The sequence below is a fragment of the Lentzea sp. NPDC092896 genome (assembly GCF_044754905.1).
In the GTDB taxonomy this organism is placed as follows: Bacteria; Actinomycetota; Actinomycetes; order Mycobacteriales; family Pseudonocardiaceae; genus Lentzea.
Genome location: NZ_JBIVPX010000005.1, coordinates 625257 through 682314, shown reverse-complemented (window position 1 = coordinate 682314; position 57058 = coordinate 625257). Strand labels below are relative to the sequence as shown.

Below are 57058 nucleotides of genomic sequence, written 5' to 3'. Positions count from 1 at the left end.
CACCGAGAGCCGGACGCGCGGGTCGCAGTTCACGACCGGCACGTCGGGCGAGATGCCCATGCCGCGAATGATGGCCTTCACGTCCGACCGAACGGACGCGTGCACGTTGTTCAGCGCGAGCACGTACGGGATGTTGTGGTCCTCGAAGTACCGCATCGCGTCCACGGAGTCCGCGGGGCGCATCACGTCGAAGAGCACGACGGCACCGACGGCGCCGCGCACCACATCTCCCCAGCCCGCGCGCGGGTCCTGCCACTGCGGGGCCACGAAGAGGTGCAGCGCCAGGCCGGGGTCGAGCCACACGCGTCCGAACTGGATGCGCACCAGTTCCGTCACGGCACCCGCGCGTTCCGGCGGCAGTGCGTTCATCGTCAGGAGATCGTTCTCCACGATGGACCTGATGAAAGTGCTCTTGCCCACGCCGAAGCCACCGGCGACGACAATCTTGGCCGAGGTCAGCTCCCGACCGGGCGGCCCTGGGGGCCCGAATTCGGGAAATCTAGAGCCGACGTAGTCCACTCAGCACTCTCTCCATCAACCCGAGGTCCGGCGTGTCACCGCCTGCGGAAGCGGTCTGGTGCACGTCCACCAGACCTCGTTCCGCCATGTCGCCGAGCAACACCTTCACGACTCCCAGTGGGAGACGCATCAGTGCGGCCACTTCCGCGACGGATCGCGGGGAGTGGCACAGCTCGACAACGCGTTGGTGCTCAGCCTGCAAGATACCTGCCGAGTGCCGACTCTGATCATTGGCGGAGACAAGTGTCTCGATCTCGAGGTCGATGTTGGACCGAGTGCGCCCACCCGTCCAGGCATATGCACGAACGATCGACGAGTCCTGAGCCTCCTGAATGGAGGGCTCGAAGTCTTCCTGCGGTACAACGGGAGTCGCTTCCCGCGCGGGCACCGGGTCCGGCGTGCGCGCCCGCTTTCGGCCCGAGTCCAGGGAGAACCCGTTCATCAGGTCGGCGAACGTCTGCTCGGCGGGCGTCTCCCGCCTTCGTCGTCGGTGCGCGTCAGGGGACGAGCTCATGGTTCACCTCACGCTGTGCAGCTGCGCTCGCAGTTCGGGGGTGAGGATCTGGCCCACCTGGTCGACGACCACGGTCATCTCGTAGGCCACTTGACCGACGTCGCTGTCGGGGGCGGCGAGAACCGCCAAACAAGACCCGTCTCGAATGGACATGAGGAGCATGATCCCGTAGTCCATCTCGATCACGGTGCGCAACACTCCGCCACCTTCGAAGCAACGTGAAGCGCTCATCGTCAGTGCTGTGACACCGGAGGAGATCGCGGCGAGCTGCTCGGCGCGGTCCGGTGGCAGACCCGTCGACTTGGTGAGCAGCAGGCCGTCCACCGAGATCACGATCGCGTGGGCGACACCGGCCACTCGATCCGTGAAGTTCGTGATCAACCAGCCGAACTGGTCGACCTGGCGCGACTGAGGCGTGCTCATGCCTTCTCCCCGTTGTACTGGCCGTTCCCCTGGCCGCTTCCGTTCCCGTTGCCGCCGAGCGGCGCCTGACGCAGGCCCGTCTGGTAGCTGGCGAGAAAGCCTCGTGCTCGTTCTGGATCGCGCTTCGGGCCTGTGGCAGGGCGTGTGCCGTTCTCGGGACGTTCCGCCAGGTCGGGGAGCAGGTTCTTACGCGGCGCCCGTTTCGGCAACCCGGCATCGGTCTCGCCGGCGTCCGTGGCGGGGTCTCCCGCCTGCTCCCAGACCGTCCCGCCGGGCTTCTTCCCGAACCACGACGCCACTACCGACGGTGACGATACAGGTGGGGTCGTTGCCGACGAATGATCACCGTTGACCGATTCGCCCGAGACTCCGGTGCCCCTGAACCAGGACGACGTCGTCTCATTTGGTGACGCGGCCGGCACACCGTTGTACTCGGCCGAAGCGGGGCGCGGCGTGCGCTGGGGCAGTGACTCGTCGATCGCGGCGCCGCGGAACGACGACCACTCCGCGGACTCGCGCGGCCGGTCGATGGCCGGGGCGGGCGCGGGCGGCGGCGCCAGGTTCGGCGTCTTCACGACGACGTGGGGCTGCTTGGCCAGAGCCGGCTTCGGCTGCGGCAGCGCGGCGTGGCGCGGCTGCGACGGCGCCGGGGCCTCCTCGTGCGAGCGCACGAGTTCCGCCGGCACGAGCACGAACGCGCGCAGGCCCTCGCGGCCCTCTCCCGCGCCGCGCAGCCGGACGGTGATGCCGTGGCGGCCCGCGAGCCTGCCGACGACGAACAGACCCATCTGGCGGGACACGGGCACGTCGTCCTCGGTGCCGGACGACAGTCGCTCGTTGGCCTCGGTGAGCTCGGCCGGGCCCATGCCGATGCCCTGGTCGGCGACCTCGACGAGCACGGCGCCCTGCTGGTCGATCCGCGAGCCGATCATGACCTGGGTGGCGGGCGCGGAGAACGCGGTGGCGTTGTCCAGCAGCTCCGCGATCAGGCGCACGAGGTCGCTGGCCGCGTAGCCGACGACCTCGACCGACGGCGTCGACTTCACCACGACGCGCTGGTAGTGCTCGATCTCCGACGCGGCGGCGCGCAGCACGTCCGCGAGCGGGACGGGCTGGCTGAACCGGCGGGCCATGTCCGTACCGGACAGCACCATCAGGTTCTCGTTGTTGCGGCGCATGCGCGTCGCGAGGTGGTCGAGCTTGAAGAGGTTGGCGAGCTGCTCGGGGTTCTCCTCGTGCCGCTCCAGCTCCTCCATGAGCTTGAGCTGGCGCTCGACGAGGCCCTGCGAGCGGCGCGACAGGTTCACGAAGATGTTCTTCATGCCCGACCGCAGCGACGACTGCTCGACGGCGGAGCGGATGGCCTGCTCGTGCACGGCGTCGAACGCGCGGGCCAGCTGGCCGAACTCCTCCATGGAGTGCACGGGCACCGGTTCGATCGTGAGGTCCGGCGCGCGGTCGGCGCGGATCGCCGCGACGACCTCGGGGAGGTGGTGGTGCGCCACGTCGAGGGCGGAGCGGCGCAGCTCGGACAGCGAGCGCAGCAGGTAGCGGCCGATGACGAAGCCGAGCGTGCCGGCGATCAGCAGCATCGCGAGCAGGATGACCGCGGCGGCGCCTGCCTTGTTGGACGTGTCGTCCTGCAGCGAGGCGGCGGTGTTCGCGAGCTCGTCCTGCAGTTCGCGGCCGACCTGTTCCATCAGCCGCGCGGTGGTGCTGGACGCCTTGTTCCAGTCGTCGACGGCGATGCCGAACTCCTGCGGCGGCTTGGGCTGGCCGGGACGCGTGGCGGGCGGCGGGGTGCCGTCGGGCTGGGTGAGCGCGCGTTCGACGAGTGCGTTGCGGCTCGCCACCGCGGCACCGGTGACGGTCTGGTCGTAGGCGCGGCGCTGTTCGGTGGTGCCGATGGCCTGGAAGTCGTTCAGGCGGTCCTGCAACCGGATGTCGGACTGCTCCAGCGCGCGGACCTCCGGGCCCAGGAGCTTGCCCCGGCCGATCCCGGCTAAGACGAACGCGTGCTGCAGCGAGACCTGCTCCTGCGCGATGACCATGTTGTGCAGTGCCACCGCGGTGCCCGAGATGGCGTTGTCGTTGAACTGGCCGACGAGCGCCTGTTCGAAGTCCAGCAAGGACTTCACGATCGCGGTGTAGCCGTAGGTGCCGCCGGACGGGTCGCCGCCGTCGCCGCCCTGGGCGACCTTCTCCCGCAGGTTCTTCAACGTCTCCAGCTGGCCGCCGACCTCGGCGAAGCGCTGACGTGCGACGTCGCTGACGCCGTCGGTGCGGTCGATGCGGCGGCGCACGGTCGAGACCGCGTTGTCCGTGGACCTGATCTGGTTCTGATAGGCGCCGACACCGGAGCCGCTGGTCGTGCTCTGCGCGGCGAGCGTGCGTTCCTGCTGGATGCTGGAGATCAGCGGCGCGAGATCGGCCCTGAGCCGGACCAGGCCCTGCATCTGCACGTAGTTGTCGGACCGGTCCACGTAACCGGAGATCTGCAGTGCGCCCGCGCCGACCGCGACGGCCACCGGCACCAGCAGCACGACGCCGAGCTTGACCGGCAGGCGCCAGTTGCGCCAGTCGCTGATCTTTCTCCACTCGACATTCACGAAATGGTCCCCAAGGCGCGCTCGAAGTGCCCCACTATCGGCTACCTCCTGGCCTGGTGAATCCCCGCGAGCTTGAGACCCCGCAGCTAGATATCTCGACCAGCCGTATCGGGTGTTAGCGGATAGTAGGCCAGAGAGCGTGACGCGACAACGACCTGGGGCGTGCACGATCGATCACCCGCTGTGACGACAGACCTTTTGGGGTGGTCATGCACGTTCCAGGGATTGACTCGCCGCCACGCGTGGTTACGCTTGCGCCTCCCACCCCCGGACCGGACGCGCCTTCCGCGCAGAGCCTCGCCGGGCACTCCCCGTAACGAATGCGAGCGGTTGATGACGAAGGCGCTGCCCTCCGTGTCACGCCCGGCCACCCCCGGTTTCGCGACCTTTGAAGAGCCTGCTCACTCATTGCTCATCGATGGTGACGGTGAGCCTGATTTCGGTGCCGTCCAAACGAGCGAGGATTTCCTCGACCTGAAGCGCCGGGTCAAGCGTTTCATTCTCCCGGCGACGCTGCTGTTCCTCGCTTGGTATGTGACGTTCGTATTGCTTTCGGCTTACGCCGCCGACTTCATGAGCACTCCGCTGTTCGGAACGGTGAACGTCGGCTTGACGATGGGATTCCTCCAGTTCGTCACCACCATCATCATCACAATGGCGTACGCGCGTTACTCCAAGCGGAAGCTCGACCCCCAGGTCGACAAGGTGCGCGCTCTCGTCGAATCCGATGAGGAGCTCGCGTGACCGGGGCGAACACCGCGATCAACCTGTCCGTCTTCGGCATCTTCGTGCTGCTGACGCTCTACATCGTTTACCGGGCGTCGACGCGAAACGTCAGCGCGTCGGACTACTACGCGGCGGGCAGCAGTTTCACGGGCACGCAGAACGGCATCGCACTCTCGGGTGACTTCCTGTCCGCGGCGTCGTTCCTGGGCATCTCCGGCGCGATCGCCGTGAACGGTTACGACGGCTTCATGTACTCGATCGGGTGGGTCGTCGCCTGGCTGATCGGCCTGATGCTCATCTCGGAACGGCTGCGCAACACGGGCCGCTTCACCATGGGCGACGTCATGGCGTTCCGCATGCGCCAGCGCCCCGTGCGCGCGGCCGCGGCGAACGCGACCCTGGTGATCTCGATCTTCTACATGATCGCGCAGATGGCGGGCGCCGGCGGCCTGATGGCGCTGCTCCTGGACGTGCACAGCAAAATCGGCCAGGCCATCATCATCGCGGTCGTCGGCATCGTCATGGTGCTGTACGTGCTGGTCGGCGGCATGAAGGGCACCACGTGGGTGCAGATCATCAAGGCCGTGCTGCTGCTTCTGTCCGTGTCGCTGCTGACCATCTTCCTGATCGGCAAGTTCGGCTTCGACTTCTCCTCGATGCTCGACCGCGCGACGCAGCGCTCGCCGCTGGGCGAGGCCGTGCTGGCGCCGGGTGTGAAGTACGGCGCCTCGGACCTGTCGAAGGTCGACTTCATCTCACTGGCCCTGGCACTGGTGCTCGGCACCGCGTCGCTCCCCCACGTGCTGATGCGCTTCTACACGGTGCCGAACGCCCGCGAGGCGCGGAAGTCCGTCGTGTGGGCGACGTGGATGATGGCGATCTTCTACTCGTGCACGCTGGTCATCGGCTTCGGCGCGATGGCCCTCGTCGGCACGGACAAGATCACCGGCGCCCCCGGCGGCGAAAATTCCGCGGCGCCACTGCTGGCGTTCCAGGTCGGCGGCACCGTGCTGCTCGGCATCGTGTGCGCCGTGGCGTTCGCGACGATCCTCGCCGTGGTCGCCGGTCTGACGCTGACGGCGTCGGCCTCGTTCGCGCACGACGTCTACGCCAACGTGATCAAGCACGGCGAGGCCGACCCGCGCGACGAGGTCAAGGTCGCGCGCCTCACCGCGGTCTGCGTCGGTGTGCTCGCGATCGTCGGCGGCATCGCGGCGAACGGCCAGAACGTTGCCTTCCTGGTCGCACTCGCGTTCGCGCTGGCCGCCTCCGCGAACCTGCCGACGCTGCTGTACTCGTTGTTCTGGAAGCGGTTCAACACGCGCGGCACGCTGTGGAGCATCTACGGCGGCCTCACCTCGTGCGTGCTGCTGATCGTGTTCTCCCCCGCCATCTCCGGCTCGAAGTCGTCGGTGTTCCCGGACGCCGACTTCGCGTTCTTCCCGCTGTCGAACCCCGGCATCGTGTCGATCCCGCTGTCGTTCCTGGCCGGGTTCCTGGGCACGATCCTCGGCGGCGAGCCGGCGGACCGCGAGAAGCAGGCGGAGATGGAGGTGCGCGGGCTGACCGGCATCGGGTCAGGTCTGCGCTAGCAGTTCCTCCACCGCCTTGTTGAACACCTCGGGGCGTTCCAGGTTCGGCATGTGCGCGGCGCCGTCGACCACGACCAGCGTCGAGCCTGGAACGCGCTCGCTCATGTACTCGGCGTCGCTGACCGGCGTGTACTCGTCGTCGCTGCCGACGATCACCAGCGTCGGCACGGTGATCGAGGTGAGGGTCTCGGTGTAGTCGGGCCGTTCCGCACGGCCTCGCAACGCCGCGGCGGCGCCCTCGGGCGGTGCGTTGTGCATCAGCCCAGCGACGAACTCGCCGACGGCCGGGTTGTGCGGCGCCACCATCTTCCACTGCACCTCGGTGGCGTAGCCCGACATGCCCTCGCGCAGCAGCCGGTCGGCCATGGCGTTGCGGTTCCGGCGGCCGTCCTCGGTCTCCGCCTGCGCGAACGTGTCGGCGAGGATCAGGCCGCGCAGGCGTTCGGGGAACGTGCGCGCGCACTCCATGACGATCTGCCCGCCCATCGACAGGCCGCCGAGCACGAACCGCTCGACGCCGAGGTGGTCGAGCAGGCCCGCGACGTCGGACGCGAAGACGTCCAGTGGCGTGATGCCGGGGACGACGGTGGTCTCGCCGTAGCCACGCAGGTCGGCGGCGATCACCCGCCAGCCCACGGCGCTGAAGTGCTCTACCTGCGGGCGCCACATCGAGCGGTCGAAGGGATGGCCGTGCACCAGCACCAGCACGTCGTCGCCGGTGCCTTCGTCGTCGTAGCCGATGGTGATGCCGTTGACGTTCGCGGTGGTCATGATCCGACCGTAGCGCGAACTAGGACGCGGCTTCCTGGATCGCCTTGCTGAAGCGGGACGCGGCCTCGGCGGTCGTGAGCTTGAAGCCCAGCGACGGTTCGGTCAGCTCCAGTTCGAGCAGCAGCGGCTCGCCGTCGGGGCCTTCGACGACGTCCACTCGGGCGTAGAGGAAGTCCTTGCGCTGCAACGAGAGCAGCTTCGCGGCCACGTCGAGGACCTGGTTCGCGAGCTCGACCTGACGCGGGGACGGTTCGATGCTGCCCAGCCGCTCCTCGACGTAGAGGCCGGACTCCGCCTCGGCGAGGCCCTGCGCCAGCATCGGTCCTTTGTGGAACGAGTGGGAGTACTCGCCGGCGAAGAACACGAGTGCGGTCTCGCCGTGAGCGTCCACACTGGACTGGTAGGGCTGCACCAGGGCTTTGACGCCGATGGCTTCGAGGTGCGCGCGAGCTGACTCGTGGTCGGTGAACCGGCCCGCGCCGCGCGAACCCGCGCCGACCGCAGGCTTCACCACGAACTCGCCGTCCGGGAACGCCGGGGTCTCCCCCGGTTCCACCACGGCGGTGGGCACGACGGGGACGCCGTGGGCGGCCAGTTCGGCCATGTAGGACTTGTCGATGTTCCAGCGCACGACTGAGAGCGGGTTCGCGAGGGCCGGCACGCCGGCGCACCACGCCAGGAAGGCGTCCAGGTGGTCCGGGTAGTCCCAGGTCGTGCGCAGGACGACGAGGTCGGCCTCGACCGCGCTGCCCCAGGGCTGCCACGACACGTCGACGCCGTCCCGGAGCAGGGCGGTGACGAGTGCTTCCTCGTCGCCGTCGCCCTCGGGCAGGCGGTCGCACGAGGCGAGCACGACCTTCATGACCGCATCTTGGCCATCTTGCGGCGGTGCGCGGAGCCGATCTTGGTGGCCGCGGTGGTCTCGCGGTCCCATTCGGACTGCTCGACGTTGTCGGCGGCCTCGACGGCCTTGGTGGCGGACTCGACGTCCTTGGTCATCACGTCGCCCATGGCGCCGTCCGCGCCCACCAGCACGATTCGCGCGCCGGCCCGGCCGATCGGTTCCACGACGGCCCTGACCGCCGTGCCCGGCTTGCCGTGGGCCTGCACGAACTCGGCGATGCGCTTCTGAGTGGTTTGATCAGACACCCCCACACTGTAAAACCAGCGGGTAGCTTCAGTCGGGTGACCACCGACACGCTCACGTCGTTCCTCACGTGGTACTTCGACCACCACCCCGCGCACGCGGCCCAGGCCGGCTCGCTGGAGCACTACTCCACCTTCGGGGACTTCTCCGCCGCCGCGTTCGAGCAGCGGGCCAGGGAGACCGAGGAGTGGCTGGCGCGGCTGGAGCCGTTGCCGACGTCGGTGGACCGCGATCTGGCGCTGTCGGTGCTGCGCGGAGCGTCGGCGCACGAGACGTGGCCGGGATGGCGGCGTGACCCGCACGAGTACGCCGGTGTGGTGTTCTTCGGGCTGCTGGGGCCGTTCCTGCACGGGCTGCTGCCCGAGGCCGAACTCGTCGCCTCCACGATCGCGAAGCTGCGCGAGGTGCCCGCGGTGCTCGCCGCCGCCGAGGCGAACCTCGACGCCTCCCTGGCGTCGCCGCTGGTCGTGCGACGGGCGTTGGACCAGGTGCGGACCGGCCGGTCGTTCCTGCTGGACTCGCTGCCGCTGGAGGCCGCGCCGGAGTTCCGCGCGGCGATGGCCGAGGCCGCCGGGCCCGCCGCGGACGCGTTCGACCGGCACGCCGCGTTCCTGGAGGACCTGGCCGTGCGGGCGACCGGCGACTGGCGGATGGGCGAGAAGCTCTACTCGGCCTTGTTGCAGGACAAGGAGATGCTCGGCTACGGCGCGCCGGAGCTGCACCAGCGCGGGCAGGACGCCTACGCGGAACTGGAAGCCGAACTGATCGAGCTCGCGGGCTCGCCGGACTGGCGTTCGGTGATGAGCTCGCTGCAGGACGACCACCCGCCGACGCTGGAGGCGTTGCGCGCCGAGTACGAGGCGGAGACGGCACGGGCGCGCGCGGCGCTGGTCGAGCACTCGCTGGTGACGCTGCCCGAGGGCGAGGAGTGCCAGGTGGTGCCAGGGCCGCCGTTCCACCGCGCGGTCATGGCCGTGGCGAGCTACCTCGGCCCGCCCGCGCTGACGTCCAAACGCACGGGCTACTTCTTCGTGCCGTTCACGCCCGACGGTGCCTCCGACGAGCAGGTCACGCACCGACTGCGCACCAACGCGCGGTCGCAGCTGCCGACGATCTCGGTGCACGAGGCCTATCCCGGCCACCACTGGCACCTGACGTGGCTGGCGGCGCAGGGCTCGGCGCACCCGTTGCGCAAGATCTTCCGGACGCCGTACTTCTCCGAGGGCTGGGCGCTGTACGCGGAGAAACTGCTGCGCTCGGTCGGCCACTACAAGACGCAGGGCGCGTTGATGGGGCACGTCGAGGCGCGGCTGTTCCGGGCGGCGCGGATGATCGTCGACACGGCCCTGCACTGCGGCGACATGACCCCCGCCGAAGCCGAGGCGTTCATGGTGGCGCGCACGGCGCTGACGCCCGGCACCGCGGTGGGCGAGGTCAAGCGGTACTGCACGCGGCCGACGCAGGCGCCGTCGTACCTGACCGGGGCGTTGGAGATCGACCTGATCCGCGACGAGTACCTGGCCGCGGGGCTGGGGTCGTTGCGCGACTTCCACGACCGGATCGCCGGTTCCGGCGCGCTGCCGCTGGGGCTCGCGCGCCGGGTCGCCCTGGGCGAGGACTAGTCCGGCCATGACGGTCGTGCTGTCCGTCCCGGACACCGCGCTGACACTGCGGCCGTGGCGGTCCGACGATCTCCCGGCGCTGCTGGCGGCGCATCGCGATCCGTTGTTGCGCCGCTGGCTGGCCACCTCCCTGACCACCGAGGCCGAAGGCCGGCGGTGGCTCGACGCGCAGGACGACGGCTGGGCGGGGGCGACCCGGCTCAGCTTCGCCGTGGTCGCCGACGACCATCCCCCGCTGGGCCACGTGGTGGTGAAGGTGGGACCAGGCGGCACGGCCGAGGTCGGCTACTGGACCGCCGCCCCCGCTCGGGGGCGGGGAATCGCCGCCCGAGCGGTGGAGACGTTGTCGCGGTGGGCACTGTCCGTCCAGGACCTGGTCGCGCTCACCCGGCTGGAACTGCTGCACGCCGCCGGCAACCACCCGTCCTGCCGAGTGGCGGTCAAGTGCGGCTACGCGCTGCACGACCTGCTTCCCGCCCTACCGCCGGAGTTCCCCAACGAGGGACACCGGCACGTGCGCCGCTAGGCGGGCCGGTAGGCCTGGCCCGCCGCGGTCAGGGTCGTGCCGGTGGACAGTCCCGTCGGACTTGTCTTGGTGGACAACGTGAACCACGAGTAACGCTCCACGAAGGACAGTCCGTCGAGCATCCTGGTCGACGCGGTGATGAACGCGGTCTGCTGTTGCTGGCTCGGGTAGACCGCGCGGCCGGAACGCCAGTCGATCAACGCGTACTCGGTGAGCCAGATCGGCTTCTTGTACCGGTTGTAGACGTTGCGCAGGTACGACTCGAGGTGTCCGGTGGCCGCGGAGGAGAAGTCCTGCCCGTACCAGTGCAGCGGGATGAAGTCGACGCGCAGGTTGCGTGCCTTGGCGCCCGCCATGAACCGGTCGAGCCACCCTCCCGCGACGTCACCTCCGAACGCGACGCCGGGCGCGCCGAGCCTCAGTCCGGTGTTCTGCAGGCGTGGCCACAGGTCCAGCGCGCGTTCGACGGTCATGTTCGCCTGGCCCGCCATGTCGGGTTCGTTGAAGCCCAGCAACTGCTTGCCGTTGGCCTTCGCCTGGGCGAGCTCCGCGTCGGTGACGCTCGCGGCGCCCCAGATCATCGGGACGAACTCGGCGTTGCTCTGGATTCCTCGCCGGTCCGAGGCCCAGGTGTAGTACCAGCGGGCGTCCAGGGCGGTCATGGCGGCACCGGCCGGACCGGGGTCGTCGGCCGCGTTCACGCCCTTCTTGGCGGAGGCGGCCTGGGATGGAAGCGCTCCCATGAGGAGCAGACATGCGATCAGCAGCAGGGTTGTTTTTCGCATGGATCGGTCTTACCAGTGTCTCGCTCCTTTTGCTCCCACCAGCTGGGAGGGGGAACATCGGGGCCACGGCCCGGGTTGAGCAGGGTGAGTCGATCAAGGAGGACAGATGCCCAAGGCAGTGGTGGTGCGTTCGGCCGGTGGCCCGGAGGTGCTGGAGTACGCCGACGTGCCGTCGCCCGTGGCCGGTGACGGCGAGCTGCTGGTGAAGGTGGCCGCGGCGGGCGTCAACTACATCGACACGTACCAGCGCAGCGGCCAGTACGCGATCCCGTTGCCCACCGCACTGGGCCTGGAGGGTGCCGGCGAGGTCGTCGTCTCGAACTCCCCCGACTTCGCCGCCGGCGACAAGGTCGCCTGGATGGGCGTGCTGGGCAGCTACGCGGAGGAGGTCGTGGTGCCCGCGGCGTCCGCGGTCCGGGTGCCGGACGGGCTGGACGTCGAACTGGCCGCGGCCTCGCTGCTGCAGGGCATCACCGCGCACTACCTGATCCACTCGACGTACGTCGTGAAGGAAGGCGACCGGGTGCTGGTGCACGCGGCGGCCGGTGGCGTCGGGCTGCTGCTGACGCAGTGGGTGAAGGCGAAGGGCGCCACCGTCGTCGCGACGGTGTCGACCGACGAGAAGGAGGCGCTGTGCCGGGAGGCCGGCGCGGACCAGGTGCTGCGGTACGGCGACTTCGCCTCGCAGATCGAGAAGGTCGACGTCGTGTACGACGGCGTCGGTGCCGACACGTTCGACCAGTCGCTGGCGTCACTGAAGCCGCGCGGGATGCTGGCGCTTTTCGGGGCGTCGTCCGGACCGGTGCCGCCGGTGGACCCGCAGCGGCTCAACGCGGCCGGGTCCGTGTACCTGACGCGGCCGTCGACCGGGTCCTACCTGCTCGACCGCGCGGAGCTCGACTGGCGGGCCGCGGACCTGTTCGAGGCGATCGCGTCCGGCACGCTGAACGTCCGGATCGGCGGCCGGTACAAGCTGGAGGAGGCGGCGCAGGCGCACACCGACCTGCAGTCGCGCAAGACGACCGGCAAGCTGCTGCTCCTGCCGTGAGCCGATGCGAAACGGCCCCTCGGGTGCTCCGAGGGGCCGTTTCGCTTTTCGCGTCAGGCGGCGGGGGTGACCTTCACGCCGTCGATGACGAAGACCAGGGTCTCGTTGGGCTTGATGCCCTGACCGCCCTGGCCGTAGCCCTTGGCGGGCGGCACGATCAGCAGCCGGCGGCCCTTCTCCTTGAGCCCGACGATGCCCTCGTTCCAGCCGTCGATGACCGGCGCCTGGCCGACGTTCTCGACGTCGAACGGCTCGCCGCGCTCGAAGGAGCTGTCGAGGATCTTCTTGTCGGAGAACGTCGTGAGCTGGTAGTTCACCGAGGCTGTCGTGCCCGCCTTCACCTCGGCGCCGGTGCCGGGCACCAGGTCCTTGATGACGAGCTCGTCGGTGGGCTTGCACGCGGGGATCTCGACCTTGGGCGCCGCACCGAAGTCGCCGGTGACCTTGAAGTCGTCGGCCTTGCAGGGGGTCGTGGGCGCGCCGGCCGAGGGCTGGGCCGAGCTGCCGCAGCCGGCGAGGCCGGTGGCCGCCACGAGCGCCAGGGAAGCGATGAGCAGGACGTTACGCATGGTGGGTGAGCGTATTCGGGCGGGTGTGAGCGGCGTGTAGCAGGCCGAGCGACCTCGTCCTGACGGCCGTCCCCTGGCTCGGCCTGCCGGAGGAGCAGCGGCCACGGCCGAGCGGTCTAAAACACTCGCAGTGGGTGCGTTCGGGTAGATGGGTCACCCTCATCCGACACGGGAGGGGCGGGTGGCGACTGGGCGTCACCGAAGTGCACGTATGCGGGTCGACGACTGGGCTCAAGGGCGGTTATTCCGGTCCTGAATGTCGCACGAATAGCAGCTTCCTTATCTTTTGACCGACGCGTACAGTAACTCCTCGCACTTGATCGGACACCGACCGCATTCGTCCGTTCGGGTAGCAGCCAATCTGGTGATCCGGGAGGTGGAGACTCGTGTCCGCGGAGGCCGGAGGCATCCGCAGCAGCCTGATCCAGGAGTTGTTCTGGACTCGGACCGGGTTGCTCCTCCTCATACTCGTCGTGACGTCGGGTGCGTCGCTGGCCATTTCCAGTCAAATGGATTCCGGCACAGCGAGAAACCTGCTGACAGCGCTGGGTACCGGCACTCTCATTTCGGCGGTCGTGAGCTTCACACAGACGTTGATCACGTCGAAAGCGGCGCAGAAGGCGCTTCTCGCTCCGGTGATCGAGGAGAGTCGCAAGGCTCTCCGGGAACTCACCCAGGAGTATCGGGCGCTCGATCGCGAGTTCTTCCCCAGTCACGTGTTCGAGCCGACGGCCAAGCCGGATCCGGTGTTCAACCAGCTGATGATGCAGGACCTGGAGCGGACGCGGCTGTACTGCTTCCGCGGGTTCGCCGGCCGGTACGCGGCGGGCAGGGTGCTGCTCAGCCAGACGGAGTGCGAGCTCAGGGCGGTGCTGGCCGACCCGCGCGACGACAACGCCATCAGCGGGCGGGCGCGGTACCTGTTGCGCAACGAAGGCGCGGACGGGGACTACGACGAGATCCAGAAACGACTCAAGGAGCAGATCGGCATCGGGCTAGTCGGGCTCTACGCGGCGCGCAGCCGGTGTTCCAGGATCGACGTCACCATCGTTTCGGATCCGCCGCTCGATCGGCTCGAGTTGTTCGACGACTCGGCGTGGCTCACGCTCTACAGCAACACCGCGGGAGTGCTCAGGCCGTATCCGCGCACGCTCAGGTTCACCGAAAGTTCGTTCCTTTACGCGATGGAACGCGCGGAGTTCCTGCGCATCAGCAATTCCAAGGCCGGTTACCACTTCGCCATCACGCCAGCGACTTCCAGGAACGACTTCGTGGCGCTGTTCGAGAAGATCACCGGCGAGACGCTCACCATCGACGGTTTCACGGAGCTCGAAGGCAAGTTCCACGCATTCCGTCGCGAATTCTCCGCATCCGCTCAGTTGAGGAGCTGATCGATCTTGCTAGCCGAGTTCACCGGGGTGTCCGCGCTCGAGGAGCTCGCCACTCGGGTGCAGCGCGCCGAATTCCCCGTCGTGGACCACTGGGCCGATGTCGGCACGTGGTTTCGCGAATGGGCGGCCCGTCCCGGGTTGCGCAAAGAGCTTCGCGCGCACATCGACGGCCTCACACCCCAGGAGGCGACCTGGGTGATCGCGCATTCACGCGAGACGACGACGCACTACGCGTGGTGCCTGCGCGACGAAGCGGACGAACCGTTCACGTTCTGGCTGCACGAGTACAAACCGCTGGGCGACTGGCGGGCCGGCTACGCCGACTCGGTGCACAACCACCGCTACCACTTCTGCACCACCATCCTGAGCGGCGCGTACCTGCACGAACGTTTTGACGCCCGGCTCGGCGTCGGCGGCCGCACGGTCGTCGGCACGGAACTCACGAACCGCACCCAGTGCGCCGAGGGCACCACCGGCACGATGCTCGCGCACGAGTTCCATCGCATCCCGCGAGCAGCCGACGGGACCATGACGTTCCTGGTCAAGTCACGTGCCGTGAACCCGTGGAGCCTCAGCTACGACCCGGACACCAGAATCAGCCACCGGCACGTGCCGGTGGAGGACCGACTGGAGGATCTGACGAACCACCTGTGAAGGCCCGCCGAGGCCGCCGCGACACGCTTACCATCAGCCCACCTGTCAGGAGGGCTGATGATGCGTACGCGCACATTGATTCCGAGGTCTGTCATCGCGGACGTGGAGCAGCGCGTGAGGCGGCTGTGCGAGGACCTGGCCGCGAAGTTGCAGTTCCACGGCTGGCACCACGTGAGCTTCGTCCGGGACAAGTCCGTGCACTTCGCCGGGCGCAACGGTGCCGCGGCCGACGTCGTCGAGGTGGCCGCGCTGGTGCACGACCTGAACTACATGGTCCGCCGCAACTCGCTGCCCACGGATGGCGAGGCGTTGCGCCGCAAGGTGCTGTTCGTCGCCGGTGTCTCCCTGGGCGACATCGAGTGGATCGAACGGATCGTCGTCGAGGCGGAGATGCGCACCCGCTCCCGCGACATCTCGCTGGAGGCGCAGGCGCTGTCCGACGCGGACACGCTGTTCAAGGCGCTGCCGGTCACGCCGGTCGTCCTGGCGCACAAGTACCTCCAGGAGAACGGCATCACGTTGCGCGAGCTCGCGCACAAGATCGTGGGCGAGCAGGTGGGCAAAGCCGACGAGGGCTACTACTTTTACGACTCGGAGGCCGCCGCGACCTACACGAAGTGGGCCGAGACGAACCTCCTGTTGTGGAAGTGCATCGTTGAGTCCCTCGACGACCCGTGCGTCGAGGACCTGCTGACCAAGGTGGCGTCCTGAGCACGTTCTTCATCCGAAACGGCGTGGAGTCGGTCGCGGCCGGCGACTACGACCCGCGCGAAGCAGTTGTCGTGTGGCATGAGGTGTTCAACGAGGTGTGGGCGCCTCTGCCCGAAGACAACGTTGTCGCGCTCCCTGATGCCCTCGTGGCGCAGCTCGTCAAAGCCGATCCAGCACGCATGCACGACGTCGCACTGTCGTGGGCACCTCTCGTCGACATGGACTTCCACGCCGCGTTCGCGCACCTCAGTGAGTTGTCACGGCTTGCGCGCACGGCTGTGAGCCGTGCCGAGACCGTCTACCTCCGGGTCAGCGAGCAGGCGTGAGGCCCGCGGTCTGCTGTTGAGGCATCGTGACCCCGATGGCGGTGAACGCGAGTTCACGGGCCGCGCGTCGTGCGGTGAGCACGGCGAGATGAGTGCCCACCGTCGCCGTGCGGAGTAGCTCGGCGTGCGTGGCGGCGGCGACCTCCTCGATCACCTCGTCCGGCACCCGGTCACCGAAGGCCTCGGTCAGTTCCGCGACGGCCTGACGGATCTGGGCCTGCGAGTTCAGCATGCCGAGGTAAACGATCAGCCGGCCCCGTCGGTTCAGCGAAGCCGGAGATCCGCGCTTCCGTGCAACGCGTACGCGAGCCCCATCACGTTGCCACGACTGAGCATCTCCCACCGGATCTGCCGCAACGCGTCACCGGCGCGCAGGCCGGCCGCCAGCCGCGACAGCATCATTCCCGTGACCCAGCCGGCCATGTCCTGCGGCACGGCGACCTCTGGACTGACGACGCCCGACGCGCCGTGCTCGACGAACGAGGGCACCAGGCCGGCCATCGGTGACGTCCCCACGACCAACGGCTTGCGCACGGGCCAGTGCGGACGCGGCCACACACCCTCGCGATCCCACCGTGCGATCTCCTCGGCATCGAGGAACCCCTCGCGGAAATGCAGGTGCACGACGTCCATCGACTCACCGGCCAACACGAGTCCCAGTTCAGCCGGGGTCACGTAGGCCGAGGACACCGCCTCCGGCGAGATCTGCGACATCAGCTCCGTGACGTGCCGCTCGGTGAGGCCGCGATCCATCCCCGCGTCGACCGCCATCGACACCTCGAACGGCCACGGGCGCGGCGATACGCGCGCCACCAGCGGCCCGGCCGGATGCTCCAGCACGCTCGACAGACCCCAGAAACCGAAGGGGCACAACACGTTCCCGCTGTGGTCGGCCACCGGGCAGTGCGCCGGCACCTCTCCCCCGGCACCGAACGGCCCGAACTGCCCGACCGACGCGCACAACCGGTGCGGACCGTCCGCGAACGGCAGGTCGTAGATCATCGGCCACGGCACCGGCCCGGCGTCCGGCGAAGCGATCATCAGCCCGGCCGGACGACCGGTCACCCGCGCCGCCCGCCGGATCGCGTCGGCCGGCCCGAGACCGCCGAACAGCCGTGAGTACACCTCGGCCCCCTGCCGGGCGAGGAACGCGAGATCCGCGCAGTAGGCCGGGAAGTCCTTGCCGTACCAGGGATCCAGCGCGGACAACGCAGGCAGCGGCAGCGCGCAGCCGGCCAGGCTGACCCACGACGGCACCCCGCCCGCCGACACCAGCGCCCGGTCGCCGAGCACGAGAACGGACGCTGCCCGCGACGACGAGGGCGGGAGGTCGGCGAACGTGCGGGAGAGCTTCAGCCGCGGCACCGTCCGGGACTCGCCCGCGCCGACCGGCAGCACGACCTGCTGGACGTGCACCGGCACGACCCCGTGGTAGATGACCAGCTCACCGGTCCACGGCACGGCGGCGTACGGCGTGGTGACCTCGAAGCTCACCCACGAGCTGGGCCCGTCCGCGGGCAGCACGAACGACTCGGCCTGGACCGGCCGCCCCGGCATGCTCAGCACGGCCCGCAGCCCCAGGTCCCCCGGCAGCACGGCGCTGTGCGCCCCGACGCGCGCCCACACCTCGTAGTCGCCGCCGGGCCGCAACGCTCCCGCGATGCCCTGGGTCGCTCCGGGCAGCGCGACCATCACGGTGACCGCGCGGTCCGCGACCACCGGCGGCGCGGGCAGCGAGGTGTAGGTCATCGCGCCCCGCCGCTCCAGCTCCCGGAACTGCCAGAGGACGTCCTCCAGCCGCCCCTCGCCGGAACCGCGCGGCACCGCGAGCACGACGTGCGGCGCGCTCCACCCGACCAGCGCCGAGGAAGCGTCCACACCGGACACCCAGGTGTGCACGGCGGTGAAGAGCACGACCGGCCGGCCCAGGCCGCGCAACGACGCGACCACCGGAGCCGAGTCCCACGAACGCGTGTCGTGCAGCGCCACGACGTCGCCGGGCACGTCCGCGAGCGACGGCAGCGCCGAGGCCGACGAGAAGTGGCGGAGGTCGAGCACCGCGAACCGCAGCACCCGCACCTCGGTCGTGACCACGGCGGACCCGGTCGATCCGACGGCGAGCCCCTGGCTGACCTGCGCCCAGCCGCCCGGATCGGTGATCACGACCAGGGAGGACGCGGGTGTCAGGGCCGCGACGAAGTCCAGTGGTGAACCTTCACCACCGGTGACGGTGAACTCAACGGGCGCCACAGCCGTACGACTGGAAGTGCAGCTAGAACGGCCAGCCAAGCACCGGCAACCCGACAACGGCGTCCACGGCGAGTCCGCAGAACACGAGCATCAGGTAGAGGTTCGACATGTGGAAGAACTTCATGGTGTTCGTGGAACCGCCACGGCGAACAACGTTGTGCAGCTTGTGCGCGAAGACGGCGAACCACACGCCCGACAGCGCCGCGACCGCAACGTAGATCCAGGAGGTGACGGGAGCGAGGGCCAGCGTGCAGACGACGGTGATCCAGCTGTAGATCACGATCTGCCGCGTCACCTGCTGAGCTGTCGCCACCACGGGCAGCATGGGCACGCCTGCTCGGGCGTAGTCCTCCTTGAACTTCATCGCGAGGGCCCAGGTGTGCGGCGGCGTCCAGAAGAAGATGACGCCGAACATGACCAGCGCCGGCCACTCGACGGTGCCCGTCACCGCAGACCAGCCGATGATCACCGGCATGCAGCCCGCCATGCCGCCCCAGATGATGTTCTGGGAGGTGCGGCGCTTGAGCACCAGCGTGTACACGAAGATGTAGAAGAGAATGGTCGCCACCGCGAACGCGGCCGACATCAGGTTGACGAAGATCCAGAGGAACGCGAACGAGACGATTCCGAGCACGATGCCGAAGATCAGGGCGTTGCGCGGCGGAATGGCGTTGTGCGCGAGCGGCCGGGCCGCCGTCCGCTTCATGACCGAGTCGATGTCGGCGTCGACGAAGCAGTTGAGGGCATTTGCCGACCCCGCGGCGAGGGTGCCGCCGGTGAGGGTGCAGGCGATGAGCCACAGGGGCGGCAGGCCGTGCTGGGCCAGCAGCATCGCGGGGATCGTGGTGATCAGCAGGAGCTCGATGACCCGCGGCTTCGTGAGCGCCACGTAAGCGCCAACAACCTGGCGAGGCGACCTGGGGGCCTCGAGGACGGCACTCATCGCGGGAACGCTCCTCGTGTTGAGACAGGTGTGAAATCCAGCGACTGATGGTAACCGCGCAAAGAATTCACAGCCCGTTCGGGTGCTGGTGTGCCCCGGCACACACGTGCCTGGGACCTTTCAGAGCAACATCTGAATCTCTCAGGACTAGGCTGGCCGGAGGACGTGGGAGAGAAGCGGGTCAGGCCGTTCGGGATCGATTCACGGACGGTTCGCGGACCCGCCTTAGCGACAAGTTTGGAGCTGTAAGTCCGTGACCGTCACCGACGACATCACCCGGCTCACCAAGGCCGATCTGCCTGACGACTGGACCGAGCTCGACAAGCGCGCCGTGGACACCGCGCGTGTGCTCGCGGCGGACGCCGTGCAGAACGTCGGCAACGGCCATCCCGGCACCGCGATGAGCCTTGCCCCGCTCGCGTACACGTTGTTCCAGCGCGTGCTGCGGCACGACCCCGCGGACGCGGACTGGATCGGCCGCGACCGGTTCGTGCTCTCCGCCGGGCACTCCAGCCTGACGCTCTACGTGCAGCTGTTCCTGTCGGGGTACGGCCTGGAGGTCGACGACCTCAAGACCCTGCGCAAGTGGGGCTCGAAGACGCCGGGTCACCCCGAGCACGGCCACACCAGGGGTGTCGAGATCACCACCGGCCCGCTGGGCTCCGGTCTCGCCTCCGCCGTCGGCATGGCCATGGCCGCCCGCCGCGAGCGCGGTCTCTTCGACCCGGACGCCGCGCAGGGCACCAGCCCGTTCGACCACCACATCTACGTGATCGCCTCCGACGGTGACATCGAGGAGGGCGTCACCTCCGAGGCCTCGTCGCTCGCGGGCACGCAGCAGCTGGGCAACCTGGTCGTCTTCTACGACGACAACAAGATCTCCATCGAGGACGACACGACGATCGCGCTGTCCGAGGACACCGCGAAGCGCTACGAGGCCTACGGCTGGCACGTCCAGGTCGTGGAGTCCGGCGAGAACGTCAAGGGCATCCTCGAGGCCGTCGAGAAGGCCAAGGCCGTCACCGACAAGCCGTCCTTCATCCTGCTGCGCACGATCATCGGCTACCCGGCGCCGAACAAGCAGAACACCGGTGCCGCGCACGGTGCCGCGCTGGGCGTCGACGAGGTCAAGGCCACCAAGCAGATCCTCGGCTTCGACCCCGAGCAGACCTTCGAGGTCGCCGACGAGGTCCTGGCGCACGCCCGCGAGGTTGTCAAGCGCGGCGAGCACGCCAAGGCCGAGTGGCAGAAGGGCTTCGACGCGTGGGCCGCCGCCAACGCCGAGAACAAGAAGCTGCTGGACCGTCTCGTCGCCCGCGAGCTGCCCGAGGGCTGGGACGCCGACCTGCCGGTCTACCCGGTGGACGCCAAGGGCGTGCCGACCCGCAAGGCCTCCGGTGAGGTCATCAACGCGCTGGCCAAGCACCTGCCCGAGCTGTGGGGCGGTTCGGCCGACCTGGCCGAGTCCAACCTGACGACGATCAAGGGCGCCAAGTCCTTCGGCCCGCCGTCGATCTCCACGGGCATGTGGAACGCCGACCCGTACGGCCGCGTGCTGCACTTCGGTGTCCGCGAGCACGCGATGGGCGCGATCCTCAACGGCATCGCCCTGCACGGCCCGACCCGCCCGTTCGGTGGCACGTTCCTCGTGTTCTCCGACTACATGCGCCCGTCGGTGCGGCTGGCCGCGATCATGCAGGCCGCCGTGACGTACGTGTGGACGCACGACTCCATCGGCCTGGGCGAGGACGGCCCGACGCACCAGCCGATCGAGCACCTCGCCGCCCTGCGCGCGATCCCGGACTTCACCGTGATCCGTCCCGGTGACGCGAACGAGACCGCGTACGCGTGGAAGGCCACCATCGAGCAGCTCGGCCCGGTCGGGTTCGCGCTCAGCCGGCAGAACCTGCCGACGCTTCCGGGCACCTCCGCCGAGGGCGTCAAGCGCGGTGGTTACGTGCTCTTCGGTGACGACAACCCCGAGATCGTGATCATCGGCACAGGCTCTGAGCTGCAGATCGCCGCCGAGGCCGGGAAGGCCCTGCAGGCCGACGGCGTTGCAGTGCGTGTGGTGTCGATGCCGTCGATCGAGTGGTTCGAGAAGCAGGACGCCGAGTACCGCGAGTCGGTCATCCCGTCGTCGGTCAAGGCGCGCGTCGCGGTCGAGGCCGGCATCGCGCAGCCGTGGTACCGCTACGTCGGCGACAACGGCGAGATCGTCTCGATCGAGCACTTCGGTGCCTCGGCCGACTACCAGGTTCTGTTCAAGGAGTTCGGCTTCACGACGGAGAACGTCGTGGCCGCCGCCCGCCGTTCCCTTGACCGAGTGAGGGGTTAATCCAGTGAGCAAGCCCAACCTCGACGCCCTGTCCGGCGCCGGAGTTTCCATCTGGCTCGACGACCTGTCCCGTGAGCGGCTCACCAGCGGCAACCTGGACGAGCTGATCCGCGACTGGAACGTCGTCGGTGTCACGACGAACCCGACGATCTTCGCGGGCGCGCTCTCGAAGGGCGAGTCCTACGACGAGCAGGTGCGTGAGCTCGCGAACCGCGGTGCCGACACCGAGGCGACCATCCGCGAGGTCACCACGACGGACGTCCGCAACGCGTGCGACAAGTTCCGCGACATCTACAACTCGACCAAGGGTGTGGACGGCCGCGTCTCCATCGAGGTCGACCCGCGCCTGGCGTTCGACACGGACAAGACCGTGGCCGAGGCGCAGGACCTGTGGAAGACCGTGGACCGGCCGAACCTGCTGGTGAAGATCCCGGCCACGGAGGCGGGCATCCCCGCGATCACGAAGGTGATCGCGGAGGGCATCTCCGTCAACGTCACCCTGATCTTCTCGGTCGAGCGCTACGAGAAGGTCATGGACGCCTACGTCGCCGGTCTGGAGCAGGCCAAGGCGAACGGCCACGACCTGCGTTCGATCCACTCGGTCGCGTCGTTCTTCGTGTCCCGCGTGGACACCGAGATCGACAAGCGGCTCGGTGCGATCGGCACGGACGAGGCGACCGCGCTCAAGGGCAAGGCCGCTCTCGCCAACGCGTACATCGCCTACGGAGCGTTCGAGAAGACGTTCCAGGGCGAGCGCTGGGAGGCTCTCAAGGCGGACGGCGCGAACGCGCAGCGTCCACTGTGGGCGTCGACCGGTGTGAAGGACCCGAGCTACTCCCCCACCCTGTACGTCGACCAGCTCGTCGTGAACGACGTCGTGAACACGATGCCGGAGAAGACGCTGCAGGCCGTCGCCGACGCGGGCAAGATCACCGGTGACACGGTCACCGGACGCGCCGCGGAAGGCCAGGAGGTGTTCGACCAGCTCGCCGCCGTGGGAATCGATCTCCAGGACGTGTTCGTCACGCTGGAGACCGAGGGTGTCGAGAAGTTCGAGAAGTCCTGGGAAGAGTTGCTCGAGACGGTGACGAACCAACTGGCTCAACTGAAGGGCTGATCACGAAGTGACCTCCGTCGAAATCGTGAGGTCACCGAACGCCGACCAGGTCAGCATCATCGCTGCTGACCTGGTCGCGGATTCGGTGCCGAGCAAGCTGACCGCGCAGGACCCGACCCTGTGGGGGCCGGAAGCCGAGTCCGAGGCGAGCATTCGCCTCTCCTGGACGACGTTGCACGAGACGTCCCGTGCGCTGCTCCCCGATCTCGTGGCGCTGCGCGCCGCACTGCACGCCGAGGGCGTCGACCGCGTCGTCCTCGCCGGCATGGGTGGCTCGTCGCTGGCCCCCGAGGTGATCACGCGCACGGCCGGCGTGCCCCTGGTCGTGCTGGACACCACCGATCCCGCCCAGGTCGCCGACGCCCTCGCCGGTGATCTCGAGCGCACGGTGATCGTGGTGTCGTCCAAGTCCGGAGGGACTGTCGAGACCGACAGCCACCGGCGCATCTTCGAGAAGGCTTTCACGGACGCGGGCATCGACGCCGCGTCCCGCATCGTGGTGGTCACCGACCCCGGCTCGCCCCTGCAGAAGGCGTCCGAGGAAGCGGGCTACCGCAAGGTGTTCCTGGCCGACCCGAACGTCGGTGGCCGGTACTCGGCGCTGACCGCGTTCGGCCTGGTGCCGTCCTACCTGGCCGGTGCGGACGTCGAGACGCTGCTCGACGACGCGGCCGAGGTCGCGAAGGTCGTGTCCCAGGACTCCCCGGAGAACCCGGCGGTCGTGCTGGCCGGTGTCTTCGGCGCCGCGCACGCGCACGGTGCCGAGAAGATCGTCTTCGCGGACACCGGGTCCGGCATCAAGGGCTTCGGCGACTGGGCCGAGCAGCTCATCGCCGAGTCGACGGGCAAGAACGGCACCGGCCTGCTGCCGGTCGTCGTCGAAGGTCCCGGTGCCGAAGGCTTCGTGAACGCACGTTCGGACGCCACCACCGTCGCGATCGGACCGGCCACCGGGTCGGCGAACATCGCGGTCGAGGGTCCGCTGGGCGCGCAGTTCCTGTTGTGGGAGTACGCGACCGCGCTCGTCGGCCGGGTGCTCGGCATCAACCCGTTCGACCAGCCCGACGTCGAGGCCGCGAAGAAGGCCTCCCGCGCGCTGCTCGACGCGCCTGCCGTCGCCGCGACCGTCCCGTCCTTCGTGGACGGACCGGTCGAGGGACACGGCACGGACTGGGCGCCGCGCAAGGTCCACACCGTCGCGGAAGCGCTTGCGGCGATCGTTGAAGTGGCGCCCGACCACGGCTACATCTCGGTTCAGGCGTACTTGGACAGGATCGACGACGCGTCGTTCGAGCTGCTCCGTGCGGAGATCGCGAAGAGGACGCACCTGCAGACCACGTTCGGCTGGGGTCCGCGCTTCCTGCACTCGACCGGCCAGTACCACAAGGGCGGTCACCAGAACGGCGTGTTCATCCAGATCACCGGCGAGTCCGGTGACGACCTGGAGGTGCCCGGCCGTCCCTACACGCTGGCGCAGCTGCAGCTCGCGCAGGCGCTCGGCGACGGTCAGGTCCTGGCCGAACACGGTCGCCCGGTGCTGCGTCTTCACCTCGAGGACCGCATCGCCGGACTGGCCCAGCTCGTCGAGGCAGTCCAGGAGGACGGCTCGTGACCACATCCGCCAAGTGGCACAACCCGCTGCGGGACGCGCGCGACAAGCGCATGCCCCGCATCGCGGGCCCGAGCGCGCTGGTCATCTTCGGTGTCACCGGTGACCTGTCGCGCAAGAAGCTCATGCCCGCGATCTACGACCTCGCGAACCGGGGTCTGCTGCCGCCGGGCTTCGGTCTGGTGGGCTTCGCCCGCCGCGACTGGGCCGACCAGGACTTCATGAAGGTCGTCCACGACGCGGTCAAGGAACACGCGCGCACGCCGTTCAACGAGGCCGTGTGGCAGCAGCTCGCCGAGGGCATCCGGTTCGTGCAGGGCACGTTCGACGACGACCAGTCGTTCGACAACCTGGCCTCGTGCCTGGCCCAGCTCGACGCCGAGCGCGGCACGGGCGGCAACCACGCGTTCTACCTGTCGATCCCGCCGGGCGCGTTCCCGACGGTGGTCAACCAGCTCAAGCGCGCGGGTCTCGCCCAGACGGCACCCGACCAGTGGCGCCGCGTCGTCATCGAGAAGCCGTTCGGTCACGACCTGAAGTCCGCCAAGGAACTGAACCGCACGGTCAACGAGGTCTTCCCCGAGGAGTCGGTGTTCCGCATCGACCACTACCTCGGCAAGGAGACCGTGCAGAACATCCTGGCGCTGCGGTTCGCGAACCAGCTGTACGAACCCATCTGGAACTCGAACTACGTCGACCACGTGCAGATCACCATGGCCGAGGACATCGGTCTCGGTGGCCGCGCCGGGTACTACGACGGCATCGGCGCGACGCGCGACGTCATCCAGAACCACCTGCTGCAGCTGCTCGCGCTGATCGCGATGGAGGAGCCGGTCTCGTTCAAGCCGGCCGACCTCCGCGCGGAGAAGGTGAAGATCCTCTCGGCGACGCGGCCCGCGCAGCCGTTCGAGGAGACCACCTCGCGCGGTCAGTACACCGGTGGCTGGCAGGGCGGCCAGAAGGTCCCCGGTCTGCTCGAGGAGGGCGGTTTCTCGCCCGAGTCGAAGACCGAGACGTTCGGCGCGATCACCTGCGAGGTCAACACCCGTCGCTGGGCCGGGGTGCCGTTCTACCTGCGCACCGGCAAGCGCCTGGGCCGTCGCGTCACCGAGGTGGCCGTCGTGTTCAAGCGGGCGCCGCACCTGCCGTTCGACGACACCGCGACCGAGGAACTCGGTCAGAACGCCCTGGTGGTCCGGGTTCAGCCGGACGAGGGCGTGACGATCCGGTTCGGGTCGAAGGTGCCGGGCAACACCATGGAAGTTCGCGACGTCACGATGGACTTCGGTTACGGCCACTCGTTCACCGAGTCGTCGCCGGAGGCCTACGAGCGGCTGCTGCTCGACGTGCTGCTCGGTGAGCCGTCGCTGTTCCCGAAGAACGACGAGGTCGAGCTGTCCTGGGAGATCCTGGACCCGGTGCTGGAGTTCTGGGCTCGCAAGGACGAACCCGCGCTCGAGAAGTACAAGGCCGGTACGTGGGGGCCGCCGTCGGCGGACGCGATGACGGCTCGCACCGGAAGGCACTGGAGGCGTCCGTGATCATCGACCTGCCCTCGACCACCACCTCCCAGATCAACTCGCGGCTGGTCCGGCTGCGGGACGAAGGCGGTGCGACGACCCTCGGTCGCGTGCTGACCCTCGTGATCGTGACCGAGGACGGCCAGCGCACCGACGCCGCGATCGACGCGGCCAACGACGCTTCGCGCGAGCACCCCTGTCGCGTGATCGTCGTGGCCCGCGGTGCTCGTCAGGCGGCACCTCGCCTGGACGCGCAGATCCGCGTCGGTGGCGACGCCGGAGCCTCGGAAGTCGTCGTCCTGCGCCTGTACGGCGAACTGGCCAAGGAAGGCGCCTCGTGCGTCATGCCGCTGCTGCTGCCGGACACCCCGGTCGTGGCGTGGTGGCCGTTCGACGCGCCGGTGTCGCCGTCGAAGGACCCGATCGGTCAGCTCGCGCAGCGTCGCATCACCGACGCCGCGGCCGAGAAGAACCCGATCAAGGCCCTGGAGTCGCGGCGCGCGCACTACGCGCCGGGCGACACGGACCTGGCGTGGACGCGGCTGACGTTGTGGCGCGCCATGCTCGCCGCGTCGCTGGACCTGCCGCCGTACGAGAAGATCACCGAGGCCGAGGTGACCGGTGAGGCCGACTCGCCGTCCACCGACCTCCTCGCGGCCTGGCTGACCGACAAGCTGAAGGTCTCGGCCAGGCGCTACAAGGCGACCTCGGGCGAAGGCATCGTGCAGGTGAAGCTGGACCGTCCGTCCGGCGCCGTCGACCTGCACCGCCCGGACGGCAAGGTGGGCACGCTGGAGCAGCCCGGCCAGCCGTCGCGTCGCGTGGCGCTGCAGCGTCGTTCGGTCCGCGACTGCCTCGCCGAGGAACTGCGCCGTCTCGACCCCGACGAGGTCTACGCGGCGGCGTTGAAGTCGCTGTCGAAGATCTCCAGGGGCCGTGCGCACTCCGCGGCGAAGCCGGCTGACGAGGCTCCCGCAGCGGAGTCCGCCAACGGTTCCGCCGCACCCAAGAAGTCGAAGGCGAAGGCTGGTTCGTGAGCAATTCGCAAGTGGTGGTCCACCGCGACGGCGACCTTCTGGCCGCCGCCGCGGCGGCCCGCCTGGTGACCCGCATGGTCGACGCCCAGGCCGCGCGCGGCTACGCGTCCGTCGTGCTGACCGGCGGCCGCACCGGCACCGCCGTCCTGGAGCACCTGAACCGGGGCGCCGCGCGCGACGCGGTGGACTGGTCCCGGGTCGACCTGTTCTGGGGCGACGAGCGTTTCCTGCCGTCCGGTCACCCGGACCGCAACGAGACGCAGGCCCGTGCCGCGCTGCTGGACCACGTTCCGCTGGACCCGTCGCGGGTGCACGTGATGGAGCCTTCGGACGGCAAGTTCGGCGACGACCCCGAGGCGGCCGCTGAGGCTTACGCCGCCGTGCTGGCTTCCCTTGCGCGGCCGGAGGACCACGGCGACGTGCCCACGTTCGACGTCTGCCTGCTGGGCGTCGGCGAAGAGGGCCACGTGGCGTCGGTCTTTCCGGATTCTCCTGCGGTGCACGAGAAGGAGCGGACGGTCGTGGCCGTGCGCAACTGCCCGAAGCCGCCGCCGACGCGCGTGTCGCTGACGCTGGCCTCGACGCGGTGCGCGCAGGAGGTCTGGCTGATGACCACCGGCGAGGCCAAGGCCGCCGCCGTGGCCATGGCGCTGGACGGCGCCGGCGAGGTGCAGATCCCCGCCGCCGGTGCCACCGGCCGCCGCAGGACGTTGTGGTTGCTGGACACCGCGGCCGCCTCGGCGGTACCGGCGTTGTTCAAGCCACCGCTGGCGTGACGTTCAGGCCCCTGGGCTCCGGCTCAGGGGCCTTCGCCTTTCTCCGCGCAACTTGCTGATGCGCAGCGCGCACGACGGGTGCGAGGCCAGCATCCGAGCCTTGAACCCGGCGTGGGCCCGTTGCTCGTCGTAGCCTTCCTTCACCCAGCGCTGCAACACTTCCAGCAGCACCAGCCGGTACCCGAGTTCGGCCGCGACCCGGTCCGCGTGCAACTCGGCCCTCCTGCTCGCCAGTGCCAGCAGGGGCGCGATCACCGGCACCAGCAACACCCACGGGCTGATCAGCACAGCGGCGACACCGAGCGCCACGATCAGCACGAAGCTGACGACCCTGGCCCCGGTCGTGCCGATCTTGTCGCCCGCCACGTAGATGCCCGCCCCGGCGACGACGACCAGCCACACCACCGCCCGTGCCGGCAGCTCGAACCACCAGCGCAGCAACGAGATCTTCGTGTGCCCGGCCAGGTGATGCCCGATCTCGTGCGCCAGCACCGCTTCGAGCTGCTTGCGCGGCAACTGCAACGCCGCCGTCGACACCCCGACGACGTGCCCGCCGACGGCCATCGCGTTGATCTCCCTGGAGTTCTGGATCCGCAGCCGGTACCTCCCGGGATCCACCCCGGCCGCCCCACACGCCTCCTCCAGCAACGGCTCCAGCGCGGCCCGCTCCGTCCCGGTGGGCCCGCGCATCCCGTGCACCAGCGCCGCCAGCAGCTTGCCCGTGGCCGGCAGGAACACGATCACGCCGGAAAGCAGCCACACCACCGGAAACAGCCACGGCGTCTCCGGCGTCACGGCTCTGCCGGCGAGCGTGATGATCAGCAGGCTGCTCAGCACCGTCGGCACCCCGAGCAGCAACTCGATCACGGCGGACATGTCGAAGCGTCGTCGGGGAGCGCGCACGTCATCACCTCGGGTCCGAGCGTTCCAGCGCGATCCCGTTTGTGTCCAGCCGAGTCGCCCGTCTCGCCCAGCGTGGTTAGCTGGAGGAGTCAACCGAGGGGGGTCGAGTTGCAGATCCGGGACGTGCTGGCCGAAGACGCGCCGGCGATCCACCAGATCAACCGCGAGGCGCTGGACTACGACTTCCCGCTGGAGGACACAGCGGCCCAGCTCGCGCGGATCATCAAGGCACCCAACGTGGTGCTGTTCGTGGCCGACGACGGCGCCGAGGTGCTGGGCTACGTCCAGCTGAGCGACTACGAGAACACCTATCACCGGCCGCTGAAGAACCTGATCACGCTGGCCATCTCGCCACGCCACCAACGCCGGGGTGTGGGGAGGGCGTTGCTGGCCGCCGGCGAGGAGTGGGCCTGGGCCGACGGTGCCGCCGGCATCCGGCTGGTGACCGGGGCGAACCGCGTGCACGCGCGGGAGTTCTACGCGGCCAACGGATACGTGGTCCGCAAGGAGCAGACCAACCTCATCAAGTGGTGGGCCTGACCGGCCTTCCCGGCGGGGGTGTGCGGCGCAGGAACGTCTCGTCGCTCATACCTCGCCCCGGTCCACCAGTTCCTCCATCACGTGCACCGGCAGCGACGGGTTCGCCGCCGCGGCCCCAGCCGTGAACTCACTCCCCAGCAACTCCACGATCGCCGGAACCGGCAGGTGCGGATGAGCGGCGGCCAGATGCCGGGCCTGCGCGTCCTCCAGGCACAGCAACAGAGTTGCACCCCACGCCGCAGGATGCCGCGCGACGGCCCGATAGGTCTCCTCGAGCGAACCGGACCGCAAAGCCATGTGGTGCAACAACTCGGGCGGGCACAACGGATTCCGCGCCACCCGCGGGAACAGCCGCGGCCCGTGCCGCTCGACCAGCTCCCACAACTGCGCGACCGTCACCAGCGGATGGGTCGCAACCGCGCCCGCGACTCCACCATCGGAATCAAGCACCAGGCGGGCGAACAGGTCCGCGGGCAGGTCAGGACGCGCGGCCACCAGCATCCGCACCTGCGCCACCGGGCAGACAGCCAGTTCCCGAAGCTCAGTGACGGAAGCGGAAGCGATGCGGGGCAACGGATCGGGCCCGATGCGCGCTGACGGGGCCAGTTCCACCAGAAGGTCCAACGGGATCGCCGGGTTGCGCAGGAGCACGAGGCGCAGGGCCCGGGTCCCGGTGAGCTGGCGCAGGACCGGCACCGGGGCGGCGGGGTTCGCGGCCAGCTGCGACAGGATGCCGGGTTCGAGTTCCGAGGCGAGCTGGTCATAGACGTCGGACGGCAGGTCGGTGCGTTCGGCCAGGAAGTAGCGGGATGCGTGGTGGCGCAGCAGGTCCGCGGCGATGGACGAAGGTGTCGCGGGGTTGGCGGCCAGTTCGCGGGCCAGGGCGTCCTCGAAGCTCAACGAGGCCAGCACCGAAGCGGGCGTGTGCGGCCCGGCGGCGAGTGCGCGGCGCACGTCGAGGCTCGCGTGGCCGCTCAGCGTCACGGCCAGGGCAAGAGGTAATGGTTGGAAGGTAACCAGTTCGGCGACCACGGACGGGTCGGAGTCGCGGGCCAGCAGGGCGACCACGTCGGCGGGCAGGGAGCAGGCCCATTCCGGGAGTCGCGCGCGGATGGCCGGGTCCGGGTGGAACGCCAGTGCGCGGGCCAGTGCGGGATCGGCGTCGGGGCTTCCGGTCACCACCAAGGCGACCGATTCGTTGGTGATGGGTATGTCGGCCGGGTGAACCAACCCCTTGCCCAGCAGCGTGTACACGGTTGTGGAGTCGGCATGGGCGAGGAGCGCGCGTATGTGCGCAGGAGAGAGATCAGCGCGTTGCGCCAGGTCAGGGGCCAACTCGGGGTGGGTGACCAGGCGGTCGAGCAACGTGGCCGGCAGCGCGGGGTTCGACGCCAGACCCTCCAGTACAGCGTTCACCAATCTCCCTGGTAACACGGCAGGCATTCCCCCCGACAACGCGTATCATCCCCAATCGCGTTGAGTAGCGGGGGTTTTGTGGCAAACGGCAGTGCGAAGCGACGTCCCACCATCGGGATGATCACCGCTGGCCCGCTCATCGAGCTCGCGGGCGAGCAGTGGCGTGGTGTCAGCGACGGAGCTCAGCGCCTCGGGTGCGACCTCGTGTGTTTCGTGGGCAGTGAACTGGACCATCCGGACCCGCTCAAGCGTCGCGCGAACACGGTCTACGACCTCATCTCGCCGAACCGCATCGATGCGCTCGTGGTGTGGACTACGCGCGTGGGGCAGCTCATCGGGCCCGAGGGCATGCAGGAGTACGTGAAGCGGTACGCACCCATGCCCATCGTGAGCGTCGAAACAAGCCTTGCCCAGTGGCCAACGATTCTGATGAACAACCGCGACGGCATGAAGCAGGCCGTCGACCACCTCATCGAGGTGCACGGCAAACGCCGGATCGCGTTCGTCCGGGGGCCGCAAACGCATGCGGGCGCACGGGAGCGGTTCCTCGGCTACGCGGATTCGTTGCGCAACCACGGGATCCCGTTCGACCCCGCGCTCGTCACGATGCCGGGCTCGTTCATCTGGGAACCGAACGGCGCGACGCAGGCCGTGCGCAGGATGCTCGCCCGCATCAAGGAACCGCCGGACGCCATCGCCGCCGCGAACGACGACTACGCGATCGGGGTCGTGTCCGCGCTGGAGGAACTGGGCTACCGCACGCCGGAGGACGTCGCCGTCGTCGGGTACGGCAACCACACGAACGTTCGCACGCACGACGCGGCGACGCCCGCGTTCACCACCGTCAGGGCGCCGTTCCTCGAAATGGGCTTCCGGGCGGCCGAACTCGCGGTGGCGCTGGTCAAGGGCCAGCCGACGCGCGAGCACCAGACCCTGCCGACCCAACTGATCGTGCGCCGCTCGTGCGGCTGCCTGCCGTCCGGGCTCGGCGACCACGCGCCCGCGCACGACCGGCTCAGCATCAACGAGTCCGCGACCGCGTCCACGGTGGCGGACCACCTGCGCGACTCGCTCGGGAAGCCCTCCGCGGACCTGCCGGACGGGTGGGCCGAGCAGCTGGTCGTCGAACTGATGGCGGCGGGACGCGGTGAGGTCGAGGGCGCGGAGTTCCTCAAGCTGCTGGCCGAGTACATCCGCTGGACCGCGCGCGCAGGGTGCGAACCGGCGAAGTGGTGGCCACCGCTGTTCGACCTGCATCGGTTCGTGACGGCGCGGATCAGCGACGCGACGATCATCAACGACCTGTGGCTGCGCGTGCAGCTGCTTCTCGGTGATGCGTTCGCCACGGACGCACGCTTCAAGTACCTGTCGCACGAGCGTCACGACCAGACGGTCCGTGAAGCGGGGCAACGGCTCATCGCGTCACGGGACGTGGACGAGTTGACGACCGCTCTCGCCGAGGAACTCCCCCGCCTCGCCATCCCCGGCTGTCACGTCATGGCGTACGACACGCCAGGCACGGCGCGCGCGCTCGTCCGGTACGAGAACGCCGAACTCAAGACCCCGCCGGCCACCCCGTTCCCCACGATCAACCTGACGCCGTACCCGTTCAAACGCAACGTGCCGTTCAGCGCGCTGATCGCCCCGCTCTACACCGACGAGGACCACCTCGGGTACGTGATCTTCGAGGAGGGCCCGGAGCCCGGCTGGATCTACGAGGCGGTGCAGCAGCAGCTCAGCAGCGCGTTGCGGAGCATCAGGCTGATGCAGGAACTGAAGGACGCGCGCGCACGGCTCGAAGAACGCGTCGGCGAGACCGAAGCGCAGCTACGGCACGCACAGAAGATGGAGGCCATCGGGCGGTTGACCGGTGGCATCGCGCACGACTTCAACAACATCCTCACGGTCGTGAACGGCAACAGCGAGATGCTGCTGCGACGGACCCTCCCGGACGATCCGAGGCGCACGGCGATCGAGGACATCAGGCACGCGGGCGAGCGGGCCGCGAACCTGACCAGGCAGCTGCTCGCGTTCACCCGCCAGCAGGTCCTGCACCCGGAGTCCCTGGACCTCAAGCACAACCTCACCAAGGTCGAGTCGATGCTGCGCACGCTCGTCGGCGAGGACATCGAGCTGGACATCGACCTGCCGGAGGACGTCGCGCAGGTGTGGGCGGACGCAGGCCAGGTCGAGCAGATCCTGTTCAACCTCGCGGTCAACTCCCGCGACGCGATGCCCACCGGCGGCACGCTCCGGATCTCGATCGCGGACCGGACCCTCGGCAACGGCGACACCGGCCGGATCGTCGGCGTGCGGCCCGGCGAGTACGTCGTGATGCGCGTCCAGGACACCGGCGCGGGCATGGCGCCGGACGTGCAGGCGCAGGTGTTCGAGCCGTACTTCACGACCAAACCGGTGGGCAAGGGCACCGGTCTCGGCCTGTCCACGGTGTTCGGCATCGTGCAGCAGTCCGGCGGGCAGATCGAACTGATCAGCGCGCTGGGCGAGGGCACGACCGTGGAGGTCTATCTGCCCGTGCCGCACGAACGCAATGGCACGCCCGAAGCACCGTGCGCGCGTCGCACCACAACGCACCAGGGCGTCGGCACGGTGCTGCTCGTGGAGGACGACGCGCAGGTGCGGGTCATGACCCGGCGCTCACTGGAGACCGCGGGCTACGCGGTGATCGAGGCGGGCGACGGCCAGGAGGCGCTGCAACTCGCGACGGCGCACCGCAGCACGATCGAGCTCGTGCTCACGGACGTCGTGATGCCGAAGATGGGCGGCCCCGAGCTCGTCCGGCTGCTGCGCTCGACCGGCGCGGCACCGGCCGTGATCTACGTGTCCGGGTACACGACCGACGAGATCCTCGACGACGAGGTGCTGATCACCAAGCCGTACGTGGAGTCGGACCTGCTCGAACGCGTGCGGCAGGTCCTCAGTCAGGACGCCTGAGCGCGGCGGGACACGGCGAGACGGACCGTCTCGTCCAGCGCCTCGATCCGGAACGGCTTCTGCAGGTATCCGGCGACGTCGTGCCCGGCGAACCGCCGCTCCAGCGACGCGCGGTCGTAGCCGCTGGTCAGCACCACCGGCACGGCGAGGCCCTCGCGTTCGACCTGTGCCAGCACCTCTTCGCCGGACAGGCCCGGCATGCTGTGGTCGAGCAGCATCGCGCTGATGTCGGCGGACCGTTCGCGCAGGATCGCGAGCGCCTCGATGCCGTCGCTGGCCTGCAGAACTGTGAAGCCCAGCTCCTCGAGCAGGCTCACGGTGTACCTACGCACGGGGTCCTCGTCCTCGACCACGAGCACCAGCCCAGCCAGCGACATGCGGGCAAGTATGCCGGAAACTATTCGTGCCTTCAGCACCAGGTGTCCGACTATTTTTGGTAATTCTTCACGAACTGCTCCATCAGTGTGACCTGGGCCATTTGGATCACACCATTGGTTGAGGGTCTGCGCTAACCTTCGCGCACCGCTGCCGCTCCACGCTGAGAAAGAGGCACCAGGAAAGGCCAACTTCATGCGTAAAGCGACGGCAGCAGCCGCTCTGGCCGTGCTGTTCACATTGTCGTCAGCACCCGCACACGCCGCGACGATTCCTTCGGAGCGCGTGACGATCGACGTGGTGACGGTGAACGGTTCCGGGTGCAAGCAGGGCAGCGCCGAAGTGATCGTCTCATCGGACAACACCTCGTTCTGGGTGATCTACAGCGACTACCTGGCCCAGGCGGGCAAGGGTGCCGGTGCGACCGACTTCCGCAAGAACTGCCAGCTCACGCTGCAGATCAACGTCCCGCAGGGCTTCACGTACGGCATCGCGGAAGCGACCTACGGCGGCTACGGGTACCTCAAACCCGGCGCGACCGGGTACCAGTCGGTGAATTACTACTTCCAGGGTCAATCGGCCACCACCACGTGGAAGCACTCGTTCACGGGGCCGTTCGACGACAACTGGTCGATCACCCACAAGACCGAGTTCTCGGAGATCGTCTGGTCGCCGTGCGGCGAGCAGAAGAATCTCAACGTCAACAGCGCACTGCGCGTCGACAAGGGTAGCTCGGATGCCAATACAAACAGTTTCATGACGATGGACTACCAGCGCGGAGAAGTGCGCACTCTGCACCACTTCTCGTGGAAGCGCTGCTGATTTTCTGACAAAGGCCGCCGCCACCGAAGTTCCAACCGCCGCCACCCCTCCCTGCGAGACGCGTTTGGAAAGGTGCCCCTCATGCTCAACGCGGTTGCCGCTGCCCTGCTGGCCTCGGCCATCATCATCCCGCCCGGTTCGCCCAACGAGACGCCGCCGCCCGACCACATCACCATCGACGTCGTCACGGTCAACGGCTCCGGCTGCCCGGCGGGCACCGCGGCCGTCGCGGTGTCCGAGGACAACAAGGCCTTCACGGTCACCTACAGCGACTACCTGGCCCAGATCGGCGTCGGCGCGCGACCGACCGACTTCCGCAAGAACTGCCAGCTCAACCTGCGGGTCAACGTCCCGCAGGGCTTCACCTACGGCATCGCCCAGGCCGACTACAGAGGCTTCGCGCACCTGGAGAGAGGCGCGTACGCCATCCAGAAGGCCAACTACTACTTCCAGGGCATGTCGCAGAACGACTCGGCGCAGCACCGCTACAACGGCCCGCACAGCGACGACTGGCAGGCCACCGACCAGACCGAGGTCGCCGCGATCGTCTACTCGCCGTGCGGCGAGAAGCGGAACTTCAACATCAACACCGAGCTCCGCGTCTACCCCGGCACGTCCAACACGGCCACGACGACGAGCTTCGTGTCGATGGACTCCACGGACGGTGCGATCGACACGACCTACCAGTTCAGCTGGAAGACCTGCCCCTGATAGCCCCTCAGTAGTGCCGTGACTACCGCACGCGTCCGCACGGACGTGTGCGGTAGCACATATGTGAGAGGAGCCGCGTACAGATTCGCGTGTGCGGGCGTCTTACCCCCATGACGGGGCAGGTCGGGGTAAAGGGGCAGCCAATGCCATCCGCCGCATACGCGCAGTACGGTGAGGATCGCAAGGCTCACAGGGGAGGTCGGATCCTGACCACGACGCTGCTCCCGGCCAGACGGTCGGAGGAGACCGCGGCCGGCTCGCGCTGGCCGCTCAGTGGTGACTACCGCCAGGTGCTCGCGGACCTGGCGTTGATCTTCTTCGCCGTGCTCGACGTCTGGCTGTACGGGCTGTGGCTCGAGGCCGACCCGATCACGGACCTCCCGCCGGTCGAGAACTACCAGCTGTGGCTCAACTGGCTCGCGGTCGGCGCGCTGGTCCTGCGGCGGCGGTTCCCGTTCCTCACGCTCGTGCTGACCATTCCCGGCTTCTTCGTCGGCTGGTCGCAGCTCGCCGCGATGATCGCCCTGTACACGGTCGCCCGCCGCTACCTCGGCGGCTGGCAGACGGGCCTCGCGGCCGCGCTGGTGTGGCTCTGCCGGTTCGTCGCCTGGCCGTTCCAGGAGCTGATCGACCGGCCCGCCTCCGGCCACTTCCACTCCGCGATCTACGGCTTCCTCGTGTCGGGCCTGCCGATCGCGATCGGCCTGCTGGTGCACGCGCGCCAGGAGCTGTCCGACCGCATCCGCGAACTGGCCGAGTCACGCGAGAGAGAACGCGTGCTGCACGCGCACGCCATCCGTGCCGACGAACGGGCAAAGCTCGCCCGCGAGATGCACGACGTGGTGTCGCACCAGGTCAGTCTTATCGCCATGCAGGCCGGTGCGTTGCGCATGGCCGTGGTCGACGCCGAGCACAAGCAGGTCGCCGGCACCATCCGCATGTTGTCGACGCGCACGCTCGATGAACTCCGCACGCTCGTGTCCGTCCTGCGCACCACGGACGACACCCAGCCGGGCCTCGACGAGCTGTCCGACCTGGCCGCCGACGCGGGCTTCGAGGTGACCATCCAGCTCAAGGGCCCGGTCGAGGACCTCCCCGCACCGGTGTCCGGCGCCGTCTACCGGACGGTGCAGGAGGCCCTGACCAACATCCGCAAGCACGCGGTGGGCTCGAGCGCGACGGTGTTCATCGACGCCCAGTACGACGACAACGTGCAGGTCGAGGTGCGCAACACCGCCCCGTCCAGCCCGTCGTCGTCGCTGCCCAGCGGAGGTCACGGCCTGGTCGGCCTGCGCGAACGCGCCACGTTGCTCGGCGGCGAGTTCTCGGCGGGACCGACCGAGGACGGCGGCTTCCTCGTGACGGCGTCGTTCCCGAGGGAACGCGTCATCACCGATTGAAGCCCTGGAAGGCGTGGAACGACTTCTTGGGCTCCAGGCGGTAGGGCGAGTTGTCGTCGTCGAACCGCTCACGCATCGTGCGCAGCAGGCTGTACGAGGCCATGTCGTAGTCGCGATCGCGGCACGTCGGGTTGTGCGGTGAGTCCGGCGTGATGACCGAGTACAGGTGCGAGCCTTCGACATCGGGCTGTGCGTCGAACACGCGCAGCATGCGGGCGATGTGGTCGGCCTGCTCGCGTTCGTTGCGCTCGAAGCCGGGCTTGATCACCGGCGGGTCGGCCTCGTAGTCGACGATGTCCCATCCCATCCCGCCGGCCTTCGCGGCACCGGTGAACGTGCAGCAGCCGTACTCCATGATCATCAGCGGCTTGCCCCAGTGGCGGTACTTGTCCAGGTCAGCGGTGTACTCGGCATCGGTCTCGAAGTGCGTGTAGTAGTCGAGGCCGACGAGGTCGAACAAAGACCAGTCGTTCCAGTCGCCGTCCGCCCCCGCGGCCGCGCCGTAGGTGATCCGGCCCCGGAACTCCCTGCGCGCCACCTCGACGGCCTTCACCATGAACTCGCGGAAGCGCCCGATGACCGCGGGCCAGTCCGTGATCGACGGGATGTTCGCGAGCCGGTCCAGGAACGTGTCGCCGGGGATGATGCCCGGCGTGAACAGGAAGTGCTCGCAGCCGGTCACGAACGTGACGTTGTCGCCGCGCCGCTTCCGTTCGGCCGTGCGCGCGGCCTCGGCCATGTGCTCCAGGATCTGCTCTTGGGGGTGGTCGTAGAGCCTCGGCTGCACGAAGACCCGCATGCCCTGACGCAACGCCACGTCCGTCGTCTCGGCGAGGCGGCCGAGATCGCTGCCGAACGCCGAGATCGACGGGCAGCGCAGCTCGCCGGCGAGGATGCGGATCTCCCGTTCCAGCTGCTGACGGCTCCAGCGCACGCGACTCAACGGCTCCCCCGCCGCGTGCAGCACGCCGGTGTCGTAGCAGACACCGCCGCGCTTCCTCGGTGCCGCTGACGCCGTGCCCCCCGTGATGCTCAGTGCCGCGGCACCCACGGCGGCCCTCAAGAACACCTTTCGACTGATCATCGTTCCCCCTCGACTAGTTGCTCAACTAGACTCCTGTTCATGCAACCAGAAAATCGGCCGGGCGACCAGAAGCGCAGCTTCATCGAGGACGCCCGGCGCGGTCAGATCGTGGCCGCGACCATCGCGACGATCGCCGAGATCGGGTACGCGAAGGCGTCGTTCGTGCAGATCGCACAGCGTGCGGGCATCAGCCCGGGGCTCATCACGTACCACTTCGCGAAGCGCGAGGAACTGATGAAGCAGGTCATGCTGACCGTGCACGACTCGATGGACCGCGCTCTGACCGCACGCTCCGAGAGCGCCGACGGCTACGTCACGGCGCTGCGGTCGCTCATCGAAGGTTTCGTCCACTACTGCGCCGAATACCCCGCGGAACTCATCGCAATCTCTCAGATCGCGGCCGCCGCACGGGACGCCGAAGCCGCACGGACGTGGTCGGAGGAGCAGAACGAGCGCACGCTGACGGAGCTGGAGGACATGTTCCGCGAGGGTCAGGCGTGCGGTGAGCTGCGCGAGTTCGCGCCCAGGGTGATGGCCGTGTCGGTCATCGCCGCGATGGAGGCGGCGCCGGCCGAGCTCATGGCCCGGCCGGACACCGACGTCACCCGGTACGCGAAGGAGCTCGCGGACCTGTTCGAACTGGCGGTCAGGCGCGCTTAGACGCCAGCGACGCGCTCAGAGCCGCCGCCGCACCGAGCACACCGCACGTGAGCGCCACCGACAACGTCGGCTCGTGCTCCAGCAGCACCGACACGAGCAGCCACACGGACAGGCCGAGGCCGAGGCCCAGCGGCACCGACGCGATCACCGCCGCCAGGCCGGTCTGCCGCCGCCGCAACGCCCGCAGGTTCGACTCCAGGTAGGCGAACGTGAAGAGCAGCAACAACGCCGAGCCCGTGCCCATCAGGCTCAGCCACGGCGTCTGGTTGGACTTGAGCAGGAACGGCGCCCCGTCGTCGACGCGCGCCGTCACGACGCCGCCGATGATCCACCGCGCCGCGCCGGGCAGCACGAAGCCCTCCGGCGTGCGCTCAGGCACGTCGGCGAGCGGGATCCCGGCCGCCGTCACGACGAGATGCGTGCCGTCGACCTTCACCGGGTCTGCCAGGTCCTGCGAGATGACGATCTCGGGCGGGCTCCCGGTCGCCACGAACGGCACGACGGCCATCGCGATCAACGCGAGGGCTGCGACCAGCCACAGCGCCCAGGGCTTCGACGGCGGCCTGATCACCTCCGAGGCCGGCACCAGCGTGCTGCTGCCGCTCAGCCGTGCGGCGGGGATCGGGTCGACCAGCGTGGCCCGGATCCGCTGCCCCGTGAGCGTGACGGTGTCGCGCTCCGGCACGGGCCGCAGCGACGGACGCGTGGAAGACGACGACACCTGCGGTGCGAGGTGCACGGGCATGCCCAGACGCACGAGCCAGTCCGGGCCGAACAGCTGGCCCGCCGCGCCCGCCAAGTCGATCGCGAACGTCTCGGCGTTGCGGTACCGCGCCTCCGGCTCCCGCGCGATGCTGCGCATCACCACGCCCGCAAGGGGTTCCGGCACCTTCGGCACCGGCCGCGGTTCCTGGAAGACCCGCTTCTGGATCATTGCGATCGGGCCGCCGCCGCGTTCGAACGGCAGGTCGCCGCACAGCAGTTCGTAGAGCATCGTGCCGGTCGCGTAGACGTCGGCCGCGGGCGACAGCGCGTTGCCCATCGCCTGCTCCGGCGCGATGTAGGCGGGGGTGCCGAGCACCGCGCCACCGTGCGTCACGAGCGTCGCGCCCTCCGACACGACCTGGGAGATGCCGAAGTCCGCCACCTTCACCACGCCGTTCGAGGTGAAGAGCAGGTTCTTGGGCTTCACGTCGAGGTGCAGCACCCCGGCCTCGTGCGCCGCGTGCAGACCCGACAGCGCCGCCAGCACGATCCCGCACGACTGCTGCGCGGTCAGGCCGTCGCCGGAGAACCGCGACCAGACCGTGCCGCCGTCGAGCCGTTCCATCACCAGCAGGTGCTCGCCCTGCTGCCGGACGTAGTCGTAGACGGGCACGATGTGCGGGTGGTCGAGGCGGGCCAGCAGCCGCGCCTCGTGCTCGAAGCGCTCGCTCATCCGCGGATCCTCGGCCACCGCGTGCGGCAGCCGTTTGATCGCCACGGGACGCCCCAGCTGACGGTGCACACCGCCGTAGACGACACCCATGCCGCCCTCGCCGATCTGCTCACCGACGGCGTACTGCGGCAGCGCGGCGACCACACTGGACTGAATCACCGTTGAATCCTCACGGTATCCACATCGGACGGATGCCGCCGCTCACCGGGGTGCGGCGTCAGGTATCCGAGCACGAACGCGGCCGCGGCGGCGCCCACGATGAACGGGATCTCGGCCGTGGGCGACGGCGCCACCAGCCGCAGCACCGACAACGAGATCACCGCGACCAGCCCGGTGCCGATCCCGGCGGGCAGGAACCGCATGGCGCGCTGCCACCGGTTCGGGGGCAGGCGCCGGCGGGCCAGCGCGATCAACGCCCCCGCCCACGACAACCCGGTCAGCACGAGCACGCCCAGACCGAACGCCCCGTAGACCGACCAGAGCGAGCCCTTGACGTCTCCGGTCGTCTCGACGGAGGCGATGCTCTCCCGCCCGACGTCGATGACCTCAACTGTGACCGGAAGGAGACCAATCGCCTGCGAGCCGAGGTCGGTGGGCTCCAGCGGGAACGACCGGGTCTCCGAGGACTTCGCCGGCACGTCGAACGGAACCGTTGTGTCGTAAGCGAAGAAGGTCAACGCGAGCGCGGTGCCGCTGATGCGCACGGTCTTCACGCGCTGCACGGCGGTCGTGTTGTTGCGGACCGTGACCGAGACCTTGGCGGTCTGCGAGGGGTCCAGAACGAGATTCCCTACTCCAACCGGCCTACCGTCCACATCGGCCTCGAGGATCACAGACCCGTCCTGTGCGAGGGCCGCCGGGGGAAGCAGCATAATTCCGCACCACAGCAGTAAACCTGCACCGGCCATGCGACGTCTCACTAGCGCACCTTAGGTTCTGATCCGGGGAGAGGGAATGCGGTCTTTAGGCTTACTCGTGGCCATGATGGCCGGTGTTACGGTGCTGGTCGCCACACCGGCCGCGGCCCAGCAGCCGCCCAGTGTGACCGCGGCGCCGCAGCCTGCCACAGCAGGCGGCCCCGTGACCATTTCCTGGGGCGGATTCGTTACGTGTCGTGCCGTCAGCATCATCTTCACGCTGGACGGCGCCCAGATCGCGACCGCGGGCTCGGCCTCCAGCGGCTCGGTCGGGGCCACCGTGCCCGCCGGCACCAGTGCCGGTAGCCACAAGCTCGAAGCCCGGTCGACGAACACGAAGTGCGGTGTCGCGGGCACCGCGTTGCGCGTGATCGTGCCGCCACCCCCGGTCACCACGACGACCAAGCCGCCCGTCACCGTTCCGCCGGTGACGAACCCGCCGGTCACCAACCCGCCCGTGACGACGCGTCCACCGGTCGTCACCACCACGACTCCGGGCACGACGACCACGACGACGACCACCACCACGGACTCGTCGGCCCCGTCCTCGTCCACCGACGCGCTGACCAACCCCGACGACGGCGTGCTGGTCCTGGACAAGGAGAACATCCAGCCCGGTGACGACCTGACCGCGACCGGTACGGGCTGTCCCAAGGGCGCGAACGTGACGCTGAAGTCGCTGGGCCAGGACGTCGGCAAGACGACCGCGGACGAGAACGGCACCTTCCGGTCGCCGGTGAAGTTCGCGAACATCGAGCCCGGCCGCCACAAGGTGCGCGCGGAGTGCGGCATCGTGCTCGTGGGCAACGTGGACGTGACGCTGTCGAGTTCGTCCGGCGGTACGACCAGCACGCTCGTGGTGCTGTTGTTCTTCCTGCTCGTCGGTGCCGCGATGCTGCGCCGTCAGTTCTCGGGACTGCGGCGATAAGAGATATGCGAAAGGCCCCCTCTCCGCAGGATGAGGGGGCCTTTCGCATTGTTCGAAGATCCGAGCCTTACGGCTCTTCGCGCTGGCGGCGCAGCTTGGCGAGAGCCTCTTCGAGGATCGCCTCGCCGTCCGCGTCGGAGCGCCGCTCCTTCACGTACGCAAGGTGCGTCTTGTACGGCTCGTTGCGCGGCGGCGCGGGCGGCGTCTGCTCGTCACGACCTGCCGGCAGGCCGCAGCGCGGGCAGTCCCAGCTCTCCGGGACCTCCGCCTCGACCGCGAAGGAAGGCCGGGACTCGTGACCGTTCGCGCACCAGTACGACACCCGACGACGGGGCGCGGACTCGCCGCGTTCCGATTCGCCCATCGGGCCTGCGCCGACGCGGGTACCGCGAATCGCGTTACCACCGGACATCGACCGTTACACCCCCACCAAGTGGTTACTCCAAGCCCCTGAGGGCTTCTGCCGCTGAACGGTTGATCAGGCTGACGGAGGCAGCTTGATCAGGAGTCCGATGCCCACGATGGCGATGATCCAGACCGCACCGACGAACAGCGTCAGGCGATCGAGGTTCTTCTCGACAACGGAGGAACCGGACAGACTCGACTGCATACCGCCGCCGAACAGCGAAGAAAGGCCGCCACCACGGCCGCGGTGCAACAGCACGAGCAGCACCAGCAGCACGCTGGAGACGATCAACAGGATCTGCAGGAACAGGATCATTTCTTCCTCGCTGTCAGGCAGCCGACGCCATAGAGTACCTGTTCGACTGCCGAACGTGTGCAACCAGTGGGGTTAAGGGTTTATCCAGATCAACTTAGGGTAGAGGCCCGCCGGCAGCCAATGCGCACAGCTTGGTGAATTCGTCGGCCTGAAGGCTGGCACCGCCGACGAGAGCGCCGTCGATGTCCTTCTGCCCGATCAGTTCGCTGATGTTCGACGACTTGACCGAACCGCCGTAGAGCACCCGGACGACGGCCGCGGTCTCCTCGCCGTACTTCTCCGCGACGAACGAGCGGACCAGCGAGCACACCTCCTGCGCGTCGGCGGAGGAGGCGGTGCGACCGGTGCCGATGGCCCAGACGGGCTCGTAGGCGAACACGATCTTGGCGACCTGCTCGGCCGTGAAGCCCTTGAGGCCGTCCTCCAGCTGCTGGCGCACCAGCTCCAGGTGCCCCTTGGCCTCGCGGACGTCGAGCTTCTCGCCGAAGCAGAAGATCGGGGTGACCTCGACCTTCAGCGCCGCCTTGACCTTGGCGTTGACGATGGCGTCCGTCTCGCCGTGGTACTCGCGCCGCTCCGAGTGACCCACCGTCACGTAGTCGCAGCCGAGCTTCGCGAGCATCGGGCCGGACACCTCACCGGTGTAGGCACCGGAGTCGTGCTGCGAGATGTCCTGCGCGCCGTACTTGAGGAGCAGCTTGTCGCCGTCGACCAGCGTCTGGATGCTGCGGATGTCGACGAACGGGGGAAGAACGGCCACCTCGACCTTGGCGAAGTACTTCTCCGGGAGGGAGAAGGCGATCTTCTGCACGAGACCGATCGCCTCGAGGTGGTTGAGGTTCATCTTCCAGTTGCCCGCGATGAGCGGGAGCCGGGCTGCCATCAGGACTCCAAAACGCTGATGCCGGGGAGTTCCTTGCCCTCGAGGTACTCGAGAGAGGCGCCACCACCGGTGGAGATGTGCGAGAAGCCGTCCTCGGGCAGACCCAGCGCACGCACCGCGGCAGCCGAGTCGCCACCACCGACGACGGTGAACGCCTCGGACTTGACCAGGGCCTCCGCGACGGCACGCGTGCCACCGGCGTAGGTCTCGATCTCGAAGACGCCCATCGGGCCGTTCCAGAACACGGTCTTGGCGTCGGCGAGCTTCGACGCGAACAGCTCGCGCGACTTCGGGCCGATGTCGAGGCCCATCTTGTCGGCGGGGATCGAGTCGGTGCCGACGACGTCGTGCTCGACGCTGCCGAACTCGGCCGTGACCAGCACGTCGACCGGCAGCACGAGCTCGACGCCGCGCTTGTCGGCCTCTTCGAGGAAGCCGCGAACCTGGTCGAGCTGGTCGGACTGCAGCAGCGACGTGCCGACCTCGTGGCCCTGGGCCTTGAGGAACGTGTACGCCATGCCGCCGCCGACGAGCAGCCGGTCGACCTTGGCCAGCAGGTTCGCGATGACGCCGAGCTTGTCGGACACCTTCGCGCCGCCGAGCACCACGACGTACGGGCGCTCCAGGTCGTCGGTGAGCTTCTTGAGCACGCCGAGCTCGGTCTCGACGAGACCGCCGACGTACGCGGGCAGCTTCTGCGCCACGTCGTAGACCGAGGCCTGCTTGCGGTGCACGACACCGAAACCGTCGGACACGAACGCGTCCGCGAACGCCGCGAGCTCCTCGGCCAGTGCGGCGCGCTCGGCGTCGTCCTTCGAGGTCTCACGGGCGTCGAAGCGGACGTTCTCCAGCATCACGACGCCACCGTCGGTGAGCGCGCCGACCACCGAGGTGGCGGACGGGCCGACCAGGTCGCTCGCGAGCGCGACCTCGGTGCCGAGCAGCTCACCGAGGCGAGCGGCGGCCGGGGCCAGGGAGAACTGGGGGTCCGGCTCGCCCTTGGGGCGGCCGAGGTGAGCGGTGACGATCACGCGGGCACCCGCGTCGGCGAGCGCCTTGATCGTCGGCACCGACGCGCGCACACGGCCGTCGTCGGTGATCTTGTCGCCATCGAGGGGGACGTTCAGGTCGGCGCGTACGAGTACGCGCCGACCCGCGACACCCTCGGCGAGCAGGTCGCTGAGAGTCTTCACTGACTTCGTCCGCCCCTGCTCAGATCTTGGCGGCGACGAGCTTGACCAGGTCCGCGAGGCGGTTGGAGTAGCCCCACTCGTTGTCGTACCAGCCGACGACCTTGACCTGGTTGCCGATGACCTTGGTCAGCGGCGCGTCGTAGATGCACGAGTGCGGGTCGGTGACGATGTCGGCCGACACGATCGGGTCCGTCGAGTACTTGAGGATGCCGGCCAGCGGGCCCTCGGCGGCGGCCTTGTACGCGGCGTTGACCTCTTCGACGGTGACCTCGCGCTTGAGCGTGACGGTCAGGTCGGTGGCCGAGCCCGTGGGGATCGGCACGCGCAGCGCGTAGCCGTCGAGCTTGCCCTTGAGCTCCGGCAGCACCAGGCCGATGGCCTTCGCGGCACCCGTGGAGGTCGGGACGATGTTCAGCGCGGCGGCGCGGGCACGGCGGAGGTCGCTGTGCGGTGCGTCCTGCAGGTTCTGGTCCTGCGTGTACGCGTGGATCGTGGTCATGAGGCCCTGCTCGACGCCGAAGCTGTCGTTGAGGACCTTGGCCAGCGGCGCGAGGCAGTTCGTGGTGCAGGACGCGTTCGAGATGATCGTCTGCGAGCCGTCGAACTTCTCCTCGTTCGCGCCGATGACGACGGTGAGGTCCTCGTTCTTGGCGGGCGCGGAGATGATGACCTTCTTGGCGCCGCCCTCGTCCACGTGCGCGCGGGCCTTGGTGGCGTCGGTGAAGAAGCCGGTGGACTCGACCACGACGTCGACGCCGAGGTCCTTCCAGGGCAGAGCGCCCGGGTTGCGCTCGGCGAGGGCCTTGATGACCTTGCCGTCGACGGAGATGCCCTCGTCGGTGACCTGCACGTCGGCGTCCAGTCGACCGAGGATGCTGTCGTACTTCAGCAGGTGCGCCATCGTGGCGACGTCACCGAGGTCGTTGAACGCGACGATCTCGATGTCGTGGCCGCCGGCCCTCACGGCGCGGAAGAAGTTGCGCCCGATGCGACCGAAACCGTTGACACCTACACGAACCGTCACGACTGACTCCTTGCGTTCAGCTTGGTAGGAACAAGCCCACCCTATCTGCCGAACTGCGTCCCTGGTCACAGGGATAGTGAGTATCTCTTGATCGAGCCAGAAAAACCTGTCCTGATTAGGCCGTTCGGCGGCGCAGCGCGCGGAGCATCCAGAGGTACGCGCTCAGTTCCTCTGCCGCCTCCGCGGCGGTGCGGCAAGCCTCCGGACCGGTGTCCTTCGCGTCTCTTCCGACGACCGCCGTGATCCGGGCGAGCCACTCGTCCACCACCTGCCGGTCCTGCGGCGGGACGAGCGGGTTCGCTGGTCTGCTCTGGGCTGTCATGAAGGGATCCTGTCGAGGGTCGGAAGGACCCTTCAATACCCCGAAACAGCGGGTGTTACGGACCGTTACGCGCCGGTACGGTCAATGGTCATGACGGCCAATGCCGCCTGCGTGACATGTGGAAACCCGCTCACCGAAGCGGTCGCGGGCCGACGCTACTGCTCCAACGCCTGCCGTCAACGCGCGTACCGCGAACGCAGCTCGGCACGCGACGACTCCCCGCATGACACCGCGCTCCCGGCGCCGCTCGACACCTTCGTCGGCCGCCGCGAGGAACTGGCCGCGCTGGCGCGCCTCGGTGCGGACCGGCTCGTCTCGCTGGTCGGCCCGGCGGGCGCGGGCAAGACCAGGCTGGCCGTCCAGCACGTGAGCAAACGTGCTGATCAGACGTGGTGGGCGGCGCTGGCACCTGCGTCCGACGCCGTCCAGGCGATCTACCACGCGGTCGGCGCGCACCCGTTGCCCAACCGGTCGGTGCGCGACGCCGTGATCGCCGAGATCGAGCAGCACCGGCGGCCGTTGCTCGTGCTCGACAACTGCGAGCACCTGCTGCTCGACGTCGGCGACGTGGTGGCGGAGCTCCTGGCGGGCTGCCCGCGGCTGCGCGTGCTGGTGACGTCGCGGGAGCCTCTTCGCCTTGCCGGAGAACAGGTCTTCGCGGTCGGTGAGCTGGAGCTGCCGCCCGCGGACGCCGACCTCGCCGAAGCTCTGCGTCACGACGCAGTGGTGCTCTTCCGCGACCGTGCCGTGTCAGTGGACCGCTCGTTCGAGGTGGACGCGTCGAACGTCGCCGACGTCGTCGCCGTGTGCCGGTCGTTGGACGGCATGCCGCTGGCCATCGAACTGGCCGCGCGGCGCATCACCGTGCTGTCCCCCGCCGACGTCCTTGCCCGGTTGGGCGACCGGCTCGCGTTGCTGACCGGTGGGCCGCGCGCCGCCGACGACCGGCACCGCACGCTGCGGGCCGCGATCGGCTGGAGCTACGACCTGCTGTCCGAGGAGGAGCAGGCGGCCTCGCGCCGGCTCGCGGTGCTGGGCGTGCCGTTCGACCTCGGGGTGGCGAGCGCGGTCTGCGGTGTTCCCGACGCCCTGGAGCTGCTGACCGGCCTCGAGCAGAAGTCGCTGCTGGTCGCGGAACGGGTCGGTGGGCACACGACGTTCCGTCAGCTCGAATCGGTGCGTCTCTACTGCCATGAGCGCGCCATCGCGCACGGAGACGTCTCTCTTGTGGCCGACCGTGTGGTCGAGTGGGTGTGTTCGGTCGTGGAGCCGGAGATCTCGTCGTTCTTCCCGTCGCCGCCGGTCGTGTTGCGCCTGGACCGCAACGTGGGCCTGCTCGAACTGGCAGTGGCCAGGACGGCGGACACCGGCGACTGGTCGCGGCACGCCCTCACGATCGTCGCCACGGCCTGGACGTCGACCCCGCGCGGACCACGCGGTGCTCCCACCGAGTTGCTGCACCAGGCGCTGACCCGGCCGATGCCCCAGGCGTACCGCAGCGTCCTCTCGGTGCTGGCCGCGATGCACCACCGGGTGCGCGGCGGCTGGCACGTGACCCGCCGGTTCGCCGAGGAGTCGCTGGCCATCGAACGCGCCGACGCCTGCCGTCCCGGCACGACGGCCCGCGCGCTGGAGGTGCTCGCCTCCGCCGAGGCCCACACCGGTGATCCCGCGGTGGCCTGGCAGCTGTTCGACGAGGCCGCCGTGCTGCTGCGCGACTCGGACGACCAGCTCGCGCGCGCCATCCTGCTGAACTCCTACGGCTGGACGTTGCTGCAGCACGGTTTCGCGGACCGGGCGGCGCCGCTGGTGCGCGAGGCGTTGACGCTGACCCGGTTGATCGGCCTGCCGCACATGCTGAACCCCGTGCTGCACAGCGCGGGCGCGATCGCGTTGGCGCGCAAGAGCTTTCCGGAGGCCGTCGACCTGTTCCGGGAGAGCCTGGAGGTGGGGTCGGAGCACCCGATGGACCAGTTCTACGACCTGGAGGGGCTGGCGCTCGGGCTGGTCGGTGTGGGGTCCGACGACGAACGCGCGCTCTCGCTGCTGACGTCCGCCTCCGTCGTCCGCACCCGCTACGCGTTCCGCGCCGAGCCGTACTGGCAGGACCTGCTCGACGACGCACGGGCCGTCTGCCGCGACCGGATCACCGCCGCGCGGCTGCGGGCCGCCGAGTCGACGGGCGAGCGGATGTCGTTGGCACAGGCCATTTCCTACGCCCTGACCGCGCAGCCGCTCGCCGAGTCCGACGACGTGATCTCCGCGCGCGAACGGCACGTGGCGACGCTCGTGGCGGAAGGCCTGACGAACCGGCAGATCGGGCAACGGCTCGGAATCTCACCGCACACCGTTGCCCGGCACGTCACGCACGCCCGTTCGAAACTGGGACTGCGCTCACGGGCTCAGCTCGCCGTGTGGGCGGGCCGGCACACCTCTTAGACCTCGGCCTCGAGCATGTCCGCCGTGACCGCGGACTCGGTGTCCGGCAGTCCCAGGTCCTTGGCCCGCTTGTCCGCCATGGCCAGCAGACGCCTTATACGGCCTGCCACCGCGTCCTTGGTCATCTGAGGGTCGGACAGCTGCCCCAGCTCCTCCAACGACGCCTGCCGGTGCGCGAGCCTGAGCTGCCCGGCGGCGGCCAGGTGGTCCGGCGCCTCCGGTCCGAGGATCTCGAGCGCCCGTGCGACTCGTGCCGCCGCAGCGACGGCCGCACGGGCCGAACGGCGCAGGTTCGCGTCGTCGAAGTTCGCGAGCCGGTTGGCGGTGGCGCGGACCTCACGCCGCATCCGGCGCTCTTCCCACGCCATCACGCTGTCGTGCGCGCCGAGCTTGGTCAGCATCGCCCCGATGGCGTCGCCATCCCTTATCACCACGCGCTCGGCCCCGCGGACCTCGCGCGACTTGGACGAGATGCCCATCCTGCGGGCCGCGCCGACCAGTGCCAGCGCCGCCTCGGGACCGGGGCAGGTGATCTCGAGCGACGAGCTGCGACCGGGTTCGGTCAGCGAGCCGTGCGCCAGGAAGGCACCGCGCCACGCGGCCTCGGCATCGCAGACACCACCGGACACGACCGGCGCGGGCAGGCCGCGCACCGGGCGGCCCCGCGGGTCGAGCAGTCCGGTCTGGCGGGCCAGCCCCTCGCCGTCCTTGACCACGCGGACGACGTACCGGGTGCCCTTGCGCAGGCCGTTGGACTGGATCGTGAAGACCTCGGCGTGGTGGCCGTAGAGCGCCTGGATCTCCTTGAGCAGCCTGCGCGCCGCGGAACCCAGGTCGAGTTCGGCCTCGACGACCACCCGGCCGGACACGATGTGCAAGCCCCCGGCGAACCTGAGCAGGGAGGACACCTCCGCGCGGCGGCAACAGGTCTTGGATACCGCGAGCCTGCTCAGCTCGTCCTTGACCGCCGACGTCATCGCCACGGGCTTGTCCCTCCCACTCCGGTCTCCTCGACCACTTGCCTCAGGCAACCGGCCAGTGCCTCCGGATCATGCCGCTCAGCGGCGTCCGGTGCGGCGATCTTGGCCAGATGCGTACGCGCACCCAGTGCCGAGGCGGCGCGCGTCAGCCGGTCCGGGGTGGGGACCGAGTCGACGTCCGCGATCACCGCGTCCACCTTCAGCTCGGGTGCGTGTTCGCAGACTACGTCCAAATGCCGCTCCGGAGAGAAACCAGCGGTTTCACCCGGTTGGGGGACGAGATTGAGCACAAGAACCTTCTTGGCCCGCGTGTGCACGAGCGCGTCGTGCAGTTCGGGCACCAGCAGATGCGGCAACACGCTGGTGAACCACGATCCGGGGCCGAGTACCACGACATCGGCGTCAAGTACAGCCTGTACTGCTTCCGGGCAGCCGGCAGGTCGCCCGTTCGGGGCAGTCAGCCGGATGCGCTGCACGAGCCCCGGTGTGGTCGCGATGGCGACCTGCCCCCGGATGCGCCGCACGTCCTTCTCGTCCTCGTCGAGGCCCACGACGTCCGCCTCGATGTCGAGCGGATCGTTCGACATCGGCAGCACCCTGCCCCTGACGCCGAGCAGCCGGCTCGTGAGATCCAGCACCGCCACGGGGTCGCCGAGCTGCTCGAGCAGCCCGGCGATCACCAGGTTCCCGACCGCGTGGCCGGCGAGCGCCCCCGTGCCGCCGAAGCGGTGCTTGAACAGGGACGTCCAGCGCTGGCTGGCCTCGTCCTCCCCCGCCAGCGCCGCCATGGCCTTGCGCAGGTCACCCGGCGGAAGCAGGTCCTCGAGCTCCCTGCGCAACCGCCCCGACGACCCTCCGTCGTCCGCGACGGTCACCACGGCCGTCACGTCGTCGGTGACCCGTCTGAGCGCGGTCAACGTCGCGTGCAACCCGTGTCCGCCACCCAAAGCAACAGCTTTCAACTTCGTCACTCACGTCCCAGATCCCTGTGCACGACCTTCACGGCCATGCCGTCCTCGCTAGCCAGCCGCGCGGCCAGCTCTTCGCTCAGGGCCACACTGCGGTGCTTACCGCCAGTACAGCCGATCGCGAGCGTCAGGTAGCGCTTGCCCTCACGCCGATAACCGGCACCGATGAGCCTCAGCAGCTCGTGGTACCGATCAAGGAACTCGTCAGCGCCCTCCTGGGACAGCACGTAGTTGCGCACCTCACCATCCAGACCCGTCTGCTCGCGCAGTTCCGGGATCCAGAACGGGTTGGGCAGGAACCGCACGTCCATGACGAGATCGGCGTCCATCGGCAGCCCGTACTTGTACCCGAAGCTCAGCACGGTGACCCGCGTGCGCGTCGCGGCCTCGGTGCCGAACGTGTCCTCGATCTTGGCGCGCAACTGGTGAATGCTCAGCGCCGACGTGTCGAGCACCAGGTCGGCTTCCTGCTTGAGCGGCGTGAGCAGAATCCGCTCGGCCTCGATGCCGTCCTGCAACCGCCCGTCGCCCTGCATGGGGTGACCGCGGCGCACCGCCTCGAAGCGGCGGATCAACACGTCGTCGGTGGCTTCGAGGAAGAGCACGCGCGGCTTGTACCCCCGCGCGTCGAGGTCCTTGATGATGGCGGCCAGGTCCTCGGTGAACGCGCGGCTCCGCACGTCCATGACGACAGCGACCCTCGTGATCGCCCCGCGCGCCTGAGCGCCGAGCTCGACCATGGTGGCGATGAGTTCCGGCGGCAGGTTGTCCACGACGAACCAGCCGAGATCCTCCAGGCACTTGGCCGCGGTGCTGCGGCCCGCACCGGACAGCCCGGTCACCACGGCGACTTCGATGCCGGACTTCTCCGCGTTCACGACTACGACTCCGTTACCTGTTCATGAGCGCTGCTGGGCGCTCTCGTTTGGGCGAGCTGTGTGCTGGGCTGCGCTCCTGTCGCGACACGCCCGGCACGCAGTCTCCCCTGGAACGGCCCTCGCGCGCGGCAGGTTCGACGGTCGACACGGCCGCGCCGTGGCCGCGGTCACGATCCTCGCCCGTTTCGCGGGACGCCCGCAGGACGAAAGTGACCACTGCGGCTGATGAGAACGATGAGGGACTTCACGGTGCGACCGGATAGCTCGACTGGAACGCCAGCCGCACGTCGGCGCCTGACGCGATCCGGTCCAGCTCGTCGTCCAGCGCCATGAACACCTCCCACGCCTCTTTGTGTTCGGCTTGGGCGAGACGTGCGGTGACCAGCTGTTCCAGGTCCGGGACGCGCTTGGCCTTCCAGACCTTGTCCGCGAGACTCACCAGCAGGTCCTCCAGCCCGATGCCGTCCGCGGTCCACGACCCGTGCGTCCGCGCGAAGCGGGCCAGCCGTTCCTCGACGCCGCGAGCCCGCAGCAGCTCGTACCCCGCCGGCTCGTGAGCCGAGCCCGGACCGGACAACTCGTTGGGGTGCAACACCTTCCCGATGTCGTGCGTGGCCGCGCCGAACAGCACCGCGTCCCGGTCGACGGTCACCGACGGGTGGTGTGCCGCGACCCACGCGACGAGTTCGCACGCCACGTCGTGCACGGCCCGCAGGTGCGCGACCAGACGCGGTGGGGCGTGCAGGTCGGAGAGGAGGGTTGCGGCTGCGGCCGGGAGCGGGCGCAGGGCCACGTCCTCGGTCATGGCGCGGCGCGCCAGCGACTCGGCCTTCGCCGACACGGGCGGCGGCACCGGTAGTGGCACCGGTGGTGGCACCGGTGGTGGCACGGTGCTCGCGACTCCGGCGGCCTCTGCCTCCGCGCTACGGCCGGGCTCCTGACTCATGTGCCGGCCACCTCGAGACCGATATGGCGGGTCGGCTGCACACTCAGGTGGCGGGCCACCTCTGGGCCGATGTCGCAAGCCGGCTCCACGCTGGAGGGTCGCGCCGGTTCCACGCTCCAGGGCCGCGCCGGCTCCGAAATCATGGGGCGTGCCAGGTCCGGACTCACGCGGTGAGCTAGCACCGAACCCCTGCGGCACGCCAAACCCGGACCCACGCGGCGCACCAAATCCGGCCCCACGCAGTGAGCCGACTCCGAACCCCTGCGGCACGCCAGGTCCGGACTCACGTGGTGGACCGGCGCCGAACCCATCCCGCACACCAAAGCCGGACCCGCGTGGCACACCAGGTCCGGACCCACACGGCGCGCCCGACCCAGACTCACACGGTGGGCCAGCGCCGAACCAAAGCGGCGCGCCCGACCCGGACCCGCGCGGCGCGCCGGCTCCTGACGCGTCAAGACTTTCCGCCCGCCGAAGCCAAGGTCGCCACCACGGCCTCCGCGGTGCGGCGCCCCACCCCCGGCACGTCGCTGATCTCGTCCACTGTGGCCTGTCGCAGCTTCCGCACCGAGCCGAAGTGCTTGAGCAGCGCGGCTTTGCGCGTCTCGCCGAGGCCGGGGACCTCGTCCAGCTCGGAGGTGGTCATGCGCTTCGAGCGCTTCTGGCGGTGGTAGGCGATGGCGAAGCGGTGGGCCTCGTCGCGGACTCGTTGCAACAGGTACAGGCCGTCGCTGCTGCGCGGGAGGATCACCGGGTCCGGTTCGCCGGGGACCCAGACCTCTTCCAGGCGTTTCGCCAGGCCCACCACGGCCACGTCGGTGATGCCCAGTTCGGCCAGGACGTCGGAGGCCGCCGCGGCTTGCGGGCCCGCGCCGTCCACCACCAGGAGGTTGGGCGGGTAGGCGAACTTGCGGGGTTTGCCGGTGTCCGGGTCTATGCCCGGGTTCGGGCCGCCGGACGCGGTTTCGCGCAGCATCGCCTGGAAGCGGCGGCGGACGACCTCGGCGATGGAGGCGACATCGCCTTCCGTCGCGGCTTCGCGGAGGGCGAAGCGGCGGTATTCGGCCTTGCGGGCCAGGCCGTCCTCGAAGACGACCAGGGACGCCACCACGTCGGTGCCCTGGACGTGGCTGATGTCGATGCACTCGATGCGCAGCGGTGCGGTGTCGAGGGCCAGGGCGTCCTGGATCTCCTGCAATGCCGCGGAGCGGGCGGTGAGGTCGCCTGCCCGGCGGAGTTTGTGCTGCGCGAAGGCTTCGGAGGCGTTGCGGGCCACCGTTTCCATCAGCGCGCGCTTGTCGCCTCGTTGCGGGACGCGCAGAACGACCCGTGAGCCTCGTTGTTCGGACAGCAGGTCTTCCAGCGCGGAAGCGTCGTCCGGGAGCACCGGGACGAGGACCTCGCGCGGGGTGTTCTCGGTCTCGTCGCCGTAGAACTGCATGATGAACTGGTCGACCAGGGCGCCGTCGTCGATGGCCTCGACCTTGTCCAGCACCCAGCCTCGCTGGCCCCGCACCCGGCCGCCGCGCACGTGAAAGACCTGGACCGAGACTTCGAGCTCGTCCTGCGCGAACGCCATCACGTCGGCGTCCGTGCCGTCGCCGAGGACGACGGCCTGCTTCTCCATCGCGCGGCGCAGCGCGCCCAGGTCGTCGCGCAGGCGTGCGGCGCGTTCGAACTCCAGCTCGTCCGACGCCTGGAGCATCTCGCGTTCGAGGCGGCGGACCATGTTGTCCGTCTTGCCCGCGAGGAAGTCGCAGAAGTCGAGGACGATGTCGCGGTGCTCGTCCGCCGACACCTTGCCGACGCACGGCGCCGAGCACTTGTCGATGTACCCGAGCAGGCACGGGCGGCCGATCTGGTTGTGCCGCTTGAAAACGCCCGCCGAGCACGTGCGCGCAGGGAACACGCGCAGCAGCAGGTCCAACGTCTCACGGATGGCCCAGGCGTGCGCGAACGGGCCGAAGTAGCGCACGCCCTTCTTGCGCGGGCCGCGGTACACGTGCAGCCGCGGGTACTCCTCGTGCAGCGTGACGGCCAGCACCGGATACGACTTGTCGTCGCGGTACCGGACGTTGAAGCGCGGGTCGAACTCCTTGATCCAGTTGTACTCGAGCTGCAGCGCCTCGACCTCGGTGGCGACCACCGTCCACTCGACGGAGGCCGCCGTCGTCACCATCTGGCGGGTGCGCGGGTGCAACCCGGCCAGATCCGCGAAGTACGAGTTCAGCCTGCTGCGCAAGCTCTTCGCCTTGCCGACGTACACGACCCGGCCACCGGCGTCGCGGAACTTGTAGACGCCGGGAGCCTCAGGAATCGTGCCCACGGCGGGGCGATACGTCGAGGGATCTGCCACGCCGTCAAGACTATCGACGTGGTCTGACAAAAACAGAAAGGGTCAGGTCAGGACCACCTGGTCGCCGTCGACCTTCACGGCGACGGCGCGCAGACCGGACGTCGCCGGCCCCTTCTTCACCGAGCCGTCGGACGCACCGAACTGGCTGCCGTGCGAAGGGCACGTGATGGTGCCACCGGCGGGTTCCCCGACCACGGAACCCTGGTGCGGGCAGGAGGCGTCGTACGCCTTGACCTCGGTGGCGGAGATGCGCGCGACGACGATCTTGCGGCCGCCGGGACCGTCCACGACGGCGCCGCCGCCTTCAGGCACGTCGGCCAGCGCGACCAGGGCCGTGCCGGTGGAACCAGCGGCTCCCGAAGTGGGTTCCGAGCCTCCGGCGGAGGTGGGAGACGAGCCCGTGGAAGTACCCGTTGAGCTGCAGGCGGTCACGAGTCCGCTGGGCACCGCGAGGGCAACCGCGATTCCGCAGAGCGCCGCTCGCCTGCTGACCAGGCTTTCGGTGTTCACGACCGATCCTCCGTGGTGGTGGGTGTTCGGGGTCACACCACAGCATTACGCGGAACGGTCAGCGAGAGTTCAGTCAGACGCCCAATGCACAGCAAATGCACAGGTCTCAGCCGAGCACCAAATCATCGCCGGAACGAGCAATGGCGACCTCGGTCAGTCCCGAAGTCGCAGGTCCTTTGCGGACGGCGCCGCTCAAAGGGTCGAAAGCGCTCCCGTGCAACGGGCAGGTGATGACTCCGGCCGCCGGAGGATTGACCAGGGAACCGACATGGGGACACGCGGGATTGAACGCGCGGAATTCACCCGGTCGAGGTTGCACGACCAACAGCTGGGCGTTGCCGGGCATGTCCACCAGCAAGCCACTGCCCTCAGGCACCGAGGAGACGGCCACGACCCGGTCCCCGGGGCGAGCGGTCCCGGCACCACCCGTCTTGCGAGGAGCGGGCTCGCCACAGGCGCTCAAAGCGGCGGCGAGCCCACACAACAACACTGATCGACGATCCACGAGCACCGATTATCGGCGGTGGTCCTCCGCGGTGGCCTGCCGGGCCAGCGCCAGCACTGCGGTGAACGGCGGGAACCAGTGCCGCGAGTGCGACGGCGGGTTCGCCCAGCGCAGCGATCCGTACCTGGTCATCGTGGGTGGGAGCGCGATCCGGTGCGGCGAGCGCACGAACTGCACTTCCGGCGGCGCCTTGAGGTGCGTGGGCAGCAACGCCACCAGCTCCGCGAGGAAGATCCAGTGCTCGCGGGGGCCGGGGATGACGGTGACCGGTCCGGCGAGCATGCGCGACTTCAGGTCGGCCAGCACTCGTGACCCGATTCGCGCCGGCATCGCCAGCGCGGTCGTGGCGGGGCCTAGTGGGAGGAACACACCCTGCTCGGTGACGGTCACCTGCCAGCCGAGCAACCGGTAGCCGGCGACGGCCTCCCCGATCGCGCGTGCGTGTCCCCTGTTCTGTGGGATACCGGCACTACCCGTACCGGTTTCCGCGGTAGTGAGGCTCATCGGCGGTTGTCCTCCCCGTTGGGTGGGTCAGGCACTGGCCACGCCACGGGGATCGACCCGCGGCCTGACGTTGTGCAGGGTGCTTCTCACTTCCCGCCAACACCACTCGTCCGCTGCATGAGCCTCATGCAGCGGACGTATGAAGCTCATCCGCCGCACGGGGGCACCAGGACTGCGACACGCGAATCCATTACGTCTTATGCATGAGATGGATGGACTGACGATCACACGTCCGTACACTGGGAAAACGCTCAGTGACGGGGGCGAGGCCGATGGATGCAGCGAGACCCAAATCCAGACGCGCTTGCCCGTGCGGGGCGTTCATCGCCGCCGACAACTCCGATCGGCTGTGTCACCGGTGCCGCCGCAACGCTCGTTCGGACGTGCACGGACCACCTGAGGTCCCCAACGACTTCTGGGACCACCCCGCGATCGCGGCGGCGTGCGTCGACCGCGACATGGGTGCGCTGATCTCCGCGTACCGGCATCACCCCCAGCACCTGAGCAGGGTCACGCAGGACCGCATGGCGGCGTGGCTCGGCATCAGCCAGGCGCAGCTCTCGCGTTACGAGTCGGGCGAGAACCAGATCGACCGCCTCGACCGGCTGCGCCATTTCGCGGTGGTGCTCGGTGTGCCCGGCGAACGACTGTGGTTCGACCGAGTCGTCATCCCAGCTCAGGTGGGGTCCCCCATAACGGGCCCGCCAGACGTGCTCGCCGCCCCGTGGGAGGCGACGAGCATTGCCCGTTCGGTCGAGGAGACGGCGAGGAGCGACTTGGCGATCAGCAGACGAGCGGCGCTCACCGGAGCCGCCGCGGTGACGGTGGGGTCAGCACTGGTCGAACCGCTGCAGCGGTGGTTGCACCCCCTGCAGAACCTGTCGAAGTGGTCGTCGCACTCGGCGATCAGCGAGGAGGAGCTCTTCGCGTTGCAACGCGTGGCCGACGGCCTGCGCGGCTGGGGAGGCCGCGGCGGCTACGGACTGGCCCGCAAGGCGGTCCTGGGGCAGCTCGACGAGCTGGCCGAACGCCTGGGCCGGGCACCGTCCGGCCCGACGACGGAACGCGCGTTCTTCATCGGCGCCGAACTGTCGAAGGTGGCCGCGAGCATGTCGTTCGACGCGGGCCTGCACAACGCGGCCCAGCGCTACTACGTG

At 69.0% G+C, this 57058-nt stretch carries 56 protein-coding genes (2 of these 56 only partly in view); 24 read left to right on the top strand and 32 right to left on the bottom strand.

Annotated features, from left to right (window positions below; all coding sequences use genetic code 11):
- The 4 genes from ACIQF0_RS27660 to ACIQF0_RS27645 all read right to left on the bottom strand — a co-directional run.
- A protein-coding gene (locus tag ACIQF0_RS27660; RefSeq protein ID WP_093601339.1) for a hypothetical protein crosses the window boundary here: on the bottom strand, positions 1-420 show its 5' portion. The gene continues 99 nt to the left of window position 1, outside the view; the window shows 420 of its 519 coding nt (coding positions 1-420); its start codon is at positions 418-420; its stop codon lies off the left edge, out of view.
- Positions 421-499: 79 nt separating this feature from the next.
- The gene (locus tag ACIQF0_RS27655) at positions 500-1033 is read right to left on the bottom strand and encodes a DUF742 domain-containing protein (protein WP_360031344.1); all 534 of its coding nucleotides are present in this window, start codon (positions 1031-1033) and stop codon (positions 500-502) included.
- A gap of 3 nt (positions 1034-1036) precedes the next feature.
- Complete coding sequence (locus tag ACIQF0_RS27650) at positions 1037-1456, bottom strand: roadblock/LC7 domain-containing protein (RefSeq protein ID WP_093601335.1); 420 nt, start codon at positions 1454-1456, stop codon at positions 1037-1039.
- On the bottom strand, positions 1453-4065 hold the full coding sequence (locus ACIQF0_RS27645; protein WP_401033815.1) for a nitrate- and nitrite sensing domain-containing protein: 2613 nt from the start codon (positions 4063-4065) through the stop codon (positions 1453-1455). Before ACIQF0_RS27645 ends, ACIQF0_RS27650 begins: the two co-directional genes overlap by 4 nt.
- A gap of 333 nt (positions 4066-4398) precedes the next feature.
- On the opposite strand from ACIQF0_RS27645, the gene ACIQF0_RS27640 reads away from it, so the two are divergent.
- Positions 4399-4809, top strand: a complete 411-nt coding sequence (locus tag ACIQF0_RS27640; RefSeq protein ID WP_401033812.1) for a DUF485 domain-containing protein — start codon at positions 4399-4401, stop codon at positions 4807-4809.
- The gene (locus ACIQF0_RS27635; RefSeq protein WP_360031350.1) at positions 4806-6383 is read left to right on the top strand and encodes a cation acetate symporter; all 1578 of its coding nucleotides are present in this window, start codon (positions 4806-4808) and stop codon (positions 6381-6383) included. Before ACIQF0_RS27640 ends, ACIQF0_RS27635 begins: the two co-directional genes overlap by 4 nt.
- Here ACIQF0_RS27635 and ACIQF0_RS27630 read toward each other — a convergent pair.
- The 3 genes from ACIQF0_RS27630 to ACIQF0_RS27620 are packed head-to-tail and all read right to left on the bottom strand — an operon-like array spanning position 6369 to position 8303.
- Positions 6369-7154, bottom strand: a complete 786-nt coding sequence (locus ACIQF0_RS27630; protein WP_401033809.1) for an alpha/beta fold hydrolase — start codon at positions 7152-7154, stop codon at positions 6369-6371. The genes ACIQF0_RS27635 and ACIQF0_RS27630 overlap by 15 nt on opposite strands.
- 19 nt (positions 7155-7173) lie before the next feature.
- Complete coding sequence (locus ACIQF0_RS27625) at positions 7174-8016, bottom strand: RimK family alpha-L-glutamate ligase (protein WP_401033807.1); 843 nt, start codon at positions 8014-8016, stop codon at positions 7174-7176.
- Positions 8013-8303 (bottom strand): hypothetical protein, encoded by a 291-nt coding sequence (locus ACIQF0_RS27620; RefSeq protein WP_401033806.1) that lies wholly within the window; start codon positions 8301-8303, stop codon positions 8013-8015. The genes ACIQF0_RS27625 and ACIQF0_RS27620 overlap by 4 nt, the downstream gene beginning before the upstream one ends.
- Positions 8304-8339: 36 nt before the next feature.
- On the opposite strand from ACIQF0_RS27620, the gene ACIQF0_RS27615 reads away from it, so the two are divergent.
- Together ACIQF0_RS27615 and ACIQF0_RS27610 are read left to right on the top strand one after the other, a co-directional pair.
- Positions 8340-9923: a DUF885 domain-containing protein gene (locus ACIQF0_RS27615; protein WP_401033804.1), complete on the top strand. Its 1584-nt coding sequence runs from the start codon at positions 8340-8342 to the stop codon at positions 9921-9923.
- A gap of 7 nt (positions 9924-9930) precedes the next feature.
- Positions 9931-10449 carry a GNAT family N-acetyltransferase gene (locus ACIQF0_RS27610; protein ID WP_401033803.1) on the top strand — a complete coding sequence of 173 codons (519 nt, stop codon included), beginning with the start codon at positions 9931-9933 and terminating at the stop codon, positions 10447-10449.
- On the opposite strand, the gene ACIQF0_RS27605 is transcribed toward ACIQF0_RS27610, so the two are convergent.
- Positions 10446-11234, bottom strand: coding sequence for a glycoside hydrolase family protein (locus ACIQF0_RS27605; RefSeq protein WP_401033801.1), 789 nt, complete (start codon positions 11232-11234; stop codon positions 10446-10448). The two genes, ACIQF0_RS27610 and ACIQF0_RS27605, sit on opposite strands and share 4 nt — an antisense overlap.
- A 106-nt stretch (positions 11235-11340) precedes the next feature.
- Between ACIQF0_RS27605 and ACIQF0_RS27600 the strand changes: the two genes are divergently transcribed.
- Complete coding sequence (locus ACIQF0_RS27600; RefSeq protein WP_401033799.1) at positions 11341-12282, top strand: quinone oxidoreductase family protein; 942 nt, start codon at positions 11341-11343, stop codon at positions 12280-12282.
- 53 nt (positions 12283-12335) lie between these two features.
- On the opposite strand, the gene ACIQF0_RS27595 is transcribed toward ACIQF0_RS27600, so the two are convergent.
- On the bottom strand, positions 12336-12851 hold the full coding sequence (locus ACIQF0_RS27595; RefSeq protein ID WP_401033797.1) for an FKBP-type peptidyl-prolyl cis-trans isomerase: 516 nt from the start codon (positions 12849-12851) through the stop codon (positions 12336-12338).
- 452 nt (positions 12852-13303) lie between these two features.
- Here ACIQF0_RS27595 and ACIQF0_RS27590 point away from each other — a divergent pair, with 452 nt between their 5' ends.
- The 4 genes from ACIQF0_RS27590 to ACIQF0_RS27575 are packed head-to-tail and all read left to right on the top strand — an operon-like array spanning position 13304 to position 15933.
- Positions 13304-14242, top strand: a complete 939-nt coding sequence (locus ACIQF0_RS27590) for a hypothetical protein (protein ID WP_401033917.1) — start codon at positions 13304-13306, stop codon at positions 14240-14242.
- Between the two features lie 6 nt (positions 14243-14248).
- Entirely contained in the window at positions 14249-14896 is a 648-nt protein-coding gene (locus tag ACIQF0_RS27585) for a hypothetical protein (RefSeq protein ID WP_401033796.1), read from the top strand.
- A 60-nt stretch (positions 14897-14956) separates the two neighbouring features.
- Complete coding sequence (locus ACIQF0_RS27580) at positions 14957-15607, top strand: HD family phosphohydrolase (RefSeq protein WP_396425289.1); 651 nt, start codon at positions 14957-14959, stop codon at positions 15605-15607.
- Positions 15608-15630: 23 nt separating this feature from the next.
- On the top strand, positions 15631-15933 hold the full coding sequence (locus ACIQF0_RS27575; RefSeq protein WP_401033794.1) for a hypothetical protein: 303 nt from the start codon (positions 15631-15633) through the stop codon (positions 15931-15933).
- Here the strand turns inward: ACIQF0_RS27575 and ACIQF0_RS27570 are convergent.
- Genes ACIQF0_RS27570 through ACIQF0_RS27560 form a run of 3 tightly spaced genes read right to left on the bottom strand, consistent with a single transcriptional unit; the run spans position 15917 to position 19126 of the window.
- Positions 15917-16165: a three-helix bundle dimerization domain-containing protein gene (locus tag ACIQF0_RS27570; protein ID WP_360031376.1), complete on the bottom strand. Its 249-nt coding sequence runs from the start codon at positions 16163-16165 to the stop codon at positions 15917-15919. The two genes, ACIQF0_RS27575 and ACIQF0_RS27570, sit on opposite strands and share 17 nt — an antisense overlap.
- A gap of 32 nt (positions 16166-16197) precedes the next feature.
- Complete coding sequence (locus ACIQF0_RS27565; RefSeq protein ID WP_401033792.1) at positions 16198-18183, bottom strand: hypothetical protein; 1986 nt, start codon at positions 18181-18183, stop codon at positions 16198-16200.
- Positions 18184-18205: 22 nt separating this feature from the next.
- Positions 18206-19126: a heme o synthase gene (locus tag ACIQF0_RS27560; RefSeq protein WP_093601302.1), complete on the bottom strand. Its 921-nt coding sequence runs from the start codon at positions 19124-19126 to the stop codon at positions 18206-18208.
- Between the two features lie 253 nt (positions 19127-19379).
- Here ACIQF0_RS27560 and tkt point away from each other — a divergent pair, with 253 nt between their 5' ends.
- Genes tkt through pgl form a run of 6 tightly spaced genes read left to right on the top strand, consistent with a single transcriptional unit; the run spans position 19380 to position 27523 of the window.
- The gene (tkt, locus tag ACIQF0_RS27555; protein WP_401033788.1) at positions 19380-21464 is read left to right on the top strand and encodes a transketolase; all 2085 of its coding nucleotides are present in this window, start codon (positions 19380-19382) and stop codon (positions 21462-21464) included.
- Positions 21465-21468: 4 nt separating this feature from the next.
- Complete coding sequence (gene tal, locus ACIQF0_RS27550) at positions 21469-22581, top strand: transaldolase (protein ID WP_401033785.1); 1113 nt, start codon at positions 21469-21471, stop codon at positions 22579-22581.
- Positions 22582-22606: 25 nt separating this feature from the next.
- A complete protein-coding gene (locus ACIQF0_RS27545; protein WP_360031383.1) occupies positions 22607-24193 on the top strand; it encodes a glucose-6-phosphate isomerase in 1587 nt (528 codons plus the stop codon).
- Between the two features lie 50 nt (positions 24194-24243).
- A complete protein-coding gene (gene zwf, locus ACIQF0_RS27540) occupies positions 24244-25731 on the top strand; it encodes a glucose-6-phosphate dehydrogenase (protein ID WP_360032503.1) in 1488 nt (495 codons plus the stop codon).
- The gene (gene opcA / locus ACIQF0_RS27535) at positions 25728-26747 is read left to right on the top strand and encodes a glucose-6-phosphate dehydrogenase assembly protein OpcA (protein ID WP_360031385.1); all 1020 of its coding nucleotides are present in this window, start codon (positions 25728-25730) and stop codon (positions 26745-26747) included. Before zwf ends, opcA begins: the two co-directional genes overlap by 4 nt.
- On the top strand, positions 26744-27523 hold the full coding sequence (gene pgl / locus ACIQF0_RS27530) for a 6-phosphogluconolactonase (protein WP_401033783.1): 780 nt from the start codon (positions 26744-26746) through the stop codon (positions 27521-27523). The genes opcA and pgl overlap by 4 nt, the downstream gene beginning before the upstream one ends.
- Positions 27524-27526: 3 nt before the next feature.
- On the opposite strand, the gene ACIQF0_RS27525 is transcribed toward pgl, so the two are convergent.
- Positions 27527-28426 (bottom strand): M48 family metalloprotease, encoded by a 900-nt coding sequence (locus ACIQF0_RS27525; protein WP_401033781.1) that lies wholly within the window; start codon positions 28424-28426, stop codon positions 27527-27529.
- Between the two features lie 108 nt (positions 28427-28534).
- Here ACIQF0_RS27525 and ACIQF0_RS27520 point away from each other — a divergent pair, with 108 nt between their 5' ends.
- A complete protein-coding gene (locus tag ACIQF0_RS27520) occupies positions 28535-28966 on the top strand; it encodes a GNAT family N-acetyltransferase (protein WP_401033779.1) in 432 nt (143 codons plus the stop codon).
- 45 nt (positions 28967-29011) lie between these two features.
- Here the strand turns inward: ACIQF0_RS27520 and ACIQF0_RS27515 are convergent, their stop codons facing one another.
- Entirely contained in the window at positions 29012-30382 is a 1371-nt protein-coding gene (locus ACIQF0_RS27515; RefSeq protein ID WP_401033777.1) for a hypothetical protein, read from the bottom strand.
- A gap of 117 nt (positions 30383-30499) precedes the next feature.
- Between ACIQF0_RS27515 and ACIQF0_RS27510 the strand changes: the two genes are divergently transcribed.
- Positions 30500-33337, top strand: a complete 2838-nt coding sequence (locus ACIQF0_RS27510) for a substrate-binding domain-containing protein (RefSeq protein ID WP_401033775.1) — start codon at positions 30500-30502, stop codon at positions 33335-33337.
- On the opposite strand, the gene ACIQF0_RS27505 is transcribed toward ACIQF0_RS27510, so the two are convergent.
- A complete protein-coding gene (locus ACIQF0_RS27505; protein WP_360031397.1) occupies positions 33325-33714 on the bottom strand; it encodes a response regulator in 390 nt (129 codons plus the stop codon). The genes ACIQF0_RS27510 and ACIQF0_RS27505 overlap by 13 nt on opposite strands.
- Before the next feature lie 283 nt (positions 33715-33997).
- On the opposite strand from ACIQF0_RS27505, the gene ACIQF0_RS27500 reads away from it, so the two are divergent.
- The 3 genes from ACIQF0_RS27500 (at position 33998) to ACIQF0_RS27490 (ending at position 36645) form a co-directional block, all read left to right on the top strand.
- Positions 33998-34534, top strand: a complete 537-nt coding sequence (locus ACIQF0_RS27500) for a DUF4360 domain-containing protein (protein WP_401033772.1) — start codon at positions 33998-34000, stop codon at positions 34532-34534.
- A gap of 81 nt (positions 34535-34615) precedes the next feature.
- Positions 34616-35245: a DUF4360 domain-containing protein gene (locus ACIQF0_RS27495; RefSeq protein ID WP_360031400.1), complete on the top strand. Its 630-nt coding sequence runs from the start codon at positions 34616-34618 to the stop codon at positions 35243-35245.
- A 143-nt stretch (positions 35246-35388) separates the two neighbouring features.
- Positions 35389-36645 carry a histidine kinase gene (locus tag ACIQF0_RS27490; protein WP_360031402.1) on the top strand — a complete coding sequence of 419 codons (1257 nt, stop codon included), beginning with the start codon at positions 35389-35391 and terminating at the stop codon, positions 36643-36645.
- Here ACIQF0_RS27490 and ACIQF0_RS27485 read toward each other — a convergent pair.
- On the bottom strand, positions 36635-37729 hold the full coding sequence (locus tag ACIQF0_RS27485) for a hypothetical protein (RefSeq protein ID WP_401033769.1): 1095 nt from the start codon (positions 37727-37729) through the stop codon (positions 36635-36637). The genes ACIQF0_RS27490 and ACIQF0_RS27485 overlap by 11 nt on opposite strands.
- Before the next feature lie 39 nt (positions 37730-37768).
- Between ACIQF0_RS27485 and ACIQF0_RS27480 the strand changes: the two genes are divergently transcribed.
- Positions 37769-38389: a TetR/AcrR family transcriptional regulator gene (locus tag ACIQF0_RS27480; RefSeq protein ID WP_401033767.1), complete on the top strand. Its 621-nt coding sequence runs from the start codon at positions 37769-37771 to the stop codon at positions 38387-38389.
- On the opposite strand, the gene ACIQF0_RS27475 is transcribed toward ACIQF0_RS27480, so the two are convergent.
- Positions 38376-39986, bottom strand: a complete 1611-nt coding sequence (locus ACIQF0_RS27475; RefSeq protein WP_401033765.1) for a serine/threonine-protein kinase — start codon at positions 39984-39986, stop codon at positions 38376-38378. The genes ACIQF0_RS27480 and ACIQF0_RS27475 overlap by 14 nt on opposite strands.
- On the bottom strand, positions 39983-40699 hold the full coding sequence (locus ACIQF0_RS27470) for a hypothetical protein (RefSeq protein ID WP_401033762.1): 717 nt from the start codon (positions 40697-40699) through the stop codon (positions 39983-39985). Before ACIQF0_RS27470 ends, ACIQF0_RS27475 begins: the two co-directional genes overlap by 4 nt.
- A gap of 109 nt (positions 40700-40808) precedes the next feature.
- Between ACIQF0_RS27470 and ACIQF0_RS27465 the strand changes: the two genes are divergently transcribed.
- A complete protein-coding gene (locus ACIQF0_RS27465) occupies positions 40809-41672 on the top strand; it encodes a hypothetical protein (RefSeq protein WP_401033759.1) in 864 nt (287 codons plus the stop codon).
- A 67-nt stretch (positions 41673-41739) separates the two neighbouring features.
- Here the strand turns inward: ACIQF0_RS27465 and ACIQF0_RS27460 are convergent, their stop codons facing one another.
- From ACIQF0_RS27460 to ACIQF0_RS27435, 6 genes are all read right to left on the bottom strand, one after another.
- Positions 41740-42084, bottom strand: a complete 345-nt coding sequence (locus ACIQF0_RS27460; RefSeq protein ID WP_030478110.1) for an RNA polymerase-binding protein RbpA — start codon at positions 42082-42084, stop codon at positions 41740-41742.
- A 66-nt stretch (positions 42085-42150) separates the two neighbouring features.
- On the bottom strand, positions 42151-42393 hold the full coding sequence (secG, locus tag ACIQF0_RS27455; protein ID WP_360031413.1) for a preprotein translocase subunit SecG: 243 nt from the start codon (positions 42391-42393) through the stop codon (positions 42151-42153).
- Positions 42394-42487: 94 nt separating this feature from the next.
- On the bottom strand, positions 42488-43276 hold the full coding sequence (gene tpiA, locus ACIQF0_RS27450) for a triose-phosphate isomerase (protein ID WP_360031415.1): 789 nt from the start codon (positions 43274-43276) through the stop codon (positions 42488-42490).
- On the bottom strand, positions 43276-44469 hold the full coding sequence (locus ACIQF0_RS27445; protein WP_360031417.1) for a phosphoglycerate kinase: 1194 nt from the start codon (positions 44467-44469) through the stop codon (positions 43276-43278). The genes tpiA and ACIQF0_RS27445 overlap by 1 nt, the downstream gene beginning before the upstream one ends.
- A 19-nt stretch (positions 44470-44488) precedes the next feature.
- Positions 44489-45493 carry a type I glyceraldehyde-3-phosphate dehydrogenase gene (gene gap, locus ACIQF0_RS27440; RefSeq protein ID WP_360031419.1) on the bottom strand — a complete coding sequence of 335 codons (1005 nt, stop codon included), beginning with the start codon at positions 45491-45493 and terminating at the stop codon, positions 44489-44491.
- Positions 45494-45608: 115 nt separating this feature from the next.
- Positions 45609-45815, bottom strand: coding sequence for a hypothetical protein (locus ACIQF0_RS27435; RefSeq protein WP_360031420.1), 207 nt, complete (start codon positions 45813-45815; stop codon positions 45609-45611).
- A gap of 90 nt (positions 45816-45905) precedes the next feature.
- Between ACIQF0_RS27435 and ACIQF0_RS27430 the strand changes: the two genes are divergently transcribed.
- Positions 45906-48254: an ATP-binding protein gene (locus tag ACIQF0_RS27430; protein WP_401033753.1), complete on the top strand. Its 2349-nt coding sequence runs from the start codon at positions 45906-45908 to the stop codon at positions 48252-48254.
- On the opposite strand, the gene whiA is transcribed toward ACIQF0_RS27430, so the two are convergent.
- From whiA to ACIQF0_RS27390, 8 genes are all read right to left on the bottom strand, one after another.
- A complete protein-coding gene (whiA, locus tag ACIQF0_RS27425) occupies positions 48251-49237 on the bottom strand; it encodes a DNA-binding protein WhiA (RefSeq protein WP_089912944.1) in 987 nt (328 codons plus the stop codon). The genes ACIQF0_RS27430 and whiA overlap by 4 nt on opposite strands.
- On the bottom strand, positions 49228-50196 hold the full coding sequence (yvcK, locus tag ACIQF0_RS27420) for a uridine diphosphate-N-acetylglucosamine-binding protein YvcK (protein ID WP_401033915.1): 969 nt from the start codon (positions 50194-50196) through the stop codon (positions 49228-49230). Before yvcK ends, whiA begins: the two co-directional genes overlap by 10 nt.
- Positions 50197-50201: 5 nt before the next feature.
- A complete protein-coding gene (gene rapZ / locus ACIQF0_RS27415; protein WP_167971916.1) occupies positions 50202-51059 on the bottom strand; it encodes an RNase adapter RapZ in 858 nt (285 codons plus the stop codon).
- A 265-nt stretch (positions 51060-51324) separates the two neighbouring features.
- Complete coding sequence (locus ACIQF0_RS27410) at positions 51325-52026, bottom strand: HD domain-containing protein (RefSeq protein WP_401033750.1); 702 nt, start codon at positions 52024-52026, stop codon at positions 51325-51327.
- Between the two features lie 454 nt (positions 52027-52480).
- Entirely contained in the window at positions 52481-54382 is a 1902-nt protein-coding gene (gene uvrC / locus ACIQF0_RS27405) for an excinuclease ABC subunit UvrC (protein WP_360031426.1), read from the bottom strand.
- Positions 54383-54424: 42 nt separating this feature from the next.
- A complete protein-coding gene (locus ACIQF0_RS27400; protein WP_360031428.1) occupies positions 54425-54892 on the bottom strand; it encodes a Rieske (2Fe-2S) protein in 468 nt (155 codons plus the stop codon).
- A 106-nt stretch (positions 54893-54998) separates the two neighbouring features.
- Entirely contained in the window at positions 54999-55283 is a 285-nt protein-coding gene (locus ACIQF0_RS27395) for a Rieske (2Fe-2S) protein (protein WP_401033747.1), read from the bottom strand.
- 123 nt (positions 55284-55406) lie between these two features.
- Positions 55407-55901, bottom strand: a complete 495-nt coding sequence (locus tag ACIQF0_RS27390) for a hypothetical protein (protein ID WP_093601255.1) — start codon at positions 55899-55901, stop codon at positions 55407-55409.
- A 383-nt stretch (positions 55902-56284) separates the two neighbouring features.
- Between ACIQF0_RS27390 and ACIQF0_RS27385 the strand changes: the two genes are divergently transcribed.
- On the top strand, positions 56285-57058 hold the 5' portion of the coding sequence (locus tag ACIQF0_RS27385) for a helix-turn-helix domain-containing protein (RefSeq protein ID WP_401033743.1). It continues 660 nt past the right edge of the window; 774 of the gene's 1434 nt are visible here — the first part of the coding sequence; its start codon is at positions 56285-56287; its stop codon lies off the right edge, out of view.

Bases quoted from the DNA above. Each gene is read 5' to 3' on its own strand.
- ACIQF0_RS27655 (WP_360031344.1), bottom strand. From the start codon at position 1,033: ATGAGCTCGTCCCCTGACGCGCACCGACGACGAAGGCGGGAGACGCCC.
- ACIQF0_RS27650 (WP_093601335.1), bottom strand. From the start codon at position 1,456: ATGAGCACGCCTCAGTCGCGCCAGGTCGACCAGTTCGGCTGGTTGATC.
- ACIQF0_RS27640 (WP_401033812.1), top strand. From the start codon at position 4,399: ATGACGAAGGCGCTGCCCTCCGTGTCACGCCCGGCCACCCCCGGTTTC.
- ACIQF0_RS27630 (WP_401033809.1), bottom strand. From the start codon at position 7,154: ATGACCACCGCGAACGTCAACGGCATCACCATCGGCTACGACGACGAA.
- ACIQF0_RS27625 (WP_401033807.1), bottom strand. From the start codon at position 8,016: ATGAAGGTCGTGCTCGCCTCGTGCGACCGCCTGCCCGAGGGCGACGGC.
- ACIQF0_RS27610 (WP_401033803.1), top strand. From the start codon at position 9,931: ATGACGGTCGTGCTGTCCGTCCCGGACACCGCGCTGACACTGCGGCCG.
- ACIQF0_RS27605 (WP_401033801.1), bottom strand. From the start codon at position 11,234: ATGCGAAAAACAACCCTGCTGCTGATCGCATGTCTGCTCCTCATGGGA.
- ACIQF0_RS27600 (WP_401033799.1), top strand. From the start codon at position 11,341: ATGCCCAAGGCAGTGGTGGTGCGTTCGGCCGGTGGCCCGGAGGTGCTG.
- ACIQF0_RS27595 (WP_401033797.1), bottom strand. From the start codon at position 12,851: ATGCGTAACGTCCTGCTCATCGCTTCCCTGGCGCTCGTGGCGGCCACC.
- ACIQF0_RS27580 (WP_396425289.1), top strand. From the start codon at position 14,957: ATGCGTACGCGCACATTGATTCCGAGGTCTGTCATCGCGGACGTGGAG.
- ACIQF0_RS27570 (WP_360031376.1), bottom strand. From the start codon at position 16,165: ATGCTGAACTCGCAGGCCCAGATCCGTCAGGCCGTCGCGGAACTGACC.
- ACIQF0_RS27560 (WP_093601302.1), bottom strand. From the start codon at position 19,126: ATGAGTGCCGTCCTCGAGGCCCCCAGGTCGCCTCGCCAGGTTGTTGGC.
- zwf (WP_360032503.1), top strand. From the start codon at position 24,244: ATGCCCCGCATCGCGGGCCCGAGCGCGCTGGTCATCTTCGGTGTCACC.
- ACIQF0_RS27510 (WP_401033775.1), top strand. From the start codon at position 30,500: ATGATCACCGCTGGCCCGCTCATCGAGCTCGCGGGCGAGCAGTGGCGT.
- ACIQF0_RS27505 (WP_360031397.1), bottom strand. From the start codon at position 33,714: ATGTCGCTGGCTGGGCTGGTGCTCGTGGTCGAGGACGAGGACCCCGTG.
- ACIQF0_RS27495 (WP_360031400.1), top strand. From the start codon at position 34,616: ATGCTCAACGCGGTTGCCGCTGCCCTGCTGGCCTCGGCCATCATCATC.
- ACIQF0_RS27490 (WP_360031402.1), top strand. From the start codon at position 35,389: ATGCCATCCGCCGCATACGCGCAGTACGGTGAGGATCGCAAGGCTCAC.
- ACIQF0_RS27485 (WP_401033769.1), bottom strand. From the start codon at position 37,729: ATGATCAGTCGAAAGGTGTTCTTGAGGGCCGCCGTGGGTGCCGCGGCA.
- ACIQF0_RS27480 (WP_401033767.1), top strand. From the start codon at position 37,769: ATGCAACCAGAAAATCGGCCGGGCGACCAGAAGCGCAGCTTCATCGAG.
- ACIQF0_RS27470 (WP_401033762.1), bottom strand. From the start codon at position 40,699: ATGCTGCTTCCCCCGGCGGCCCTCGCACAGGACGGGTCTGTGATCCTC.
- ACIQF0_RS27465 (WP_401033759.1), top strand. From the start codon at position 40,809: ATGATGGCCGGTGTTACGGTGCTGGTCGCCACACCGGCCGCGGCCCAG.
- ACIQF0_RS27460 (WP_030478110.1), bottom strand. From the start codon at position 42,084: ATGTCCGGTGGTAACGCGATTCGCGGTACCCGCGTCGGCGCAGGCCCG.
- secG (WP_360031413.1), bottom strand. From the start codon at position 42,393: ATGATCCTGTTCCTGCAGATCCTGTTGATCGTCTCCAGCGTGCTGCTG.
- tpiA (WP_360031415.1), bottom strand. From the start codon at position 43,276: ATGGCAGCCCGGCTCCCGCTCATCGCGGGCAACTGGAAGATGAACCTC.
- ACIQF0_RS27435 (WP_360031420.1), bottom strand. From the start codon at position 45,815: ATGACAGCCCAGAGCAGACCAGCGAACCCGCTCGTCCCGCCGCAGGAC.
- ACIQF0_RS27430 (WP_401033753.1), top strand. From the start codon at position 45,906: ATGACGGCCAATGCCGCCTGCGTGACATGTGGAAACCCGCTCACCGAA.
- ACIQF0_RS27410 (WP_401033750.1), bottom strand. From the start codon at position 52,026: ATGAGTCAGGAGCCCGGCCGTAGCGCGGAGGCAGAGGCCGCCGGAGTC.
- ACIQF0_RS27390 (WP_093601255.1), bottom strand. From the start codon at position 55,901: ATGAGCCTCACTACCGCGGAAACCGGTACGGGTAGTGCCGGTATCCCA.